The organism is Pseudomonas sp. NPDC089569 (genome assembly GCF_050280625.1).
Lineage (GTDB): Bacteria > Pseudomonadota > Gammaproteobacteria > Pseudomonadales > Pseudomonadaceae > Aquipseudomonas.
The window spans coordinates 1-43,727 of the sequence record NZ_JBNNVQ010000045.1 but is presented as its reverse complement, the minus strand read 5'-3'; the positions used below and the strand labels follow the sequence as shown (position 1 = coordinate 43,727).

The 43,727-nt window shown below is 54.0% G+C and carries 42 protein-coding genes; 22 read left to right on the top strand and 20 right to left on the bottom strand.

The genetic code is table 11. The features are described 5' to 3' along the window. Positions 1-840 precede the first annotated feature (840 nt). Together ACQKP2_RS18350 and ACQKP2_RS18345 are read left to right on the top strand one after the other, a co-directional pair. Entirely contained in the window at positions 841-2,067 is a 1,227-nt protein-coding gene (locus ACQKP2_RS18350; RefSeq protein ID WP_427578426.1) for a hypothetical protein, read from the top strand. Positions 2,068-2,144: 77 nt separating this feature from the next. Beyond that, positions 2,145-4,295 carry a hypothetical protein gene (locus tag ACQKP2_RS18345; protein ID WP_427578424.1) on the top strand — a complete coding sequence of 717 codons (2,151 nt, stop codon included), beginning with the start codon at positions 2,145-2,147 and terminating at the stop codon, positions 4,293-4,295. Positions 4,296-4,349: 54 nt separating this feature from the next. On the opposite strand, the gene ACQKP2_RS18340 is transcribed toward ACQKP2_RS18345, so the two are convergent. The 5 genes from ACQKP2_RS18340 to yejK form a co-directional block, all read right to left on the bottom strand. Further along, on the bottom strand, positions 4,350-4,766 hold the full coding sequence (locus tag ACQKP2_RS18340; protein WP_427578423.1) for a hypothetical protein: 417 nt from the start codon (positions 4,764-4,766) through the stop codon (positions 4,350-4,352). Positions 4,767-5,498: 732 nt separating this feature from the next. After that, positions 5,499-6,776 (bottom strand): Y-family DNA polymerase, encoded by a 1,278-nt coding sequence (locus tag ACQKP2_RS18335; protein WP_427578422.1) that lies wholly within the window; start codon positions 6,774-6,776, stop codon positions 5,499-5,501. Next, the gene (locus tag ACQKP2_RS18330) at positions 6,766-7,194 is read right to left on the bottom strand and encodes a LexA family protein (protein WP_427578421.1); all 429 of its coding nucleotides are present in this window, start codon (positions 7,192-7,194) and stop codon (positions 6,766-6,768) included. The genes ACQKP2_RS18335 and ACQKP2_RS18330 overlap by 11 nt, the downstream gene beginning before the upstream one ends. 524 nt (positions 7,195-7,718) lie before the next feature. Further along, positions 7,719-8,027 carry a hypothetical protein gene (locus ACQKP2_RS18325; protein ID WP_427578420.1) on the bottom strand — a complete coding sequence of 103 codons (309 nt, stop codon included), beginning with the start codon at positions 8,025-8,027 and terminating at the stop codon, positions 7,719-7,721. 53 nt (positions 8,028-8,080) lie between these two features. Next, positions 8,081-9,097, bottom strand: a complete 1,017-nt coding sequence (gene yejK, locus ACQKP2_RS18320; protein WP_427578418.1) for a nucleoid-associated protein YejK — start codon at positions 9,095-9,097, stop codon at positions 8,081-8,083. Between the two features lie 304 nt (positions 9,098-9,401). Between yejK and ACQKP2_RS18315 the strand changes: the two genes are divergently transcribed. Beyond that, a complete protein-coding gene (locus ACQKP2_RS18315) occupies positions 9,402-9,827 on the top strand; it encodes a hypothetical protein (protein ID WP_427578416.1) in 426 nt (141 codons plus the stop codon). A gap of 86 nt (positions 9,828-9,913) precedes the next feature. Here the strand turns inward: ACQKP2_RS18315 and ACQKP2_RS18310 are convergent, their stop codons facing one another. The 10 genes from ACQKP2_RS18310 to ACQKP2_RS18265 all read right to left on the bottom strand — a co-directional run bounded on the left by ACQKP2_RS18310 (position 9,914) and on the right by ACQKP2_RS18265 (position 17,958). Beyond that, complete coding sequence (locus ACQKP2_RS18310) at positions 9,914-11,023, bottom strand: hypothetical protein (protein ID WP_427578414.1); 1,110 nt, start codon at positions 11,021-11,023, stop codon at positions 9,914-9,916. Between the two features lie 88 nt (positions 11,024-11,111). Continuing rightward, positions 11,112-11,798 (bottom strand): hypothetical protein, encoded by a 687-nt coding sequence (locus tag ACQKP2_RS18305; RefSeq protein WP_427578412.1) that lies wholly within the window; start codon positions 11,796-11,798, stop codon positions 11,112-11,114. Positions 11,799-11,816: 18 nt separating this feature from the next. After that, the gene (locus ACQKP2_RS18300) at positions 11,817-12,068 is read right to left on the bottom strand and encodes a hypothetical protein (RefSeq protein WP_427578410.1); all 252 of its coding nucleotides are present in this window, start codon (positions 12,066-12,068) and stop codon (positions 11,817-11,819) included. A gap of 67 nt (positions 12,069-12,135) precedes the next feature. Next, on the bottom strand, positions 12,136-12,426 hold the full coding sequence (locus ACQKP2_RS18295) for a hypothetical protein (RefSeq protein WP_427578409.1): 291 nt from the start codon (positions 12,424-12,426) through the stop codon (positions 12,136-12,138). 429 nt (positions 12,427-12,855) lie between these two features. Further along, positions 12,856-13,161: a hypothetical protein gene (locus ACQKP2_RS18290; RefSeq protein ID WP_427578408.1), complete on the bottom strand. Its 306-nt coding sequence runs from the start codon at positions 13,159-13,161 to the stop codon at positions 12,856-12,858. Between the two features lie 5 nt (positions 13,162-13,166). Beyond that, entirely contained in the window at positions 13,167-13,541 is a 375-nt protein-coding gene (locus ACQKP2_RS18285; RefSeq protein ID WP_427578407.1) for a hypothetical protein, read from the bottom strand. A gap of 61 nt (positions 13,542-13,602) precedes the next feature. Further along, positions 13,603-14,049 (bottom strand): hypothetical protein, encoded by a 447-nt coding sequence (locus tag ACQKP2_RS18280; RefSeq protein ID WP_427578406.1) that lies wholly within the window; start codon positions 14,047-14,049, stop codon positions 13,603-13,605. 8 nt (positions 14,050-14,057) lie between these two features. Further along, positions 14,058-15,386: a hypothetical protein gene (locus ACQKP2_RS18275; protein ID WP_427578404.1), complete on the bottom strand. Its 1,329-nt coding sequence runs from the start codon at positions 15,384-15,386 to the stop codon at positions 14,058-14,060. Continuing rightward, positions 15,383-16,804 (bottom strand): DUF6384 family protein, encoded by a 1,422-nt coding sequence (locus tag ACQKP2_RS18270; protein WP_427578403.1) that lies wholly within the window; start codon positions 16,802-16,804, stop codon positions 15,383-15,385. The genes ACQKP2_RS18275 and ACQKP2_RS18270 overlap by 4 nt, the downstream gene beginning before the upstream one ends. 2 nt (positions 16,805-16,806) lie before the next feature. Then, entirely contained in the window at positions 16,807-17,958 is a 1,152-nt protein-coding gene (locus tag ACQKP2_RS18265) for a merozoite surface protein 3b (protein WP_427578402.1), read from the bottom strand. Between the two features lie 268 nt (positions 17,959-18,226). On the opposite strand from ACQKP2_RS18265, the gene ACQKP2_RS18260 reads away from it, so the two are divergent. Together ACQKP2_RS18260 and ACQKP2_RS18255 are read left to right on the top strand one after the other, a co-directional pair. After that, on the top strand, positions 18,227-18,733 hold the full coding sequence (locus ACQKP2_RS18260) for a hypothetical protein (protein ID WP_427578400.1): 507 nt from the start codon (positions 18,227-18,229) through the stop codon (positions 18,731-18,733). Positions 18,734-18,827: 94 nt separating this feature from the next. Next, the gene (locus ACQKP2_RS18255; protein ID WP_427578399.1) at positions 18,828-19,118 is read left to right on the top strand and encodes a hypothetical protein; all 291 of its coding nucleotides are present in this window, start codon (positions 18,828-18,830) and stop codon (positions 19,116-19,118) included. Positions 19,119-19,440: 322 nt separating this feature from the next. Here the strand turns inward: ACQKP2_RS18255 and ACQKP2_RS18250 are convergent, their stop codons facing one another. From ACQKP2_RS18250 to ACQKP2_RS18235, 4 genes are all read right to left on the bottom strand, one after another. After that, on the bottom strand, positions 19,441-20,835 hold the full coding sequence (locus ACQKP2_RS18250) for a hypothetical protein (protein WP_427578397.1): 1,395 nt from the start codon (positions 20,833-20,835) through the stop codon (positions 19,441-19,443). A gap of 384 nt (positions 20,836-21,219) precedes the next feature. Further along, positions 21,220-21,537: a hypothetical protein gene (locus tag ACQKP2_RS18245; RefSeq protein WP_427578396.1), complete on the bottom strand. Its 318-nt coding sequence runs from the start codon at positions 21,535-21,537 to the stop codon at positions 21,220-21,222. 6 nt (positions 21,538-21,543) lie between these two features. Then, positions 21,544-21,978, bottom strand: a complete 435-nt coding sequence (locus ACQKP2_RS18240; protein WP_427578394.1) for a hypothetical protein — start codon at positions 21,976-21,978, stop codon at positions 21,544-21,546. A 195-nt stretch (positions 21,979-22,173) separates the two neighbouring features. Beyond that, positions 22,174-22,755, bottom strand: coding sequence for a hypothetical protein (locus ACQKP2_RS18235; RefSeq protein ID WP_427578393.1), 582 nt, complete (start codon positions 22,753-22,755; stop codon positions 22,174-22,176). A 150-nt stretch (positions 22,756-22,905) separates the two neighbouring features. Between ACQKP2_RS18235 and ACQKP2_RS18230 the strand changes: the two genes are divergently transcribed. From ACQKP2_RS18230 to ACQKP2_RS18160, 15 genes are all read left to right on the top strand, one after another. Next, on the top strand, positions 22,906-24,090 hold the full coding sequence (locus ACQKP2_RS18230) for a PD-(D/E)XK nuclease family protein (RefSeq protein ID WP_427578391.1): 1,185 nt from the start codon (positions 22,906-22,908) through the stop codon (positions 24,088-24,090). Between the two features lie 192 nt (positions 24,091-24,282). Beyond that, positions 24,283-25,203: a hypothetical protein gene (locus ACQKP2_RS18225; protein WP_427578389.1), complete on the top strand. Its 921-nt coding sequence runs from the start codon at positions 24,283-24,285 to the stop codon at positions 25,201-25,203. Between the two features lie 128 nt (positions 25,204-25,331). Continuing rightward, positions 25,332-26,042: a CPBP family intramembrane glutamic endopeptidase gene (locus tag ACQKP2_RS18220; protein WP_427578387.1), complete on the top strand. Its 711-nt coding sequence runs from the start codon at positions 25,332-25,334 to the stop codon at positions 26,040-26,042. Positions 26,043-26,290: 248 nt separating this feature from the next. Next, on the top strand, positions 26,291-26,638 hold the full coding sequence (locus tag ACQKP2_RS18215) for a hypothetical protein (protein WP_427578385.1): 348 nt from the start codon (positions 26,291-26,293) through the stop codon (positions 26,636-26,638). A 1,109-nt stretch (positions 26,639-27,747) separates the two neighbouring features. Continuing rightward, entirely contained in the window at positions 27,748-28,254 is a 507-nt protein-coding gene (locus ACQKP2_RS18210) for a hypothetical protein (protein ID WP_427578384.1), read from the top strand. A gap of 84 nt (positions 28,255-28,338) precedes the next feature. Further along, complete coding sequence (locus ACQKP2_RS18205; RefSeq protein ID WP_427578382.1) at positions 28,339-29,730, top strand: hypothetical protein; 1,392 nt, start codon at positions 28,339-28,341, stop codon at positions 29,728-29,730. Positions 29,731-30,051: 321 nt separating this feature from the next. After that, entirely contained in the window at positions 30,052-31,392 is a 1,341-nt protein-coding gene (locus ACQKP2_RS18200; RefSeq protein ID WP_427578381.1) for a DUF5623 domain-containing protein, read from the top strand. A 217-nt stretch (positions 31,393-31,609) separates the two neighbouring features. Then, positions 31,610-32,821, top strand: a complete 1,212-nt coding sequence (locus tag ACQKP2_RS18195; protein ID WP_427578379.1) for a hypothetical protein — start codon at positions 31,610-31,612, stop codon at positions 32,819-32,821. Positions 32,822-33,056: 235 nt separating this feature from the next. Beyond that, a complete protein-coding gene (locus ACQKP2_RS18190; protein WP_427578377.1) occupies positions 33,057-33,407 on the top strand; it encodes a hypothetical protein in 351 nt (116 codons plus the stop codon). Positions 33,408-33,413: 6 nt separating this feature from the next. Further along, positions 33,414-33,626: a hypothetical protein gene (locus ACQKP2_RS18185; protein WP_427578375.1), complete on the top strand. Its 213-nt coding sequence runs from the start codon at positions 33,414-33,416 to the stop codon at positions 33,624-33,626. An 88-nt stretch (positions 33,627-33,714) separates the two neighbouring features. Continuing rightward, complete coding sequence (locus ACQKP2_RS18180; RefSeq protein WP_427578373.1) at positions 33,715-35,718, top strand: hypothetical protein; 2,004 nt, start codon at positions 33,715-33,717, stop codon at positions 35,716-35,718. 985 nt (positions 35,719-36,703) lie between these two features. Continuing rightward, positions 36,704-37,330 carry a DUF6012 family protein gene (locus ACQKP2_RS18175; protein ID WP_427578371.1) on the top strand — a complete coding sequence of 209 codons (627 nt, stop codon included), beginning with the start codon at positions 36,704-36,706 and terminating at the stop codon, positions 37,328-37,330. 234 nt (positions 37,331-37,564) lie between these two features. Next, complete coding sequence (locus ACQKP2_RS18170; protein WP_427578369.1) at positions 37,565-38,230, top strand: vWA domain-containing protein; 666 nt, start codon at positions 37,565-37,567, stop codon at positions 38,228-38,230. Then, a complete protein-coding gene (locus ACQKP2_RS18165; RefSeq protein ID WP_427578368.1) occupies positions 38,227-38,985 on the top strand; it encodes a PP2C family serine/threonine-protein phosphatase in 759 nt (252 codons plus the stop codon). Before ACQKP2_RS18170 ends, ACQKP2_RS18165 begins: the two co-directional genes overlap by 4 nt. Position 38,986: 1 nt before the next feature. Then, on the top strand, positions 38,987-40,930 hold the full coding sequence (locus ACQKP2_RS18160; protein ID WP_427578367.1) for a helix-hairpin-helix domain-containing protein: 1,944 nt from the start codon (positions 38,987-38,989) through the stop codon (positions 40,928-40,930). Positions 40,931-40,988: 58 nt separating this feature from the next. Here ACQKP2_RS18160 and ACQKP2_RS18155 read toward each other — a convergent pair whose 3' ends face one another. Next, positions 40,989-42,353 (bottom strand): hypothetical protein, encoded by a 1,365-nt coding sequence (locus tag ACQKP2_RS18155; protein ID WP_427578365.1) that lies wholly within the window; start codon positions 42,351-42,353, stop codon positions 40,989-40,991. A 425-nt stretch (positions 42,354-42,778) separates the two neighbouring features. On the opposite strand from ACQKP2_RS18155, the gene ACQKP2_RS18150 reads away from it, so the two are divergent. Continuing rightward, the gene (locus ACQKP2_RS18150; RefSeq protein ID WP_427578364.1) at positions 42,779-43,150 is read left to right on the top strand and encodes a helix-turn-helix domain-containing protein; all 372 of its coding nucleotides are present in this window, start codon (positions 42,779-42,781) and stop codon (positions 43,148-43,150) included. Continuing rightward, the coding region (locus ACQKP2_RS18145) for a HipA N-terminal domain-containing protein (RefSeq protein ID WP_427578362.1) at positions 43,147-43,727 on the top strand (581 nt) is incomplete at its 3' end. The genes ACQKP2_RS18150 and ACQKP2_RS18145, both read left to right, overlap by 4 nt.

Below are 43,727 nucleotides of genomic sequence, written 5' to 3'. Positions count from 1 at the left end.
CTCCAATCGGTCGTTTATTACGATTTGCAGGCTATGAGAGTGTTCGAAAGGTGATGCTTCGAAACATCGAAGCTCAATGGATTTTGGTGCTGCAAATGACTTTGAGTCATGTCGAACTGAGCGTCATTGTTGAGGTGTAGAAACGAGAAATCCGCCTTCGGGCTGATGATCATTCATGTCTCGATTTCTGCCTATCTGTACTCCTTCTGTTCCGATAAACGACAAATGGCCAAAGAAAGTTATCGGCAGGCCTGCCCATTTGTTGAACGTGCCCCTTCCTGGCTAAGGGCATAGGTGCGCATTCCATTACGCGATAGTGGGCGACAACTGGGAGCGTGGGTACCAAATCGTGACCTCAGGCCGGTAGCGAATATCGGCCCAATTTTGAATCAGCTCCTCAGGATATTCATGGCAATTAACCCTGACAAAATTCAGAGGCATTGCTTCGTGGTAGCTGGCAATTATCACAGTCGCGCGCTGGCCGCCAAAGGAAATCGGCTCGACTGGTTTCATTCCCTCAGATTGGTGATGAATTTGTCTGTGAAGCTTTTCACAAACGATGTGGCAATGTAGTATCACGGTCGAAGCCCAAAAATGGGCTCATAAGCTTGGCGTGTATGCGATAGCAACTGCCAAGCACTTAGTAGAGGGGGAGACCTGGTCTCTCTGCCGAAGTTGTAAGGCATAGATGTGGCCAGGAGGATCTCCTGCCCTGCTTTCGGATACGGTGTGCGCTCGCCTGCACATTGGCTCCGACGCCTGCTGGCGCGCCCAGCCTTCTTCTGCACTGTCCCAGATCTCGGACGCCCCCTCTCAATCCACGGTAGGGGGAGTGCATCAATGAGCAATGTTTCGTATCTGGACGTGAAACCGGAAATGGCTGCCAAAGCATTGGCTGCCGACAACGACGCAAAACGTGAGTTTTTCGAGAAGGTTGTAGAGTTCAGTAAGACCTTTTCAGTAAAAGAGACGTCCCGCCTTTTGAAGATCAGTGTTGGCTGGCTTCGTGACTACGCAGCAGATAAGGGGATTACTTTTCCAGATCCGTTGACCAGGTCAAAAGAAGAACAGCGTGCAGTGAACCGGCAGTTCGAGAAACTCCGTCCATTGAAGGAACTGCGCAAAGTAGAACCTGTTGCTCGTGCCCTACCCGGTCAGCTCCAGCTGACGCCAGAACTTGAAGTCCTTTCCCGTCGCGCGCTTCGCCGTGCCACCGCTGCTTTTCATAAACGAGTAACTGAACTCGCCGAGGTTTTTAGCCTCCACGAAGCGGCCGAAATTCTGAATGTCGGCGTTCGATACCTCAAAAACTTCGGGTACGAGTGGGATATCCAGTTCTGTGGCGAGCAACGACCATACACCGTAAGTGTTGCGGATGCTGTGATCGATTCGGTTAACGAGGTTGTGGCCGAAACAACAGTAGTCGCTGATGTACCGGCTGTGGCCGCAGTTGCCGACGTTTCGGAAATCGCAGCCGTGGTTTCTGGCGATGAAGAACAGGCGGTGGTTTCCCCTATCTCCCTTCCGATCGCGCCAATTGTTTCGCCAATCCGGACCAAGAACCCATTTGTGAATGCCGAGATTCGCTTCGTCGATCTCGGGGTTGCGGCGCCTGTGACCAGACCGACCGTGGCAGCTATTTCGCAATCTCGGAACAGAAATCCATTTGTTCATGCAGAGATTCGCTTTGTAGATCTCGGGGTTGCGGCCCCCGTATCTACTACACCCGCACCTATTGTTTCGCCGGCGCTGATAAAGGACCGAATTGTCCATGCCAAGATCCGAAACGTCGGTCTCGAGTTTGTAGCGTCTAACACCCCACCGCCCGTACCAATTGATTCGCCGGTTTGGACCAAGGACCCAATTACCCATTCCGAGATACGCAACATCGATCTCGCGCATTTAGCGTCTTTCACCCCGCCGCCCGTGCCAATTGATTCGCCGGTCCGGACCCAGGACCCATTTGCCTATGCCGAGATTCGCAACGACGATCTTGCGGTGTTAGCTCGCATTTCGCGGTATCCGATGTACCAGCCTCCTACTGGCACATCCTATTCACTTTATTAGGTGGCGCCGTCCCTTGGAAATGAGGTGCGAGCCGTTATGGTCTCGCGCCTCCTATCAGTCCAGTAACGGAGGAAGCGATGGACACAGGTTTAGGTACGCTGGAGCGAACCGCCGAAGATTCAATGGATGATGCATCTAATGCCGAGCTCAGCCAGGACCCTTCATTAGTGGTTTCAGGAATCCATTCAGTTGAAGAAAGAACACCACCTCAATTTGTAGTACCAAATGCCTTTTGGCAGCCGATGACCATGGAGGCTGCTTGGAGCGCCTGGTACGGTTCCCAGAAAGAAGTGAGCGCTATTTCCGATAGGCTCATGAAGATCCGTAACCCGAAATTGACGTCTTCACATGCGGCCATGAAGCGTGCGCGTCAGCCTGCCGTCGTTCTGGTTAACTATCTAGGCATAGCCGAACATAGCTTGGCATTGCGGGAGTCCAGTCCAGATGAATTCAGCAAAGTAGACCCCTCGAACCGACTCGATGCCAACTTAATTCAGCTGCTTGGCCAAGAGGAGCGGGACTGCATTAAGTCGCTCTGCTCTACTGCCCCGGCTACAGATGTAACTGACGCTGTTGTCGCAGTTTGGCCTTTCATGCGATGCCTCTTCGATGTAGGTGCGTTCAATCGCGACCTCGCGTTCGCCCTGCTCTTCTTATCCAAGATCGAGAAACTTGGCGGCGATGGCTTTCCGAAGCTCAGCCAGCCAGATCGTTACCGCAGGGACATGGCCGCGGCAGTGTTGCTGAATGACATTCCAGCGGGCATTTTTGCACTGGTTTTTGACAGCTCCCCTTATCTCGCTGGTCTCCTGAAAGTGTTTCCTGAGGTGCGTAGTCGAAACACCCGCCTTCCGGACAGAATCGACACTCACCAACAACTGCATCTGCAACTCTCACATTCCCAACTCGCAGATCTGGCGGAGGATGTGCGTACGGCATATCTCGGCCGCGCCAGTAAGTCGGCCGCCGGGGTGCCGCGCTTGCTCGCCCAGATTGAGGGGCAAGCTCTCGCGCTGAAGCCTGGTCGAAATGCATTGAGCATTATCTACTCGCAGTTCGTTGACGGCTTTGCTCGACAGGAGTGGCTAACGCTTGTTGGCGCGCTCAACAGTCACGCCAAATCAATGGAGGTTTCTCTCGATCAGAAACTGTTTGCCGCTGATCTGGTGGGCCGCGAAATTGTCATGCCGAGGCACATCAACCTTGACTCTGTTGATTTGATCCGTCGTTTGATCAACGCCACACAAGGCAAGCTTGATGCCGATGACTTTATCGCGCGCGCCGACAAACAACTTTCAAAGGTTCGAGACTTACATGGCCAGATCGCAACTCTTGGCCAGAACCTTACTGTCCAGGCGATGGGAAAAATTCAGGATTTGGCAGGAGCAGCCCGGGACGAAATCCTCGCTAATCGTGGGTGGTTCCAATCGGAAGTCGATCGCTACCTCCCTTTGATCCGAGCCTGGCAACGCTTTTATGAAGAGTGGGAGCGGCAGTCGCGCAAAGGTGCCTCCTCTGCCCCGTCAAAATCGCCAGCTCCTCTAGCATTGGTTGAGCGCCTGCCTGCACCGGCAGCGGCTCAAGTCAGGCAGTTGACACCAGAACTGGCTGAACTTCAGGAAGAGCTGGATTCAGTACTCACCCAAAACAGTCAGCTTGAACGGGAACTAGGCGAGACTCGGACGGAGCTTTTCAACCTCCGAGCATTTCGTGACGCGTTGCCGGCGACTGACGCTTCAGTAGAAATGCCTCAGGCGGACATGAATCTGCTGCGCCGTGTCGCTTTCCGCGAAGCACTGACCCCTGTCGATGTGCTCGCGTTCATTCAGTTTGTCGCCGGCGACCGTGTAGTTGTTCTGGAGTCGGCCTGGAAGTCGGCGCGTGAAGCGTCGGCCTTCCAATATGCCGGACGAATGCTGGACTTGCTGAAAACGATGGTTTTCCCTTACTTCGAGTCGCTGAAATGTGGAAACCCCGATTCGGTGGCTAGGGAAATTTTGGCAGGTGCATATTCAGCGAAAGAGTCCCAGACCGTGGGGACCTCGACAAAGCTGCGCTCACTGCGTGAGTTCGTCTACGAAGGACAGGTTCATTTTTTTGAACGTCACCTGAGAATCGGGAACGGTGGTGGCATGGAAGGCATGCGCCTGCATTTTGATATCTTCAACTGTGAAAAAATTGTGATCGCATACGCCGGGCCTCACTTGGAATGCCCATCGACCACCTAAATTTGTTCTGAGTCGCTATAAGCCGCTGTCTGCGTGCTACGCAGGGGCGGCTTTTTATTTGGACTGGCAGGAGGCTTGAGGCCGGCGCAACGTAAGCTTCTTACTATTGCCTTTCGCCTCGGCATTGGCAGCTGCCTTCTGCCTTGCCTTTTCTTTCCGTGCTTTCTTGCGGGTAGCATGATTCCCCCGTCCTTTGTACTCCAAAAACAAAGGCAGGACTTCGTTCGCGCGAATCATTGAAATGTAGGATTTCTCAATGAATCGAATGTCTTTGTTTGAACGCACCGGCCCGAGCAGAAGTGCCTTCCTATCGTGCTCAATGACGACGCCAATGAGAGGAAGTCCGGACTCCAGGAAGACGGTCAAGGCGACTCGATTCCTGACGCAATAATCCAGAAACCGGTCCTGCTCATTTGTGGAGCGATCGTCTTGGCGAATGGACGCTCGATCCGCAATTTGTGGTGTCGTCATGCGACGTTCCTGGGCGTTGCTGGGTTCATGGATCTCTACTGAATTTTTTCTGAGCGCTATTGCACACATTCAACTGAGGTAAAAGTGATATCAATATACCATCCCACGTTTATTTTGCCTTAGCCCGTCGTCAGGTCACGTACAGACAAAAAATCATGTTCTCTGAACTGTTTTTCAAAGTCAAAAAACCGCTGAAGTGCCAGTTTTACGGGCTTCTAGACCATTTTGTATAAGGCCAAAAAACGGCATTAACAGTATGTCTGGCCACGAAAAGGCGAACCGAGCCGAGTCAAATAGGCGCCTCATTCCCCAATGACGATCGGCTGAAGTGCCGTCGAAACGGACAGTATCCATGTCCAATACACCGTTAATTCGACCCATTGATTGCATCTATTTTCGGTGCGTTCGGGGTTTGATTGGGCAAAAAGGTTGTCAATATACGGTCATTATTGCTGAGTTTGGAACATATGATGCGTGCGCTCGTGGAAGCGGCACCTGGTCGATACATGTGATCCAATTGTTGGCATACTGCGTGGATCAGTTCTCAGCTAGTGTTGGCCGGGCGAAAGAAGACTGCCTGGCAAGATTTACATTCACGCGATCCTCGCCTTGTCGTAGACCCGCCGTCCGAAGTTGCGCGCGAACGAGATCCTCATGGCCTCATTCGGCCGGCAATATCCTCTCGTGACGGGCAGTAATGGGTAGGTTAACGATAGGTTGACGACGACAAATCTAGTTGCAGCGCACTGTCCAAAGCTCCTCCAGCCGAGTCGTATACGATTGACTCATCAGCTCGCGGCGCATTCCCCAATCAGGGGATGCAGGAACACTTGCAGCACGCAGTGTCCCTCTTCCCCATCGATCGTTTATTTTGTCCATGACCGACATCAGCTGATCGCATTCCACCGATTGCGTGTGGGCGAATAGATCGTCGGTAAACTCACCAGGTTGCCTCAGATCCATCAACAGGACCTCGGCTTTGCTGTAACGGAAACCTGGGCGGAAGATTTTGCCCACGGCGTCGGCAGCGAGCCGCGTCATGAGCCGCGTGTCACACGTCGGGAATGGCAGTTCTACCAGCACTCCTTGGGCGTATTGGGCCTCGTCCGGATTGAACATGCCAGTTCGGATGCTCACCCGCATGCGCTTGCATACCGAACCTTGGGCACGGAGTTTTTCGGCCGCACGCCCAACGTAAGTAGCTACCGCCTGCTTTAATGGGGCGATCTCAGTTAGGCGTTTGCCGAACGCTCTGCTGCAGCAAATCTCCTGCTTTGGCGGCTCGACCTCTTCTAGGTCCAGGCAAGGTGTGCCGGCCAGTTCCCGGGAGGTTTTTTCCACCAACACGCTGAATTTCTGCTGCAGTGTTCGAGGGTCAGCCTTCGCCAGGTCCATCGCCGTACGAATGCCCATGGACTCGAGATGGCCCGTCATGCGTCTGCCAACTCCCCAAACTTCTTTTACCGCGGTGTTGCGCAAAACCCAATCTCTCTTAAAGGGGTCGCGGATGTCCACCACCCCTCCTGTCTGTGCTTGCAAGCGCTTGGCGGTGTGGTTAGCCAGCTTGGCGAGGGTTTTGGTGGGAGCAATGCCTATACCGACCGGGATGCTTGTGCAGCGCAAAACTCTGGCTCGCAGCTCGCGGCTGAATGCCTCAAGGTCACCGGGCATACCGGTGAAGTCGAGCCAGGCCTCGTCGATGGAGTAACGCTCACAGCGTGCAACCGCAGACTCCAAAATGGTCATGACGCGCTCGGACAGGTTTCCATAGAGCGCGTAGTTGCTGGAAAACGGCACAATTCCGTGCCGCCTCAACTTGTCTCGAATTTGGAAAAATGGCTCGCCCATTTTTACAAACGGCTTCGCATCGTATGACCTGGCTATGACGCACCCGTCATTGTTGCTCAGCACCACAATCGGGGTCTTGGCCAGGTCCGGTCGAAAGACGCGCTCACAACTCGCGTAGAACGAATTACAATCCGCCAGCGCGAACACCTGGTCACTGCGCATGATCGCGTACGCTGAAGCGAACCACCCCCCAGATCATCAATTCGTCCCCCTCGAGAATGTACCTCGCAGGATAGGCACGGTTCTCGGACTTGAGGATCACCACTCCGTTTCGACTGTGCAGCCGCTTGCAGACTGGCTCGTTGTTCACTGCGGCAATGACGATATCGCCATGCTCGGCTTCGCGCCCCCGATCTACGATTACCAGATCGCCTGAGAAGATGCCGGCACCCTGCATACTGTCGCCTTCCACTTTGACCAAGTAGACATGCGGCGCGCGCAGATCGAACAGTTCATCCAGAGAAATGTTCTTTTCCAGGTGATCATTTGCTGGTGATGGGAAGCCGGCCGGCACACGGAAGGAGTAGTAAGGTACCTTTGTGACACCACCGGTCGGCGTACCTAGGAAGGTGACGGTCATAGTTTAAAGCCCAAGGAAAACTGTATATGTATACAGTTAATCCTTGATTCATTGCCCGGTCAATCCCGGTCCCCACGAATTTCGTCGGGCGGATTCAAGAAATTGCCAGGCCTTGGATCACATCCTCGACCCACAACCAACACCTCACCTGGCGGGATACCCACCACTCCTACGGCGTCAAGGCATACTGGGGGATGTCGCACAGCTCCTGGCGGGGCGCTCGTTTCGGGGGGCTGTTCAAGTTGTTGCCGATGATGCCTCGTATCAGCGATTTTCTTCATCGCTGATCATCGGCAATGAAGTGCTAGGCGTATTCGCGATTGTTGCCGGCAGTTGCGCATGATCAGAGAGGCGGTGCCGAAAATGGTCGCTGGCGTAAAACGTAAAGGGATCTCGACTGGTACCGAATGCGTGGCCACGTCCATCACCAAGAAGTTGTCGCAGATTTATCGGAGTTGGCCAGCGTGCCTTCGTTTACCCCCGCTGGGCACGTCGCAGTCGGCTGGCCCGGGACTTAAATTCAATCACGAGGATTTGAGTTCGGCCTGAACGATATGGATTGGGCGCAGGGTCACCAGCGCGGCGACTTGGTCAATTTCAGCTTCCAGCGTATTAACCGTGGATAGAAGCATGCATCCATCACCATGCTTTCGCCACAGAAAGGATTTGAGGCTTTCAGGCCATCCGTCCACCCGGTACAAGGCGCGATTGGATAGGTCCCCGAGTCGGGCCTCGGTTTGATTTTTGTAGATGTCGCGCTCGATGGACGTGTGGACCTTGCGCCAGAGTGCGGCCAGGGCAGACTCGTATTGGGCCGGGATATCTTCAGTCATTGGTTTGCCTTCTGCGCGGCCGGAGGTTCCCCCCGGCCGGACGGTGAACATTGTTAGGCGGATTTATTCTGCTGCAGTGCGCGCCGCTTGAGTTGGTCACTGAGTTGCGTCGGTACGCTGCGGATCAGGAGTGTGCCGTTGGCTTCGTCGAATTCGATTTTTGAGCCGAGCAAATGGGCTTCAAATGTGATCGCCAGGCCTTCGGTGCGGCCGGTGAAACGTTGGAATTGCTTCAGTGTGCGCTTGTCTGGCGGGATCTCAGGGGATAGCCCGTAATCCTTGTTGCGAATATGGTCGTAGAAGGCCTTCGGACGCTCTTCGTCGATCAGCCCCGAGAGTTCTTCCAGGCTGATGGTTCCACCGACCTTAGTTTGGGAGTTGGCGTAATCAACAAGAGTGTTCAAGCGTTCCCGGGCAGCATCCTCTTGAAGATCTTCGGACTCAACGAAGTCGCCAAATGCCTTTAGCAGCGTTCTGGTTTCACCTGGGCCGTCTACCCCTTCCAGCGCGCCTAGGAAGTCTCTGAACAACTCGTGCGGGCGCTTACCCTTGATGTAGGACACATACTGCTTGGACTTCGGATTGTTTTGCCATTCCGATACGTTGATGCGTGCGGCGAGTTGGAGCTGGGAGAAGTCGATGAAGGCAGCGGGTACGACATCAATCTTGTCGTCGACGGATACCCCATTGCTGTGGTTGAGCACCGCGACGAGTATGTAGTCCGTCATTCCTTGTTGGGAATGGATCACCACGAACTGCCCCCCTGTGCTGAGATTCGATTCCTCGATTATGCGGGTGTAGTGCTCGACGGCATTGCGGCTGAACTCCACGAAACTTGCTGTCCCGGCCAGGTATTCGCGAAGCCATCCACTGAACGGATACGCACCTGACTCAGCATGAAAAAGCCCCCATCCTTTTCCAGCTTTGGCGTTGTAGGCGTTGTTCAGTTCGAACAGAAGGTCATCAAGTACCGCGGATTCGCCGAGTTCTGAATCCCGGAGGATTAGCGCCGCTGGGTTCCCGTCTGGTTTCTTATCGATTGTATGGATGATTGCGGCGCGTACAGGCATCTGGTGCTTCCTTCTCAGCGGTGTCGGAGATGACGTCGACAACACAGGATAACGAGGTGATCGGTTCCGGCAATTCGCCAGACAGCCAATCCTAAGTGGTGAGGTTTGTGCCACGTTTCTCGCGGTGGCAAGCGATCACGGTCTGGCTGGGATATTCGCAGCCCAGGGTTTTCGTTTTAACAGGCTGACCGATGTGCGCAATCCAAAAGGATGGATAGAAATTCCCACTTAGGTTTTGAATTGCTGCCTTTCAGTGCACCGTTATGCTTCGCGAAATGAGTGTTGAGACTTGTGGGAGCAAGACATGGAGAACACGACAATATCACTCGGTAATTTTCCAGATTTTCCACCTTACGAAGGACTCTGGGCGGCTTTCTATTACGAGCCGATACCGACTTCAGGTGAGCGGTTGACGATCGCGGTTGTTGCCTGGGACGCCGATGGCCATTCATTGGCCGGGACAATCCCGAGCGGGCTACTGCCGGACGCGATGCAATGCACTATCGAGTTATTCGTAGCTGCGATCATTCGGCAGTTTGAGCAAGGCGGGATCGACGCTGTGGCGATGCCAGGCATTTATGTCGGGTCGGTAAGACGCGGGATGGGTAATGATCGAGCTGATGTGCTGCAGCAAGGAATCTCCCTCACCAGTTACATCGCAAATGCGAAATTGCATGGACTTGACCAGTCGTTTGCATCAGATTTAACCAGCACACGGGGTGTGCCCTGACCGACAGAAATCAGCCAGAAGCGGCTGTTCAAATGCGCCCTTTCTGAGGGATGACCTAGGCGAGTGATTTCGTTGCACAGTGAGCTTCAGGTGAAAGGATCGGGTTGAACCAAGAGGGTCGGTGCATTTTGTAAAGAGTGATCAGGCTTGGCCGAGCTACGCATTCGATTGTGGATAGTGGTTGCAACATCCTTCGGTAGCTGAATTGGGGTCGTGCTTTTCTCACTATCGCAGAAGAGGCAGAACTGATTCCCGGGTGGACTAAGCAACCAACAGGCCGAGCATTCTACGGCCTGGCCCCCCCAGTCTCGGGCTGCTCGGAGCGTTTGGTTGGCGATCAGTTCCGCTCGCCGTTTGAGATCGGGAGGCTCATACGTCACTAAGATCCCTGCATTACGCTGTGCCTCAGCAGTCTCCAATTGGGTCTGCCTATGCGCTGCCAATGCGGCGGCGTGCTCGGTCACCTTAACCTCTTGCTCAACTCGCCTTGCTTTCTCGATCTCACGCAGGGGAGCCTGTTCCAGCTCCCATTGGGTGTTGCAGTGATTAACTTCGTCCAAGAGTTCATCTTCAGCACGCTTGATTCGCATTTCTCCTCGAAGCGAACGAATCCATGACCTGGTGGTAGGGTCGAACAGAACGGCTCGTTCAAAGGTTGCTGGATCGTTGATCTGGCCCAAGCTGAGCTCGCTGAGGTCAATCTCAATTGATGAGGCTTCGATGTTAGAGAGCCGCTCGTACCGTTTGTATTCTGCTCGGGAGAAGACTTTGATTCGCACATGCAACTGACGATTGTCGGTAGTAAGAACTGCGTGGGCCAGGACGTCGCCAAGGTCCACAAATCGTTCGACCGAATCAGCTGTAACTGAGGCTTCCGGGAAAATTACTTCGCGAGACAGGGTGAGCCCAGAGGCAGTCGTGGCGCTGATCCGATGATGGAAAGCCGGAAGAGTAAGGCATCGCTGCGCTGCAATAAGAGCTACAGCCGCCCGTCTCACACCAGCTTTGTAGCCGCTGATACAGTTTTCAGAATGGACGTGGCGAAAATGTGGGATGACTTTCTGGCCACGATTCGCAGCATTTAACGGCTCGCCACAACCCGGGCAGAAACAGCCACAAGCACGACCATTCTCGACCTCAGAAGCCCGGAAAAACATACCCTCACGCTCACCGAATGGAATCTTTGTATGCTGCATATAACCAGCTCTCGGTAGCACCAACAAAGAGTCTAGCCTCTCAAAAACGAAGCCAATTCTCCAACCGTCGCCATGGATTCAAGTCGCGTTAAACGGAGCGTTTGCTCCGGGCGCGGGCATCGAGGTAACCGCGGTAGGCCGTCAGGATTTTTTTTGTCTCCCTGTCCGGAGCGTGAGCTTCGAGGGCGTCAATTTCCTCGCGACTCAACTCAGTGATCCTCTGCCCTTCGAACTGTCCGGCTAGGATGGTGCCATCTACTACGCCGCTCTGTGTGTTGATTTGCAGGCGAAGGAATTCGGACTCGAGCAGTGCAGCGTCTGGGATCTCACCATGCTTTTGGAGCAGCGTCACTGCTCGCTCAAACTTGCGTCTCTCCCGCTTGGCGATAGTGGCGTCGACTGCTCTTTCACCAGCCGACTCAAATTCGTGGCCGATGATGATTAGCAAGCCTGCACCGATCAAGGTCGGAACTGGCGCAACGAAGGGGAGCACCACTACGCCAAGCATCAATACGGTACCGGTGGCGCTGGCCACGCCATCGACCGCGCCGGCAACGCTGCTGACTACTATGTCACGGGCGTCCAGCATTGAATCCCTGGCTCCAGTGTAAGTCGAGTCCACGGACGACGTGATCGAGCGTGCCAACCCGACTACTGAATCCTTCACACCGTCAATCGCACCCTGCGCTTCGGCGTACGTAGATTCAGCTTTCGACGACAGCGCACTCGTGACTCCCGCGGCGGTGCCTTTGATTTGGTCCAGATATTTCTTCAAGTGATATCCCTAGAACAATCAGAAAGTAAACATCGCACCGGCTACTAAAGCGGTAGCTGCACCGTATAGCATGGCTTTCTTTAGCTCCCTGCTAGCGGGAAAATCGACGGCTAGTTTCGCGTACGCAGCTTGCATTTCAGAATCGTCCACCTGGCGGGTATCCATAGATCTGAAAATCACATACCGACACAGGTTAATGAGGGTCAGCAATGCCAAAACAGCAGTGGCGATCGTGAACAATAAGCAAAGATTTGAGTCGGCAAAAATCATTGGGAGATCACTAAGGTGCTTAAGTGTGGGAAACAGTGTTCAGTTTCAAAGGTTGAAACTGGCGACGTTAAGTTTTCTGCTGAATAGTCTTCGCTTGAACTGAAAGCTTGCGGGCAGTACGTAGGCGACGCGACCTCTGTACTAAGGCCTCAGCTGCGGCAATGTGATTTTTCCGCGCGCGATACGAGATCGCCTGATGGTTGTAATAGCGAGCCCACTGTATCGCGTGAATTATCTTCGCGTGAAGCATTTTCAGAGCGTCGATAGGATCAAGCCAAATAAGCCGTCGGTAAAGTGCCAACCCGCCAACGATGACAATCGCTGATGCCACACCTGCAACTAAAATCACTGTACTCATTGGTCATTCCTCAATTGGCGGTAGCGGCATTGGCTGAGCGCTGACCGCGCAGAAAATCATCCTCCGATCGTCCACAGGACCCAGACTGGCAACCATACTCGTGGCATGCAGTGCTGTCGCAGACGGCTCGGTAGCCTGCCCCACCGCAAAGCTCGCAAGTGCTGCCTGAGTGGGCTGGGCAGCGGTAAACTTCGTCTGGATGGCCGTGGGGCTGTCGTTTAAGGTGCCCGGTGCCGGCATCAGGCACAATGCGTTTGCAATATTGCTTGTAGGCTTCTGAAATCGTGTTTTGCATCGTCCTGTTCCTGCTCGATATCGACTTCAATTGTTGACCCTGTCCTACGGCTATGGCCCAGGGAATTTCGAGACCTGGGTTCAACCGGGTTTACTGTTTTGCCCAACGGTCAGGGGTACCGCAGGAAAGAACCCTTAGCCGAATTCAAAACAGCCGGCAGGACAGGTCTGCCATGTCAGGCCGTGGCCGCAAATCCCCTGTTCCCAATTTTTGGCATCGGCCTCAAGTTCTTCTGCCGCTGAAACGTAGCCGTACACCTCGCGGGCATAAAGAAAGGCTGCAGTCGTAGCGGTGTCCAGGTGCTCATCGTCGCCGAATTCAGCTCTCATCCCTTGGCAAAATTGGGTTTGGACAACGGATTCATACGTGCTGCCATGGGCGCAGGCATCGGCAAAAATATCAGCCAACTTCGTCACAATCGCCGGGTCAACATCAGACATCTGAACTACTCCCAGCCATACATGTAGGCAGGCTCCGTCAGTGCTCGGATGTCTTGTCGCAATGACGTTTCAAGGGGTTCGACTTTCCCTTCGTCCACGTTGAAGATCTCAAGGCTATCCAAGGTCTTTCGGCCTACCCTTGTCACATCCGACAAGGTGTAGTCGGAGTGTGGAAAACCGCTCTGCTCACAGAACACGGCGATCGCACCCGATACCGAGAACGCCGCAACAATGTCGGAGTCACCGACTTGATAGGCCTTGAGGCTAGGCCCTTTCCCCGCGAAGAATCGGCCGCGTGGAAGCCGGCTTCCGTCTTCCAGCCGGTACCGCCATTCCTCGAAAGCTACTGATGCAACAGGCAAGGTTTCATTACCCTTCATTACAAAGTCCTTCTGGTGATGTACCGCTGCTACGCAGCCGGGTGTGTGAATCGTTGACGGATCATGGATACTCCAAGGCCTGTTGGCCCTGCTGCTCCAAAGAGCGGGCTTCGGTGCTGTGGGAATACTCCCCGTTCAAAGCGAGCGTCATGCCAGGCCGGGCATCCTCCATCTGGATCATCGCCCTCTTCACTTCCTCGCCCAACTGGGAGAGTGTGACGGGTTCGATGATGTCGCCGTGGGTGCCGAGCGACAGCAACCCAAATTTTCGCAACTCCAACAACACCAGGCGTTCGCTCGGATCGGTGGGTACTGACCGACCCGCGACAAACAATTCCAGTGCACGCGCCGCGGCACCTTCGAAATTTAGGGACCAATCCCGGCCCTTGTTTTTGTAATGAAAGAGGAAACCCTGGTCTGCCTTCTCGATGGCTAGCGGAGCTAGTGGGGTTTCAGTTCGAGCAGCGCCACAGGTCACGCGGTCATGTGCCTCAATGCCGTTATTCATAGGTCGCCTTAGAAGCTGTCAGTCGTCACGAAGTCCGCCACATCACTCACTACGGAGGCTGCCGAGTCCAGGATTGAGGAACCAATGCTCGGACTGTCGTAGCCGAATCCACCAGACGATTGCGAACGCGGGATCTCCTCCCGATAGCTTTGCACCTCATCGGCGACACCGGCTCGGGAGTAGTGACCGGCCATATAGCCCAGCACGAGCGAATCGAAATCGAGATCGTCGCGGTAGCGGTAGTTGGAGTTCGTGTAGTCGCTGCTGCGCAAAGTGCGCTCGAGGTCCTTGGCCCGCTCATAGTTGTTGGCGGCAAGTTGGCGGGAGGCTTCAAGCGCCGGGATCGTCGCGTGATGGGCGACCAGTTGCTCTTGCAGGCCGGAGATCCGTCGAGCGATTTCGTCATCGACATTGCTGGTGGTCGTTTTCACCAGGCGCTGCAACTCTTCTCGCGACTTCATCTTGAGCGAGCCAAGCATCATCTGCTCAGCGATTTGGAAGTGTTGGTCGGTTTTGAGAGCGAAGCCACCTAGGAGTTTGTGAATGCTGTTCGCACGAGTCTTGTACCCCTGTATCCGATCTTGAACATCGGTCAGCTCGGTCTGTTGTTGATCAACACCGGCAGCGTTTTGCGCACGCTTCACGGTGTCTGTCAGCAGTTCATCGCTAGCGTCCATTGCGTCTTTCAGTTCGCTCAGCCGCACTTTGGTTGCGTCTTTCATCGCGACCAGTGTCTGGTAACTGGTGAAGTTGCCTTGGAAGTTAATCCTCGCGGCTAGCCAATTGTCGAGGTACCGAACCAGGAAACGTCCTTTGTATTCATCGGCGCCGTACTTCGAGTTGATCAGGTACATGAAGAGTGGCGCTTGCTCGAACGCTTTAAGCTTTTGGCTGCATTCCGTTTCAATCTCATCGTGCACGGTTTTGAACGCGTTGAAGCCTTCCCGATCGGTGTCGCGTGCTTTCAGCAGCTGAATGTAGCCTGCGTCAACGGAGAGAGCCTGGAACACGCCAGTGCGCGTATCGGTGAGCAGCTTGAGTAACGAACCCGCCCTGTCCATATGGTCGGTGATAGCCTTTTCAACGAGGCCCAACTCATGACGTAGGCCGGCCTCTTCACTTTTGCGGACACTCAACTGCCGTGTGACATCGATAGGCAATGTTGTCGAGCTACCAAGCTGGATAGAGCTGATCTCTCGCAACCCGGAGAGGATCTCTGTCTCAAGGCTGAGTGTGTGCTCATGCGCCCTTGAAAGTTGCTGTTCAGCAGCACGCAGCTCTTGTTCGTACTTTCGACTATTGCCCTGTATGGACGTAGTCATTGAGGACGGATTCATTGTTCCCTCCAGTTGACAATGGTGTCTGGGTTAGCGGACAGCGTGCGAGAGGTCCAATCGATGGTTAGCGACTTGGCGGGCTTATCGCCGATGTGCACGTCTTCAATGTGACCGTCGGCTTTGTCTTCCTTCAGGCGGTTGTACGCATCATTGGAGACTTGAACACCGAAAATGCTGGCCATGACTCGTTCGCCCGACTCGCTGTCTGTAACCGGCGCGCGGATCACGTTTCCACCCGCGTCTTTCGCCTGAACGAGGAAGAACCAGGTTTTGCCACCAGCTTTATAGCGGCGCTCAACAGCCGACTTCGGCTTTGTGACGATCTCAATGGACAGCGGCTGTTCGGCAAAGGGAATCATCCCGGTCACAAACTCAATGAGATCCTTCGCGCCGTCGAAATCCATCTCACGAATCAATGAATTTGCCTTCTCCAACGTTGCAGTGACCTTCGTCATGTCAGTCGAATTCAGGCCGATGCGTTTGTAAGAGTCGAGTGCACGAGCGCCCTTTGTAGAAAGCATGTCCAGGTTAGGAATATGACCGATAGCTGTGCGCAATTTCTGGCTCGCTTCGGCCGCGCGCCGGCCACCATCGGCCCTGGAGTTCTCCAGTGCATCCTTGGCTTGATCAGCCATGCCCTGAAGAACTGGGTACCGTGTTGCCGCCTGTTGAAACGATGCAGAGCTGGTCAACTGCTCGATTGAATCGCTGGCGCTGTAGATATCCGTCAAAGCCGGCAAGGCCTCACGGTTTCTCCACAGCAAATCCTTCGACGCATAGAAATCCTGCTGATAGCTCTCAAGCTTCGTCCGGGTATCGAGGTAATTGGCGGAATCAATTTCTTGAGGCAGCGTGAAGCGGATCAACTCCCGAGCCTTTTGGAGATTGGCCTTGATCGTTACAACCATGGCGTCAGCGTCTGGAACAGCGCCCGTTTCATGTGTCGCGGTCAGGCCGTTCACAGCATCAGACTGTCGGGAAATCTCAGTGAGCAATTCGGAAACACCGAGCGCTGCCTTATCCGCCTCGCGCTCGACGGCATGGATTTGGTAACTGTGAAATCCCGTCCGGATGCCTACACCGACACCTACGACCAAAGCTGCGCTAATGGAAAAGGCCAGCAGGCGCTTCGAATGAACCTTACGGTGAAGATGCGCGCGAGCAAGTGCCCTGGCCCAGAACCCAAGTGGCGGTTCAAGGTAGGTGAATCGATGGGAGAAAAACTCACGTACACCCTTCTCAATCAGGGCATCATCTGCCTCGATGTTTTGTTGCTGGTAGTACTCACGAATACGGCGTGCTGCCTCTTCGCGGCGTGCCGGCAGGTTCAGGTGATCGTTCAATTGCAGTTGGCGGTGGCGAAGGCCATCAACCACCGCCATCGCCCCCATTTGTTCAGAGAGAGTGAGTTCCCGCATTGTTAGGAGGCCTTAGCTACGAGCGCAGCGAACGCACGCTCGTTCTCTGTGGTTGCTGATTCGATTTCATTTGCGCACTTTGTCGCCTTGGTGCGGGCGGATTCGATCAGACCGGCCATGTCAGATTGCAGCTGGACGATTGCCTCAGCCAGTTGTTTGACAGGCGCCGCATCGAGTGAAGCGCCGTAGGCCAGGCCGATGGCGTCTCGGACATCCCCGCCGGTAGAACGGGCCAGGGCTTCAATGGACTTCTCGATCCCTTCTTTTTGCGCTCGCAATACGTTAGCCGCGCTATTCAATCCGCTCTTGGCGGTGAAGGCTGCGGACAGCGCCGTGAGGACACCTTCCTGCCCACTGAAGAACGAAATCATGCGCTGGTGCAGACGATCCTTAACGAGTGAAACCTGCTCCAGCTGCGCGAACACTACCTTCGAGGTGTTGTAGCCAGTCTTCTGATCCTCGGCGATATCTTTGGCAATCTGGTAGGACTTGTCCTCCATTTGGAACGCGCGAAGTGCTTCATCGCGTGCCAGTTCAAGTGCGGACAACTTGATACTGTCTCCACCCAGGTTAGCTTCAACGGCTTCGTTGCAGGCCTGCAGTTCCGACCGGCGTGCTTCCAAAGTCTCGGTCGCCAGTTTCAGTACTTCCTGTGCGAGGATCTCTGATTGCTTCATGGCCATCTGGTAGCTGTGGTAGGCCTCGCGGATGATCTCCTCGCGTTCGATCTCTTTGCCGATGATCTTCACCGAGGAAAGGTAGTTCTGCTGAATAGACGCGAATCGCTCCGGAATGCTGCCACGTCGAATTTTGATGAACATCATCTGAGCGCGCTCGAACAGGTCGAGTTTACCGTCGGCCATCCACTCAGCCATTTTGGTCGAATCGGTACGGATGCTGTCGAAGTCGTCGGTGATGCTTTGGTACAGCGCAGATGAATCCAACCCTTTCAACTGCTCACGCACCGTCTGATGGAAAGACGAGGATTGCTGGAGTGTGGCCGCGATCGCGATCACCTTGTCCTTATCGTAGTGCTGGACCCTTTCTAAAAGGCTCAATATCGGTGCGCTTTCAACCGTACCAGTAACGTTGATGCCAATGGCGGCCAGGCCAGCTTTGGCGCGTTCGAGGTAGTTGATCGTCGATGGAGTCATGTGCTGCGAAGTCCTGTTTTTATGCGCTATTGGTGGGGTGCATAGCCAATATAACGGGTGTGATTTACTTCACAACTCAAACGGTAAGCTAGAAATTCTCGGTGTTTCTGCTTCCGGGAAACGTTGGTTTTATTGGTTTTTTTCAGATTGGTCGGGTCGGTGCGATGGATGAATTTTCGGCACCCGATTTGGGTAGCGACGACTTCATGGGATCGATATCGTGGCGTTCAAATTCGTACCACCACTGCACCAAAACTTAGGATTGGAAATGAAAAAAACTTTGATTGCGCTGGCGCTGATGAGCGTCGCCGGCATCGCTACCGCGAAAACCATCGAGGTTCAGGCAGATGTGTATTCTGGTAAAGAGTTCGTGAAGACGTACAAGGCCGTCGTCGCGGAGGGTGCATCTGCTGAGTTCAAGGACAAAGAGGTTGCGAGTCACTTTTGGACCAAAGCTGCACCTTCGGCTGAGTCCACATCTTCATCTGCGAATCATCAAAATGATGAGGGAAATCCAGAGCCTGGGTTAACCCTGAAAATGACGCCACGCGTACTAGAAGATGGACAAATCCTGATGGACGCCGCTTGCTCATTAACCACTGCAGAGACCGCAAAGGTCATGCACGGCGATATTGAGATGGTGGAACCCGTTAGCCATGTCAAGTCTTTTGAAACGCAGCTCATTGCAAGTGACAAAACCGGAACGCCTCCTGCCCAGATTGGTTTCGCTCGAGGAGAGTTGGTAATCACCTTTTCCGCTAGGGAGGTTCTGTGAACTGGCGTTCAGGACCGCAACTGAACCACCAGTAAAAATTTGGACCCTCACAACGTACTAATCGTTTTTCGTAGAAGCACACCCGAGGAATTAGATGTCCATTACAGTTGATTCCATGAAAGCCCTGGTGCGACGTATTCCATTTATCCGCTCAAAAAAATTTGTCCAAACGTTAATTGGCATGATGACGGCGCTGTGGCTGGTCGATAAATTCCGACCCCACACGGGCAGCCTCAAGGATCTGTGGTTGTCAGCGATGATGGATGCCGTGTTTTGGTACGGCGCCATGTTCCTGTGCCTCTCGTACCTAGTTTGGGATGACGGCAAAAAGGAAAAAGAGAGCGGCGGAGATACAGATAGCAACCACAATGGCAATGCGGAATAGCTATCAGTCAGACCGAGTTCAGCTTGTAGTGGTTGGAGGTATTTGCATGCCTTGCTGGTAATGGAGGCACGCCCCAACAAGATCGTCCATATTGACCACCGCCCCAGGGTAATTAGAGTCAATAACTCGTTGAGCAATTGCGATGATGGCGAGCTTATCAAGCCTTTGATGAATTATCGCCTCTCGTACTTTCTGTCTTGCCGCTTTATACGCCTCCCTTCCGTACTCGTAATCAGTCATCTCTTACCCCACGGTTAACCCCAGAAGAGTTGAGTAGAATAGCATCGCGGCCATCGGCATAGCGTCGCCGCCCCGGGCTAATTCATTTCAAGCGCTCGGTTACTTCACTGGTGCCGTCGCCCTTGAAAATCATGCGGTAGACCTCGCCATTTTTTTTGGTCAGAACTGATGGCCCGACCATCGCCCCTTCTGCGTAAGTTCCTTCGATCGTCCAGTCCTTGCTTGTGAATGTTCCTTTGCCGTTGAGCGACCAGATCCCTTTGACGTAATTCCATGGTGCGGACTGGGTCGTTACTCCATGGCCGGCGGAGATGGTTGCACGGTAGTGGTCGTTGCCCAGGGCGTCGACACTCAAGCTGGTGTTGGTCTCGCTGTCGTACTGGGCAATTATTCGATTCAGGGTTGAGGCCTGGTTTTCGCCCTTGACCTGATAGATAGTGCACAGGTAGTCGGCCCCGTTTTTTTTGGTGGCGCACGCGAATTGAATCGTATCGACGTGAAGGCGGTCATCAGGGTAGGCGAATCCATTTGGCCCGAAACCCATATCCTCGATTTTGTCGGGAGCATGCAGCAGCACCCACTTGTAGAGTTGCTCGTTAGATTGCTCGATGGCCCATGCGTGGGCGTTGCCGTGCAAGACTGTCTTCAAGTACTCCAGGAACTCGACGTCGCGGTCGGGGGTGAAGGTGAATGTGGGCTTTGCCGCCCTGCTGCCTGGCGAGTTGTACAGCGCAATTAGAAAGGCTTTGGCAGCCAGGAGAAAAGGCCCTTCGGCGGACTTAAGCTTCCTCGGTAGAATCCTTGGAAGCTTTCCTCCGATGGTTCCGCAGTAGAGGCTCGTTCCTACGGCTACTGCTTCTTGGGCCAGGCCATAATACGACTCCATAGGTGACTTGATTGATGAGTCCAAGTGGGCCTGGAATACCCGTGTTCCGTAGTCGATCTGATGTGATGCGGACTCGTTGACGCGGCCATTTCCTCTTACCATCACGCAGACGCTGCCTCCTGATACCACCATGGCAGATGGGGCGCTGCCGACCAGAAAGTGCGCAAAATCCTTATCAGAAGGCACTGGGAAGTAAAACGAATCGCCCTCAGACTCAATCTTCGGGTGCGTATGGATCGTTCCAAGGACCCTTCCTTTGCAGATCGCCATGACGGTACCTGACTCGACGCTTTGCTTTGCCCCTTGGATAAGCGATGACATTTCGAATCGCAGGTCTTGCGAGAGCGTTAGACAGGCTGCGTATTCTCGGTGATCGCGATCGGTTAAGAGCGCGGCTGTACGAAACCCCTCCACCAAATTATCCGGTAGAACGAGGTATTCAGGTACGGGCTTGTTGCTACCCAGCGACTCCGCTGAGCGGACGATGTAGGCCTCAGTATCGCTAACCGTTGTTGCAGCATTCGACACCGTCAGAGACGTCGACAGCATCACGGCAATCACCACCGGCGGTGTCCATTGGAGACGCAGCATTCGATGCTACTCATTAGAGGCGTCGTTGCGGAACTGCTGCTGGAAGTTTAACCGCGATTTTGAATCGCGCGAACGGCCGGGCTGGCGACATTGAAAGGATGTGAGGGGCAAGCAAATGACAGGTACGCGGTGGGATTGTGGTTAGCGTGAAATGGACATTTTTCCGAGAAATTATGTCCATATTTGGTAATAGATGCCAGGTGACGGTTGTGTGATTCAGAAATTTAACCCATCAAAACCATGCCATCTTTCATTGAGTTGTGTCGCGACTTCGTAGAGCTTCACCAACATGGCAAAGGGGCTTATACAGATCATTGTTTGAGCCGGCGAGCCGCCCGCTTCACCACTTCCGCGCTCTTTACCACGCTAGGCGACAGGTCCCAATCAAGCTGCAGATGCCGGTTCAAACAGTGGGTCGGCCCCGGCGTACAGCTCCTCTGGAGCGTTTGGCCAAACCTCCCGAATAGTTTCAAAGTCAGCATCTATCCAACGATCGAGGAAATTTGCCGTTTCACAGCCGAGAGTGAGGGCGAAGTTGATGGCAGCGAGGGCTGGATCAGGCGCGGTGTCTACCGCATCTGCGGCTTGGATAAGAGCAGCAGCATGGCCCTCACGGTATGCCTCGTTTTGAGAGTTATAAACTGCATTCGCCCGTGATGGGTCGCATTCAAGCGAGAGGATCTGTTCGGAAAGATCTTCCATGAGTGGTCACCTTGGTTGTTTGCTGGACTGATAGGTTGTATCGACGTCGGCACGTCGCCGGCGAAAGGAACGCAGGATTCGCCACCAGATGCTGCCCTGTTGGCGTGATTGCTCGAAATGTGGATTGGTCACCTTGAAATAGGCAGGCACAAAGGTCTGCGGGCCATTAGCTTTATTCAGCAGTGCTATACCTCGGTCGTTGATCCAGTACCTCTTAACTGGCTCCCCGGGGCGCAGCGGACTGAATCCCACCTGATGCTGACAATCCACTAAACCCCTTTTGAGCAGCGACTCCGCGGCACCTCGTGCTTCCTTGGTTCGAAACCAGGAGTAACTCCGCCGCCAAAGAACTGGTTCCACTGAGAGCCAGCTTGTCTTAGCCAGCGATCGAAGCATGATGAATTCATACTTGGACAATTTGGTGTGCGGGAGTTTTTTCATGCTGAAACTCAGCTATGTCGATGAGGTGATCCTAATTCACCGCCAATAGCACAGCGACCCAAAACAGGGCTCGGAAATTCAGCATGGGAAATGAACGACTACCGCAGGATTATTGTGTTGGATGGTTGAGAGGAACTCAGCACCCATTGCAGGTGCTGAGAAGCTCGTAGCATGCGAGAAAGACAGGTAGCTCCTTCAGATCATGCATTCTTTTGATTTGTGAGGGTAGAGAGCGTTGTACCCGGCCTTGATGGCGTTTATGACTGCAAGCTCGTCATTAGGGGGGGTGATTTTCAATTGGCAAGCCTTTACCTTTTGCGCTTGCTCGGCGGTCAACGAATTGAAGAAACTATGCTCCGGTGCAATTGACTCAGGGTAAGGGTCAGGGAGGCCCGCGAATAGGATGGCCAGCTGGTGGTCCGGCAATCTGTTGATCTCGTCCAGGATATATTTATTACGTTCTTCAAATTTGTTTTCACGTTGAAGGATGTTGGTGATCAGCATGGCGCTGAATCCGGCTGCTCCGACGCGAGAAATGCTCTCTATCTTGGCAACAGCAATGTCACTACTGATTGCTCCCTCCCCGAAATCATTGCGCGCATGGAGACCTTCACTCATGGCCAAAGCATTCGTTGCGATCCCATCCCGAATCATCCGGTCGATCAAGGCAAGTTGGCCAAGGGCGAGGAAAAACATCAAAAAGATGTTGAAGTAGGTCCAGACCTGCATTTTGGTCGTCACCTTTTGCTTCACATCGATGGTCGTAGCAAGAGTCATGTTGTTGCTCTGGTTGGGGGTGAATCAAAATTTTCCAGTGAGAGGGTGTGACCTGCCACCCAAACCACCGGCCAGAATTTCCGCCTCGCCCCCTTTGCCCACCCCGCCTCTACCGTAAAATATCGAGCCCAATTTTGGAGTGTGGCGGAAATGGAACGGATTGATCTGCTGTTACGCCAGGCTGGCGACCAGGTTCGTCAAGATAAGGCGCACCTGGCAGCCAGCGGTGAAGCCTTCAACATCTTCAGCATCACCAAAATCGAACGTGCGGAGGTAAACACCCACTCGGCGATGATTGCTGAGTTGTTGAATCCACGTGGGAGCCATGGCCAAGGGTCAACGTTCCTTGCCCTCTTCCTGTCAGTGATGAAGTTTGAGCACGATTGTTCGCTGTCCAACGCCAATGTCCGAAAGGAACAATCCTTCCCCGGCGCCCGTGGCCGCGTCGATATAGTAATTCACCTCAAAGAACATCTGATCCTGATCGAGAACAAAATCGATGCCCAAGATGGGAACGAACAGCTAAAGCAATACGCCGATATTGGCCAGGCCTCGGGTAAAACCTGGCATCTGTGGTATCTGTCGAAACGAGGTGTGGACGCTGATGAACGAAGCCATCGAGGGGTCGAGTATCAGCGGTTGTCATACAGCGCGCACATTCTGGAATGGCTAGAGCTGTGCGTCTCCAACTCATCGTCGATGCCGGCACTTCAGCAGGCGATTCTTCAGTACAAACGTTTAGTGAACAAAATCACAGGGACAACCATGACTCACATCTCCCGGGCGGCCATGGTCGACCTCCTCAACACCGGTGAAAACCTCAAAGCAGCTGATGCGATCGTGGCCGCGCTCCCTTTTGCCAAAGGCGCCGAACTGTACCGCTTCTTTGGCGATGTCGAGCGTGCGCTTCTGCGTTCCTTTCGCCGCGCCGCCGCGCCGACCAACTTCCCTGGTTATGATTTTGACGAATCCACCTGCAGCAAGTGGTTTATGCCCAAGGAGGACAGGGTCGAACACGTCGGTCTGTTTCTCGATATTGGAATCGACGGTGTGCTCTTCAGGATTGAAGTTGCGACGGATGCCCTGCATTACGGTGTGATATCCGTGCGGGATGGAAAAATGGGAAGTATCGACGGCATCAGAGAGAGTGTGCGAGATCTGCCTGGGAACCTCCTGTCGCGGCAGTGGCGGTCCTTTAAGTGGCTGTCGTGCATGTTCTTGGATAACGTGGCGACTAACATGGAGTGGTTGCTGAAACCGGAAGAGGTGGTGGCGGAAATCCTTCACACGATTGAGCAGATCAAGTTACGAAATTTAGCTAATGTCGACGCCTGAGGACGGGGTACCTCAGCCTTGCGTCAGCGTTGCTAACCCTAGGCATGATTGAGTAATTTCACGGGTTCACCTACCCATTTCTGCTCACTAAGCCATAGCCAGGCCATGCAGTGTGCTGGCAAGATTCACCCCCTTCACGCTGGCCCATCAGGTTCGGCTGATAGTAACCACTCTTGTAGAGCTGAACTCAATATGCATGGACTCAAAGTCAAAACTTGGCAGGAATGGGAAGAGCTGTGTTGCCACTTCATGCAACGTATTGCGCAAGATTACAGCCGCGTCCCACACCGGTTCACACCCTATGGGGACAAAGGTCAGCGCCAGCATGGTATCGATGTAATCCAAGCCCAACTTCGAATCCCCTTGGTCGGGCAATGCAAGCATATGCAAAACCTCACTTGGCGCGAGGTGCTCAAAGAACTCGAAAAAACAGATTCTGCGCCGTTCCCGATAGCACATTATTATGTTTTCACGACATCGGATCGAAAGGCCACGATTCAGGACCTCAGCCAGGGTGAGGGCTATCATCACAAACGTCCAGACGGCACCACCTTCAAGGTTCACGTAATATTTTGGGATGACGTCAAGTCCCTGGATTTTGTTCCGGAGGAAGTGCGACGGCGTATTTTTCCTGGTGCATTTCAGATTTCCAGGGGGCCTGAGCAGACCGTAGATATTCGCCCTTCACTTGAGGTGATGAAGTCCTATATTCCCACTCGAATCACCGCTCAGGACTTGAAGTGGCTCGATTCTTGGGACTTCGGCTCTGGGATAGTCCACGAGAAGGACTTCGCTCCTTTTGATTCGCTGTGGAGAGAATACCGAGACGTTTTGACCGGCATTGAACACAACAACAACGCGTGGATGTTTCAGGACAACCTTCGCAAAATCGGTGATTGTATGCCGGCAGCGGATAATTTTTTCAGAGCACTCCATGAGTTCCGTCAGGCCATTCACGGTTTTAGCGCTGGTCTCACGCTTCCTGATGAATCCAACGGTTTGTCCATTACAGATATTGCCGGTTGGCCAAAAATTGCGCGCCAATGGAAAGCCGAAGCTGAATGCGTGGCCGCGGTGTATCGCCGTGACATTCTGGGCCTAGCTGCCGAATGACCTCTCTGGGCCTAGTGAAGAACGGACCTGAAAACTAAAACAACCGGGAAGACATTGCTTGTAAAGGTATGGTTTGGCGGGTTGATGCCGTTACATTGGTTTGAATCATCCAATGTTAAGGAAGCGGTATGAAGTTCGAGAACATTCCAACAACCAAGGCTACGAGGACTGAGAGCTACAGATGGGCAAGGCGCTTAGGAATGGCGGCCTTGGCCGTGTCCATTTTCTACACGCTTCAGATCGTGACCTTCCTGACGGTGGGGAAAGAGAATTGGAACTCGCTTTGGATTGTGGGTTCGCATGGGATCACGGGCGTGGCATTGCTGCTGCTGGCGCTGGTTCAGTTTCGAAATGAGGGGGGTATAACTGCGCTGATTGGGCACAACATAGGACGGGCGTTATGCATTGGTGTGCCGTTCATTGTGGTTGCTTACAGCGTGACGACGTTCCTAGACGTGGCACTCGGGTTTGGACGAGAACCGTTCATGGAAAAGCTGTTGTTCAAATTTTCGATACCCCAGATCATTTTGTTCTACTCAATGCTGGTTGTTTTGCCACCACTCAGTGAGGAGCTTTTGTATCGCCACTTCCTCATTCGACTCTTTCCGCTCACCAAGCGATCCTGGCAGTGGGTCGCCGTCGTAACAACGGCTTCGTTATTCACACTGACCCACGGACAGTACAAGAACTGGACGTCGTTTCTGCTGCTGGGTTGTATGGGAGTACTTTTCGGTGCTGCTCGTATCGCTACCGGCGGATTGGCTGCGCCGTTTTTGCTACATAGTTTTGGTGAGGTTGCCGGCATGACCTCCGATTGGGTCCTAGCAAACTTTGATTGAAAAATGCTGCAGTGCGCTCAGTCAGTTCCGGTTCGGACTAACAAAACGCCGGTAGGAAGATTACGAGTCTCAGATGGTCAGGTCAGGGAGCCCGGCGATGCCTCCTCGGCTTTGCAGGAAAACTGGCCTTGGTTTCGGCTCGCGAGCCGCCCATCCACTGTGTACCTTTCGAATCCACCCCGATGGCGTGGCCTTTGGGCATAGAAACGGTAGCCATTAAACGGCGCGACCCTTTTAAGGAGGTACTAATGACGGATAACCAGGCGAAGGCCCAATCTGAGCAGCGACTCGCGTTACCGGCAAGCGATCAGCTCGCCATCTTGGTGACATTTCAGGCCGGCGCAAAATATGGCCTAACACTCGTGGAAATTACCAAGCGGTACCTCGAGCAGTCCCGAAATGAAGAGGTCAAACTGGCCTGGCACGCGTGTATGAATGAGCTGCAGCTGGGCTCGAACTTCGCAGGCGCACTGGAGGCAACCTGCTTCTTCTCCAGCGACGTTCAACGCATCATGAACATCCTGCTGGACCTGCAGCCCGCAACTGAGGCCGCCATTGAGTACTTGAGCGCGGTCACCCTTCGCAAGCTTCATTAACGCTCGATGCCATGGCTGGTGTCTGGCGGCGATGCCCGCATCGCCGATCCAGGCCCCCCGGCCATCCTCCACCGGCTACATGGCCACGCTGATCGCTCCCTGACCGGGCCAGCGATCGCTAAGGAACTCCACGTTGTTACGGGCACCCTGCTCCACCATCTCCCCCGCCGCTGGCCAGCACCAGGTGCTTTACGCGCTGCCAATTACAAACAATAAAGCGTGCCACAAGTGCCCACCGGCCGCGGTCTCCATCACCCCGACAGCAAACCCCGCTAGCCAGCCGCGTGACCTGGCGAAAAGCGCCACTGCCCGCCCCGCCAATCGCCCAGAAATGAAGCAACCTATCACATCATAACTAGACGAACTCCCTTCCTCCATGACGCGTCCCTTCCACACCATCCCCGCAAACCTTACCGACGCAGAGCCATTCCTGAAAATCTCCAGCGTTCCGTCTACCCTCCCCACTCCATCCATTCAAAACCTACTTTTGTACATCATCGCAATCTCTAACGAAACCGCAGCACTGCCCCGCCCGAACGCTTTTGCACACCCTGATTACCCTTTTAAGGGCGAGCCCCGCCGGGGACCAGGCACGCCGCGCGGTGAGAAAAAAATGGGGAAAAGCTGGAAAGAAAAAGGAAAAGGAATGGAAAATCAAGAGCTTGTAATCAGAATGGGGGTTCCCACAGGTCCCCTTTCGAGGGAATTTCGGTGTTTGGGGATGGCAAAGTATGTGGGGGTGAGGGTCTTAGACCCCTAGCTATGATGTGATAGATTGCTGGTTTAATACTGTCGTTTTTGACAATTTGTCATCAAAGATTGTTGGCTGGCATACGGTTCAATAACTGGTGATTAATGCCCGTTACATTGAGTATCAATGGCAATTATTGTGAATTTTACTATCATCCCATGACCACTCATTGGTGGTCAGATCGATGGTTAACCCTATCAATAATGGTTTATAGGTCCGAGCTCATGCTCCTGGCCAACTCTGCGGCCGAGCGTCTCTGGCGCTTGCACGCTGACGTTGGCAGGCATTACCCGGGCCGGGCCCAGATGTGCTGCAATATCAAGCGATCAAACGCGTCGGAACCAGGAGTGATTGGGTTATGGGACAAAAAGCAGATCCGCGTAGTTCGAACATGGGTAGCTATGAGCTCTTTGCCTGGCGTGACGCAATGTCAATGGCTTCTTGGCTTCAAGAGGAGTTCGACCTGGTGGCCGTTCGCAAGGCCTATGAAGCCATGTCAGACGATCAGAAATTCAAATTCGAGGACAGCAATGCCGAGATCATCCAGGAAATGATCGGCAAAACTGAAGGACAACGCCCAGCATACCTTCGCAAGGTCGCCAAGAATGTGGGCACCATTACCCAAGGCATCCTGATAGTTTTCGCGATCATTGGGCAAGTACGCGTTAAAGAAATGATCGACCTGCGAGACCGGTTTCGCTATTCCCTATCACCTGGCGGGCCCAATCGTGCTACCTGTGCCGGGATCTATGCATTCCATCAACAGACCCTAAGCATGACGCTGTTCAATTGGCCTGACGAAGTATTCGATGCTTTTGGCAGCGATGGCGGGTGGCCAGACGACGATGACATTGACGAGGAATGACGCAACACGGGCGTTTTCCATCCTTCAGACGGTATCTCTGCGAGTACCGCCTACACTTGCGTAGACAGCCCACCGGATTACACCATGTTCACTCAGCACCTCACCGTTGTGCAGAGCCGGCATTTGTTTATCGGCAAAGACTGCATCGCGTACCGCTGCGACCAGGGGCTGCCCACTTCTGACCTTGTACGGTTCGACCTAAGACCTATCATCGTTGTCACTCTAAGTGTCGAGAACTTTGCAATTTATTGGCAACGACTCTTCTTCGCCGATGAGCCTATTCCGCTGTCATCGTTTCTGTACCTAGCGTGGATCGAATTCCATAACCTCGGCGGGCTTCCTGAACGTTTATTGGTACAACCAGAATTGCTTGAACAGGTGCGCCACGCCCTACGCCAACTCGATCCCGGGAAAGTGGTCAAGCAGCTTGAGCCAGGTCGCGGTTGGAGTTTTGGCTCGACCAAAAAACAATCGCAGGGGTTGCCGAAGCATTGCATTGAGCCTGACGTCGAAGTCTCTATTCCCAGCTCACCCCTGAATTCCCAACACGCGACATTGGCCCGTATGAATGAACGGCTGGAAACTTATCATCGAAAGTGGCAATACAGGCCAAAGCCAGGCAGGTCCGATCAAGCGGATCAGTTCGACGAACATTTGCATCGAGAGTTGCATTTCCCACAGTGGCCACGCGAGTTGCTTGAAGTCCTCACTGAAGAATGGATGCAGCACGTATCTGCAAGCGCCCCAGTGCTGCGGCCAGCTGAGAATCTGGAAACCGCAAGTGACTTTGGGTGGTGTAAAGTCGTAAATAATTATTGGTGGCTGACGAAGAAGCCGCCACTCAAACAAGTCCTTCGCACGATCGGGGACTCGCCCAGCCCTGATCCGTCCCTACTTTATTGGGTGGATGATCTGCTGTGGTTCAAGTCTACTGTCAGAGCACTCCCCTATCAGTTTGATACTCTGTTTGGGTCTATCATTGAGCCCCCCGAGTTTGAGGACTTCCTGAGCGGGCGCAACCCTGTTAACGGCATCGTTGCTAACCGTCTTTACCAAGTAGTCAGTAGAGAGAATAGGCCAGGACTGGTGTTGTTCCCTGACAGTGCGCAAGCATTCGAGGACGCGGTAAAAATTCTTGGCGAGGGCGGCGATGAGCGATGCTGCGCTGAGTTAGTCGGGAGCTACAAGGTGTTCCCTTACCGTATCTTCGCTCTGGATGACGATTATAGGCTGAACATTCTGGCCGTACCTCGAGACTCTTATGTCAACGACCCATCATTGCGTACGTTCTTACATCAGACACTGGGCGAGATTGATGTGGGCGCACCAGGCTTCGCGGCGATCAATTATTGGCTGGAGCATCTGATAAGTGGGCGGCCTAAGGAGCACAGCCTGATAATGCTCGAAATGGTTCAGTCAATGCTTGAGACCATCCCTCTCTGGGTCGAGGCCGGTCGGCCCGCAGACAACCAATAATTCTCTAGATCGCCGCATTTGAAGCAATGAAAAGAGACGGGCTGCAGTTGGCCTGGCCATTTTGAAATCTGGTGATCAAGGGCACAGTTCGGTAAGACGGGACTAGACCGTGCTCACCCATGTTGCCCGATGCCAACCTAGCAACTGGCGATTTCTTGCTTTCATTTCTACACTCTTTTTTGGCGCTGGCACGCGCCTGGAACCCGCCTCGCTCAAGCTGTCTACAGCAGTGCTTTCAAGATCACATCTATGTCCGGCATCTCTCCGGCCCAGATTAGTTGCGCTAGCGGGTTTCGCAGCTGCTGGGCACGGAGCCAAAAAATGAAATCCACAGCACCATCGTTGGTATGGATAAAACGTCGAGCGAAATCGATCAAGGCGACCGCTGGCGTCCCACACCATCAAGCCCTGGAAGCCGCCGCTCGAGAATCGGGTTACCAGAATTTTCGGCATGCCCAATCGGAACAAGCAGGCACTCTCCCCTCCCACCATAACGTCTACTTGAGCGTCTACTGGTGTGACCATAAGGACAGAACCCAATCTGGACGGCTCACCCTGTGCGTTCAAATCCGAAGACCCATCTTGAGTTTTCTGACTAAGCATCAGGTGACAAACCAAATTCCATATCTGACAGAGTTCAAGCTTGAGTATCTGGATCATTTAGAGAAGAGTTTGGATGCCTGCAGTTTACATTCAGCCTACATAACCGCGCGCCAGGCAGCTAAAGCCTTGAATTTTGTTGAGCGCACCGGCCTGCTCGGCGCAAGCGCTAATTCTTATGGAAGTCGATCACCATTCCGGACTTTACAAGACCTTCCACGCAAGGATCACGGATCAGGTTGGTGTACTCCCAATGACCCTGCTGATTGGTGTTACCTGGATGAGCCCTATCACGAATACGACGACCGTCCGGACTGGGCAAGTTCTCGGGGGTTCGGTTATACAGCTGAAGGAGGCTTGGGTCAGGGCATTTACTTAGGTGGTGGTCCAATCGGGGCGCACGCCTGCATTTTCGCGGCAACCCATGAAAAGGCGCTTGAGTTGATGGGCGTGCTCAATGCGGTAACAGAGGAGCAAGACTCGTGGATTGTCACGCATGCAACCCATGACACTGATTTTTTAAGCCCGGCAAGAATAGCCAATGGACAGAACCGTAAACCGCGGACTAAACCAGCCGCCGCCGGGACTATTCGCGGAGGTGCAATTGCCTACGGTGGGCTACCTGGAGAAAAGTCATTATGGCGTCCTGCTGAACCTCTGCCCCTGCCCATACATAACGAAATTGGGCCCCTTACCTACGCGTTATTTGACTGGACCGACGGCCACCCTCGACTGAGAGCTGCCATGAGAGATGTTCGCAACACTCTTCAATATTGGCTCAACGCTGAGCATTGCGACATGAAGTGGTTCGACGGAACAGAGGGAGTTTCTGGTAAATACCGGTTGTTCGAGTACGCATATAGGGGGCTCACCAATGCCGGCAAGCTAGCTGCATCTGCAATAGCTGCGGAAGTTCTGGTCTCGACAGATGCTGGCCGACTGCATGCATTACAGCAGATAAAGGACATATTGGTCGGCGGTTATCCGGATTGCACACCATTGCGGGGGGTGCTGAAACGCATTGATTTCTTGATTGAGCGAATCAAACGTACCAACCCATAAGCCGACTCACATTCGATGAAAAATGACGGTGGGTCAGCGAGCCTGCATTGAAATGTGAGAGCCCCCGGGGTTCGCCCCGGTTTGCGGGGTAAGTCACCTAGCGCATACCAGCGATTTTAGGCACCATCAGCTCACCGCAATCGTGGCCGGCCCTCTGCACGAAACGCCGTGTGTCGGATTTTGTACCCGGCCGCATGATCGGGGGTAGGCTCTACTTATGGTGACGCCACACGCCAGCCGCCCGCACGGCAAAGAATTTCAGTGGCAGAACGTTGTACTTCACGCTTTTAACAACCCATCCACTCTTGGATGGAGGTCGCGGGCACTCCATTCAACTGTGAGTTGGGTGATTGTCATGAGGGAATATGTTGATACATCGGGGCTTTACCATGTTGAAGCCTTCGTTTCATCTCTAAGCACGCGTCTTTATTTTCAACCCGAGAGCATTGCTGAGCTCGTTCTCGATCGAATGAAGTTTGCAGCCAAGCACCTTTCGAAGACGGCCTGTATCAGTCACAGCCGAGCGCTGGAAGTTATTGCGATCGGCTTGGGTTTCAAAAACTATTTTGCCTTCCGAAAGCATTTGAGTGAGGTCACGTCAACCGGTGCCGCCTCTGACGCCTGGCGAACGAAAATGGACAAAGCATTCCTGTTGTTGGGGTGCGATCAAGCTGATGTCCGGCTTCCAAAAGAACACCTCCGGGGATTGACGGCGATCGCAAATTGCATCTCCGCGCTCACCGGCACGCCCGTAGCTGTTCTGCTGGATCAGATATGCTCGCGACTATGCTCAGCAGGTTCGTGGTTAGAGGTTGTCAATCGATCCCCGCTAAAAGCCAGCCAGCCACTGTTTTGGTTTTCTAAACAATGGGGGCATTTCGAGCGGAGTCCTGCTTGCTCCCAGATGCAGGATGATCTCGACGATTTACTTGGTCACGGTTATGGCCCCCGGGCTAGCGACCAGGAAATTCATCGATGGCTTGTGACAACTCTTAAATATCAACCAACTTTCGTCGATGCTGCTCTTCAATTGGGTTGGTACTACTGGAAAGCTGGTGATCCACATAGATCGTTGGAAACTGCAGCATTTCCCGTGGCGTACATGAGCAGCTTGATACCTGATGAATACAATGGAGCGGTGTCATATGGCAGTGTGGAAAACCGTCCATATCTACGCTTGCTTTACATGATGATGGTGGCCAAAGAATCTCTCGGAGATTATTGCGGCGCTTTAGATTTGGCCGAAAGTCTCCTTGATTCCAATCCTCGTGACAATCTAGGAGTTCGCGACGTCATTCCCGGGCTACTTAAACGCTTGGGCCGGCCCGATATTGCGAAAGAATGGACCAAGAAAATTCGAAAAGAATTTTTGTTCCATCCAGTACTGCACGACCGCCTTCTCACAGATCTTGTTCACGAGCCAGTCTAGCGCCCAGGGTGGTTACCATTATAAGCGGAAACCACCCTAACCCAAGAACATTGAGCACGTCTGTGCTTCAAATACCTTACGGATTAGTGTGTTGCGCGTTCCAATTCAATTGCTCATCGGCGTCTAAACTTTGACTTCAACTCGTGGTCCATTCGCGCACGCAGCGACTGCAACGAAGCATCACGGGTAACCGCCCCGACTCGGGCTACGTCTGAGTGCGCATCTAGGAGGTTTGATGAACATGAGCGATGCAATTCGCCGGCGTCTAGAGGCGAATATCAAAGACAGTGGCTGGCACGTACTGGAGGGTGCGCCTGACCCCAGCGCCGTGAGATTTTGGCTCTACTCAATCAATCTTGTTCGGGGGCCACGATTAGGTACGCAGGCAACCACGGAATATTACCGCGACCTTCAAAACGAAACAGGTATCTTTAGGGACCTCAAGGACTCACCCTATAAACCAAACGAGTTGTTCGGTAATACCATACTGGGATTTGACAGTGCACCTAACACGGCTGCCCGCAAGGCACTGTACAACGCGGTGTGTTTCACTCTGGGGGCATTTGCACGCAGCACACAAACATGAGCACAGATGCCTTTGTTGTCGGAGGTTCCCGGCATTCACTTTGCAGTTGTGGATTGGATCGAACCTAACGGCAACCTCATCATGCGGCCATTCATGATGTACTCGGAGAAAACACCCGCTGTTGAAGTTTTCATTGCGGGCATGGCCGGTCAGTTGATGTTGCACCTAAAACGGTTCCCTGAAGGGCTTCCGAAGGAGTGGTCTGGGCTTGATCTGTAAACATGAACGGGCCGTACCTGTGTAGTTCATATTCGCGAACTTCAGATATGTCTACCATACTGGCACTTTCCTACCAGGAGTGCGAAAAATGGGCTCGGTCCTGTTCAGCGTTTCTGACAGTAAAGACTCACCACCGTTCATCATCCGATTGGATGATCCCGCAGTGATCGAGCAAGCAAGAGCCATCTTGCGTGGAGAAGAGACCGCCAAGGTGCGCGTTCAGGGTACGGTGATAACTCGACAAGCACCCTACAATCCCGCTTGGTCCTTTCATCTCGATCCCGGTTCCATCAGTTTTTTTGAATTGGCCGCCGAGGTGTGTGACGCCTCAACACAGCATGTCCAGGAAAATCTAGACAGAGTCGGGCATGACTTTCTCCCAGAAGGCCGCTGGTGCCCCTGGAGCTCTCGCCTTGTTTCAGAGCTGCCGGCCGGCAGTGCCTGCGGATTTCAGCGACCGAACAAAGAGCAGACCTCCCGAGTCGCACGCGAGCTCTTCGCGGCATTCGGTCTGAACATGTCGCCCGCGGGCTGGGTTGCTGGCATTGACAGCGCACTGAACAGTGAGGCGGATCTCCTGACGGGGGCACTACAGGCCAGGACAGCAACCATGTCTGAGCGCTGGGCAGATGTCTACGTCCAAGACATCCGCGGTGCATTGGCGTCAATGGAGAGCGATCTTCGTTACTTCGACGACCTAAACTACCGGCTAGCGAATCAATCCATCGACATTTACGCGCAGGACGAGGCGCTTAGAATCCACAATGAAGAGATCGCTGCCGGCTGGTACACGGTAGCCGCCGAGATTGCACAATTCGAGCAAACGGCAGCGGCCACGCAGAAGACTGGCAGTGACGTAGTGAAAGGGATATACGACGGACTGTTTGCTAACCCCGATGTCGTCAAAGCGTTTAGAGATCCACAGCAAGTCGCAAATCTACGGGCGACCACCGCCGCAGTGATGACCTACTCGCCGTATTCAAAGTTACATGACGATTTTAAAACCGCGGGTTTCCTCAAGTGGAGCAACGCACTGAACGGCAATACCGTACCCACGCCTTTGCCAGTTGGACACGTCGGGCCCGACCCAATGGAAACACCTGCCCTTGTCTTTACCATGACCCAGCAAAGTGCGCTCTGCGAGATCGCATGGGCAGCCGTGAACTCGCGATCTGGCCAGGCTGGGGCCACAGCGAATGCAGACGCATGCAGCAATCTTGCTTCTGCGAAATCTCGTGAACTGCAATGGGCACAAGCTGATAGTAATTTCCGTCAAGAACGCAGCGCCGTTCAACTTCAGGTCCGCGAACTACGCCGGCAAGCTGTCGAACAGCCAGGTGCCCCCCTTAACATCACCGAGAAGTGCCGCACACTCCGTCGTCGATTTGTCGACCAGCTTGCCGAGGCAGTGGCTAGGGCCATGGTTGTCGATACGGCCATGGCCAGCGTATTCGGGCTGCCATGGAACGAGGCGCCGCCTCTCCCAGAAACGTGGAACGATTCTGCCGGCAGCTATTTGGCAGCCTTACAGCGATGGTTCGTTCGCCTCGACGTCCAATTGGCCCGGGGTCAGCAACAGGAGGTCGCCCAGGTAGTAGCGGTATCGATTAAACAGGCGGCGCCCACTGCATTCGCGAAAGCTGTGAAAGACTTAAAAACGAACACGGCAAAGACACTTTCTGTCCGTTTCCCGATTGCTGAGACCCTTTTCGGAGGTCTTCGCGGAGCTAGGATTAGAGGAGCCTTCGTCTCCACGATAGAAAAAACACCAGACGCATCGGACAGTTGGCAGGGGGTCCTCAGCGCCCCTGTAACTGCAGTCAGTATTGATGCCTCCGGACGCCGTCAGCAGATAGCGCAGAGGCTCCCACCTGCCGACGCTGGTCGCATCCAGGCACGTTCAATTCTCAAAACACCTGACTTGGTTGGCGCAGCTGCATTGCGTAACGCTTCACCGATTGGCGACATGACACAGGCAGCTGCTGATTCTCAGTGGTTGATCGAAATTGGAGGGAAGTCTTTGCTTGGAAGGAGTGCGGCTGATCTTACTGACATCGTCGTCGAGATTGTTGTCGGCGGACTGAACAGGTGACGCGATGACTAAGGTCAAGCTGATGGATGAGGATGGCGACTACGGTGACGATGACGGGGGTTGGGACGACGACTCAGGCGACGACAGTACTCCCGGGGACAGTTATCCAGGTAATGACGTCCCGGGGGATTCGCTGCCGGGCGATGCAAATGGTGGAAGAGAGAATGATTGGAGCGGTAACGAAGATTTTGATGGTAACGGTGAGGTGTTTACTGATGCTAGTGGAGACGTTGTCGGGACTACTCGCCTGTCGCTCTCCGACTTAACGTCGGAACGTGACAACGATCGACCTGGTGGTGGATCTTGGATGGACCGAGATGCATCAACATTCGGTGAAACCAGCGGAACTTCAGGCGCATCCGAATTCGGGCCTTCGATCGGGCCTGCTGATCCCAATAGACCCCCGGCCCCTGCAATATCGCCACCCACTCGATTCACTGGTGGCCTATCGGAAGGAGGCGGAATAGGCGGAGCATTTGGCTTGGGTGCAGTGGTTATAGCCCAGGCTGGCCCAAACTTCGGGAAACACGACACGGATTTTACAGGCAGCGTTTTCTTCGGATTTACGGGGTTTGGCTTCTACATTTCACCGCCCTCACCAAGTTTGAACTTTAACTGGGCGCAAACGCCAACACCCCTAGGCTCGAACGCCGCCGAGGCCAGCGCCTGTTACTGCGCTCGCAGTGCTGTCTTGGTAACGCCAATTGCGACCCTACAACTGTCATACGCCTGCGGCGCAGAACCTGGTGGAAAGATAGTTGCGGCGTCGTTGTCGTTTGGCTTGTCATTGGGGTTGGGGGGCTTCGGCGGGTTGTCGTGCTCGCATTCGATTCGTTCACAGGGGCAGCCGTCTTCAGGTTGGTGAGTGACACCTAAGGCAGAGAACGGCCCTTGAACTATTTACAACAAAAAACAGGACCGCGTTTTGACTTTGCTTATTGGGAGGAGCCGATATTCTGAGCCAACATAAGACCAGCTATCGAAAATGCTCCTCCACGTCACACCAAAGCTCCACCAGCCTTTTGAAAGGTTTCACGACGCGGCGCTCGTTGATGTTCGGATTCCCGCCTTGGGACTTCACCTGCGTGAAGGACGGGACGTTATCGCGCGTACCCCCGACCCCAACAAGGAACACCTGGTCGCCAGCCGAAAGTACGGACGCAAGTCGATCCCGGGTTTCTTCATCCATTCGCCGAGTGATACTAGAGAGTTCACAGTCACCACGCGCCGGGCGGTAGGCGCGGAGTTTGTGCTGACCCATACGGTTGAATATTCCATCCTGGATGCTGACTGTGACGCTGCCAGCGACAACATGATGCTTTGGGGCAACCTGCACCCGAGCCATGGTAGTTGGAGTTCCCGCTGGCCACGTGTGGCAAAGGATTGGGCGCCCAGCCCCCATGCGCCTCAGATGGATACATACCCTGGGTCAATGAGGAAGTCCGAAACCGATGGTGAGGTCCGTGACGTCCTTAACGCCTGCGGCTTTATCGTCTCTCGCCATGAGCGATTCAGGCTGCCGAGCCTAGAGCGCGACCGCGTTGTCATGCGCAACAACCTGACCGATCGCATGCCGGTGATCGAGAGTGCTTTCGTGTCGCCGCTCTGCTAGGCATCAATACAGAGCGCTACGCCGGCATCGGAATTCTTTGGCTGCCCTAATTAGTGACATCCACCGCACCCCTCCGTCGTCGGAAGCTATTGTTTTCGGGGACTTGCCATACAATGGTGCCACTCAAGGCAGGCCAGATTGCAGCTGAACGCAGCCTGATTTAGCTTGTTACCACTGAAAGGGAGTTCAGCGATTTTTCGTCGCGGGCCCCTCTACCGTTTTAGGGAGCCAAAATTGAACGACAACCAAGTATTTTTCGAGGAGGTCTCGGATTTCGCCACCAATCCGGAACCTCGCGTTCCATGCCTTCTTCTGCTGGATGTCTCCGTGTCTATGCGCGGCCGACCGCTCCAGGAACTGAATGAAGGCCTGCAGGCATTTCGTGATGAGTTGGCATCCGACTCACTGGCGATGCAACGTGTTGAGGTCGGCATCGTCACCTTCGGCCCGGTGCACACCGTAACCCCCTTCACCACCGTCGGCGCGTTCTATCCTCCCGTCCTCGTTGAACAGGGTGACACACCGATCGGAGAGGCCATCCGAGTCGGACTTGAAATGATTGAGCAAAGGAAGGCTGAATACCGCGCAGCAGGGCTACCATCGTTTCGCCCTTGGTGTTTCATGATTACTGACGGCGGCCCAACTGATGAATGGAAATCCGCGGCAGCAGCAATACGCGAAGCTGAGGCGAACAAGAAGGTTGCATTTTTTGCGGTGGGCGTCCAAGGCGCTCGAATGGATATTCTCAGTCAGATCAGTGTGCGCCAACCATTGGCTCTCGATGGTTTAAAATTCCGTGAATTGTTCCAATGGTTGTCGGCATCGATGAAAAGCGTCTCGCAGTCGACTCCCGGTACCGAGGTACCGCTGATCGCACCGAGCGGATGGGCCAGCGTGTGACTTGGGAAACTGCCAGCGCAATTGCCATTGGTACTTCACATATCGAGCGCGGTGGCGTCTGCCAAGACCGGTGCTCCGCGAAAGTGCTGCATCAAGGTGCGCGCTCTTGGTTGGCCATGTTCGTCGCCGACGGCGCCGGCAGCGCTTCACTCAGTGAAATCGGCGCACAGATGGCCATCGATATCGCCAACGATTTCGCTCTGCAGCTAATGTCCGAACCTGAAATTGGCTTGAATGATTCATTGGCAGTGGAGATTGTTCGAGAGATCCGGTCAGCCATCTACGCCACCGCCGAGGAGGAAGGACGTACGGCGCGCGACTATGCGTGCACTTTCCTTGGACTCCTGTCCTCGGATCTGGGAACACTCGTTTTCCAAATCGGCGACGGCGCTGTGGTATTGGACGTTGGGAATGATCTGGAGCTGGCCATCCCCCCTCAGTGCGGCGAATACGCAAACCAGACCTTTTTCATCACGGATGTTAGCGCCCTCGACAGCCTGGTGACCAGGCTCTATGCAGCCCCGGCAATTCAGGTAGCAGCCTTCTCCGATGGTATTCAACGCCTCGCCCTGGACATAGCCTCAAACACGCCGCACAAACCATTCTTTGCACCGTTCTTCAACGTTCTCGCCACTGTCAGCGCTGAAACTCGGGATCAAATCCCCGGTGCCCTCGCCGCTTTCCTTAGTAGCGACAAAGTGAACAACAGAACCGATGACGACAAGTCGATGGCGTTAGCCGTATTGAGGGCCTGACATGTCGAAGTCGTTGTTCAGCTCTACGGGGCAGTTGGTTGCGATCGGGAAAGAACTCGGCAGAGGTGGCGAAGGCACCGTGTTCGCAATTACCGGTGTGGATGACCTAGTGGCCAAGGTTTACCACAAGTCCTTGGAGCAATCGAAACAGGTCAAGCTGAAGTTCATGACGGGCTCTCGTGACGAAAAGCTCTTGAACTACACCGCGTGGCCACAGGACACACTCCATGCCAGACATGGCGGTCCGGTTGTTGGGTTTACTATGGCGAAGGTCGCCGACATGACGCCCATCCAGATGCTGTATAGCCCGGCCCACCGCAAGGCCGAGTATCCGAACAGGGGGTGGGACTTTCTGTTATGCGCGGCCCGCAACGCAGCCGCTGCTTTTGCCGTGTTACACGACCGTGGCCACGTTCTCGGCGATGTGAATCAGGGCAACGCCTACGTCAGCAATAAAGCCACCGTAACCCTCATCGACACAGACAGTTATCAGATCCGAGATCAGACGAAGTTGCATCTGTGCGAGGTGGGCGTCAGCCATTTCACCCCGCCGGAGCTGCAGGGCGGTTCATTCAAAGATCCGCGCTCCACTAACCATGACAACTTCGGCCTGGCGCTACTGATCTTCCATTTACTGTTCGGTGGCCGGCATCCTTTTGCCGGTGTTCCGCAACGCGATGGCATCGGCGAAACACTTGAGGACAACATCAAGAACCTTCGTTTCGCCTATTCGCATACCGCCGCGAAACGGATGCTGACCGCACCACCCAACTCGTTGCCCTTAACGATTGTTCCTCCCCGTGTTGCCCAGATGTTCGAGGCAGCGTTCACCGAGGAAGGAAGCAGTGGCCGACGGCCGACGGCCAAGCAATGGCTAGATGAGTTGGACAAGACAAGAGCGGAACTGAAGGTTTGTGCGCAGTCGAAGATGCATGTGTTTTCGGCACATCTTCATGGCTGCCCCTGGTGCAGCCTTGAGAGTCAAGGTGTCGTTTATTTCGCCTCGGCCACGCTTTACACCACGGCAAATGCTACTGAAGGCCCCTTGAGGGTTGCCGAAATCTGGGCTGCAATCTGCAAGGTCCCGGCTCCGACGGACTTCAAGATCCCAGATCCATCATTGCTTCGCCCGAAACCAACACCTCTCCCCGCCGGCGTCATTGGTGATGCTTCACGAAAGTTTGCTTCTCTCGCTGTCGTTGCCGCAGCCATCGCTGCCTACTCAATGCTTCGAGGCCCGGGGGTGATTTACTCCATAGCGGCGATCGTTGCCTTGGTTATTGTCTGGCGTTTCGGGGGCGATGAACGTATGCAGGAGGCACGTAGTCGCTCTGTTGCTCGCCAGACGGCGCATAAGCAATACGTCCAAGCTCTTGAAGCGATACGACGTGAAGCCGGCCCTGATGCATTCAATGCGCGAAGGGAGCACCTCAATCGACTCAAGCTCGAATTCGATGACTTAGCCAACCGAGAGAAGAAGGACCTGCAGGCAATGCATGCGCATGCAGAGAAGCGCCAGCGTGTGAGGTACTTGGAACAGTTCTTCATCGATAAGGCCAACCTCCCGGGCATCGGCCCTGCTAATCGCGCGACGCTAGCAAGCTTCGGGATTGAAACCGCAGCCGAGGTCGAGTGGAACCGAATTCGCCGCCTTAAAGGGTTCGGTGATGTAAAGACGAGGACATTGGTGGACTGGTGCAAGAGCCTTGAGCGGAGCTTTAAATTCAACGCTGCACAGTCGGTCACGCAGGCCGATATTAACCAGGTGAAACAGAAAATCCACGCTCGCGCTCAAGCTATACAACAGGAGTTGCGCGCAGGGCTGGTGGAAATCCAACAGTTTACGGCGAAGCAGGAGCAAGCCATTCGTCGCCACACTCCAAACCTGCAACTGGCCGCCAACCGACTGGCACAAGCCAACGCAGACTTGGAAGCCCTGCATTAGGATTTAAACGCCACTGGCCTACGGTGGGCATCCAACCATGGCGCCCACCACGCTCCCATCAGTGAGCTATCAGCGTTTGAATCTTCGCTATCTGGTAATCCGGTGTGACCTCCATGATCAGCACCTCGTTGGGTGCATTGCGAAGAATGGCGATCACCACGATCTTGCCTCCATTCTCTCCAACTAGCGCTGGTGCCTTCGTACCCCGGACGGGAATCAACCCAGTTGACCAGTTATCCTCAGTGAACGTGACGTAAGCGTCTGGATTTATGCCATATGCTTTGAAGGTCGCATGGTCCGCTTTTCCTTGGTCTTTCAGCCGCAGACGCAGCAATTGCATGGTGTCCGTGTACGCTTGGAGCAGATCCTGCCTACCCCTAAGCCGTTCAATTTCGGGCTGCAACTTATCTGGTGGTGTGGTGAGCCATGTCTTGAGGAATTTCTGAACAAATGCATCCGTCGTAGGGGTCGAGGCAAGTGACGCGCCCATCAGGAAGTCTTTAACTTTCTGATCGATCTCAATAGGCGGCAACCAACCGGGCTCCTGCTGCTCGTATTCAGGGACAGGCGTTTCAACTGCATTGGCTGATGGTGGGCCTGGCCGTAAATCCATACGCGGAGCCCCCTCAAAACTGCGCCCACCGTCCTCAAGGCTCGTGTTTCTCGCGATTGCATCAGCTTGGGGGACGTGTTCATCCACAAACCACTTTGCTTTCTGAACCTTGGTTTCTGCTGCGCAAAATTTCTCGATCGATGCCGTTAAATCATCGAGCTTTTTAGGGGTACTGGTGAGGGTCATCGTTTCTCTAAATTGGAGCATGAGGTTGTAGGTTTTCGATGCGGCCCTAACGCATTTGGCTTTGTCCGTGTAGGTCTGGTCGGCATAGTGTGAAAACATCCCGCCCTTATCCTCACCGCTCGTATCGACTGGGTGCGTCCAAAGCCACTTTGTTTTGCAGGGGGGCCACAAAGTGTCGCTTTGTCCTGCATGTGAATAAGCGTCCTGCCTGCCATGGAGCGCCTGCCCGAAGGAGCTTTGGATTTTGGGGTTGTCATGCCCGTGCGTGAAAATGATGCTCCTGGTTTGCGCTTCAGCATAAACCGCGTCTTCAGTGACCTTGCGTGCCGGCGGCTCTGCCGGAGGCGCCTTCGCTGAACGGAAATGCATGGCCCTGGTCGTCTCACTGGCTTTTGTATTTTGCCAAATGCACAATTCCCAGATCATTGCGTGCTTCGCATCGAGCATTCCAGTATCCGTGAGCTCATCCTGTCGTGCGATTTCTTGGCTTTGCTGAAGGTTAAATCCGGCCTGGCGGGCCAGCCACCAAGTCAAGCCGAAGTGGAGGTCCGACTCGTAAGCGCCGGCGGAAAGACTTACGATGGCCAATGCAAGGCCAAAAGCGATCGATTTCAGCATCTTCATGTGTGCCTACTCGTGAGTAGTCATTGATCTATTCGCCGCCCCCGGTGGCTCCCGTGTGGAGTGTAGCCCTCCCCCTCGCTTCTTGTTTTTCCCTTTCAGCAATCGAAATGGGGCGCAAGGCGTAAATTAAGCTTCACCTTCAGTACTGCCTAGATATCTAGACCCTATGCACGTAATGTGGTCGCTTCGTCTAGTTTTCTGGACGTTATCTAAAAACTGGCTATGATCAGTTTAAAGGCATGGCGATAACGCCTAGGAATTGAGACATAAAGCCTTAATTGACCTATCAATGACTAGATTCTTATACGCTGGGCTTGAATGTAAGCTAAGTAGCCGCAATTATAGATAGCGTCTAGGTTTGAATACACAAACCCATAGATCAACACCTTTTGCCTAGGGAAATAGACACTATGCGACTCCCAGCCATGACTGACGAGGCCATAGCCAGCGCCATCGGTGCGCGGCTCCAAGAGTTGCGCCTCAAAAAAAACTTGAGCCAGGAGCAGGTGGCTGAGGAAGCCGGGATCAGCCGCCAAACCCTGATCAATCTCATGCATGGAAAAGGCACCCTGGTGAATCTGGTTGCCGTTCTTCGCGCCATTGGTGAGTTGGAGCGGGTGGCCTCGCTTATCCAGAACGTCCTACCGAGCCCGCTCCAGGTAATCAAGATGGCGGGAACAAAACGCGTGCGGGCTACCGGTGTCCGCAGTGTAGGGATGGCCGCTAAAGGTTCGACCGGAAGTAAGGTAGTTTCGCCGCCCCGGGTGGGCGTCCATAAGAAGGGGGTTGATTGGTGATTACTGCAAAGGTGTATCTGTTCGACCATTTTGTTGGGGGCCTGCTCTGGGACATGGAGAACCAACTGGGCCTGTTCGAATATGCCCCTGATTTCGTCAAGACTGGCATCGAGATTTCCCCAATCCACATGCCACTTTCAGCAAATCAGACCTATTCCTTTCCAAGTCTTAATCGAGATACGTACAAAGGCCTCCCGGCAATTCTGGCGGACTCCTTGCCCGACGATTTCGGTAACGCACTGATCGACGCCTGGCTGGCAAAAGAGGGTCGAGACAAGTCAACTTTCACCCCAGTCGAACGAGTTTTGTATCAGGGCTCCAGAGGTATGGGTGGCCTGGAATATCGACCTGCTCTTGATGGTGCAGCCAAGGCCAGTGAGAGTATCCAGATCGAGGCGCTGGTAGAGCTCGCCAGTGAAGTACTCTCACAACGAGAAAGCCTGGCCGACCGACTCGCAAAACATGATCCCGACGTGGATGATTCAGCCCTGCAGCGGTTGATTCAGGTAGGCACCAGCGCCGGCGGTGCTCGGGCAAAAGCTGTCATCGCGATGAACAAGGCCGGTGAGATCCGCTC

Coding starts and splice junctions, on each gene's coding strand:
- ACQKP2_RS18325 (WP_427578420.1), bottom strand. CDS start 8,027: ATGACTGAAGATATCCCGGCCCAATACGAGTCTGCCCTGGCCGCACTC.
- ACQKP2_RS18330 (WP_427578421.1), bottom strand. CDS start 7,194: ATGACCGTCACCTTCCTAGGTACGCCGACCGGTGGTGTCACAAAGGTA.
- ACQKP2_RS18205 (WP_427578382.1), top strand. CDS start 28,339: ATGTTCACTCAGCACCTCACCGTTGTGCAGAGCCGGCATTTGTTTATC.
- ACQKP2_RS18215 (WP_427578385.1), top strand. CDS start 26,291: ATGACGGATAACCAGGCGAAGGCCCAATCTGAGCAGCGACTCGCGTTA.
- ACQKP2_RS18230 (WP_427578391.1), top strand. CDS start 22,906: ATGGAACGGATTGATCTGCTGTTACGCCAGGCTGGCGACCAGGTTCGT.
- ACQKP2_RS18180 (WP_427578373.1), top strand. CDS start 33,715: ATGGGCTCGGTCCTGTTCAGCGTTTCTGACAGTAAAGACTCACCACCG.
- ACQKP2_RS18270 (WP_427578403.1), bottom strand. CDS start 16,804: ATGCGGGAACTCACTCTCTCTGAACAAATGGGGGCGATGGCGGTGGTT.
- ACQKP2_RS18220 (WP_427578387.1), top strand. CDS start 25,332: ATGAAGTTCGAGAACATTCCAACAACCAAGGCTACGAGGACTGAGAGC.
- ACQKP2_RS18310 (WP_427578414.1), bottom strand. CDS start 11,023: ATGCAGCATACAAAGATTCCATTCGGTGAGCGTGAGGGTATGTTTTTC.
- ACQKP2_RS18280 (WP_427578406.1), bottom strand. CDS start 14,049: ATGAATAACGGCATTGAGGCACATGACCGCGTGACCTGTGGCGCTGCT.
- ACQKP2_RS18300 (WP_427578410.1), bottom strand. CDS start 12,068: ATGATTTTTGCCGACTCAAATCTTTGCTTATTGTTCACGATCGCCACT.
- ACQKP2_RS18240 (WP_427578394.1), bottom strand. CDS start 21,978: ATGAAAAAACTCCCGCACACCAAATTGTCCAAGTATGAATTCATCATG.
- ACQKP2_RS18295 (WP_427578409.1), bottom strand. CDS start 12,426: ATGAGTACAGTGATTTTAGTTGCAGGTGTGGCATCAGCGATTGTCATC.
- ACQKP2_RS18235 (WP_427578393.1), bottom strand. CDS start 22,755: ATGACTCTTGCTACGACCATCGATGTGAAGCAAAAGGTGACGACCAAA.
- ACQKP2_RS18190 (WP_427578377.1), top strand. CDS start 33,057: ATGAACATGAGCGATGCAATTCGCCGGCGTCTAGAGGCGAATATCAAA.
- ACQKP2_RS18245 (WP_427578396.1), bottom strand. CDS start 21,537: ATGGAAGATCTTTCCGAACAGATCCTCTCGCTTGAATGCGACCCATCA.
- ACQKP2_RS18290 (WP_427578408.1), bottom strand. CDS start 13,161: ATGTCTGATGTTGACCCGGCGATTGTGACGAAGTTGGCTGATATTTTT.
- ACQKP2_RS18265 (WP_427578402.1), bottom strand. CDS start 17,958: ATGACTCCATCGACGATCAACTACCTCGAACGCGCCAAAGCTGGCCTG.
- ACQKP2_RS18200 (WP_427578381.1), top strand. CDS start 30,052: ATGAAATCCACAGCACCATCGTTGGTATGGATAAAACGTCGAGCGAAA.
- ACQKP2_RS18345 (WP_427578424.1), top strand. CDS start 2,145: ATGGACACAGGTTTAGGTACGCTGGAGCGAACCGCCGAAGATTCAATG.
- ACQKP2_RS18185 (WP_427578375.1), top strand. CDS start 33,414: ATGCCTTTGTTGTCGGAGGTTCCCGGCATTCACTTTGCAGTTGTGGAT.
- ACQKP2_RS18175 (WP_427578371.1), top strand. CDS start 36,704: ATGCTCCTCCACGTCACACCAAAGCTCCACCAGCCTTTTGAAAGGTTT.
- ACQKP2_RS18155 (WP_427578365.1), bottom strand. CDS start 42,353: ATGAAGATGCTGAAATCGATCGCTTTTGGCCTTGCATTGGCCATCGTA.
- yejK (WP_427578418.1), bottom strand. CDS start 9,097: ATGCCTGTACGCGCCGCAATCATCCATACAATCGATAAGAAACCAGAC.
- ACQKP2_RS18160 (WP_427578367.1), top strand. CDS start 38,987: ATGTCGAAGTCGTTGTTCAGCTCTACGGGGCAGTTGGTTGCGATCGGG.
- ACQKP2_RS18250 (WP_427578397.1), bottom strand. CDS start 20,835: ATGCTGCGTCTCCAATGGACACCGCCGGTGGTGATTGCCGTGATGCTG.
- ACQKP2_RS18150 (WP_427578364.1), top strand. CDS start 42,779: ATGACTGACGAGGCCATAGCCAGCGCCATCGGTGCGCGGCTCCAAGAG.
- ACQKP2_RS18350 (WP_427578426.1), top strand. CDS start 841: ATGAGCAATGTTTCGTATCTGGACGTGAAACCGGAAATGGCTGCCAAA.
- ACQKP2_RS18315 (WP_427578416.1), top strand. CDS start 9,402: ATGGAGAACACGACAATATCACTCGGTAATTTTCCAGATTTTCCACCT.
- ACQKP2_RS18335 (WP_427578422.1), bottom strand. CDS start 6,776: ATGCGCAGTGACCAGGTGTTCGCGCTGGCGGATTGTAATTCGTTCTAC.
- ACQKP2_RS18260 (WP_427578400.1), top strand. CDS start 18,227: ATGAAAAAAACTTTGATTGCGCTGGCGCTGATGAGCGTCGCCGGCATC.
- ACQKP2_RS18285 (WP_427578407.1), bottom strand. CDS start 13,541: ATGAAGGGTAATGAAACCTTGCCTGTTGCATCAGTAGCTTTCGAGGAA.
- ACQKP2_RS18255 (WP_427578399.1), top strand. CDS start 18,828: ATGTCCATTACAGTTGATTCCATGAAAGCCCTGGTGCGACGTATTCCA.
- ACQKP2_RS18340 (WP_427578423.1), bottom strand. CDS start 4,766: ATGACGACACCACAAATTGCGGATCGAGCGTCCATTCGCCAAGACGAT.
- ACQKP2_RS18210 (WP_427578384.1), top strand. CDS start 27,748: ATGGGACAAAAAGCAGATCCGCGTAGTTCGAACATGGGTAGCTATGAG.
- ACQKP2_RS18225 (WP_427578389.1), top strand. CDS start 24,283: ATGCATGGACTCAAAGTCAAAACTTGGCAGGAATGGGAAGAGCTGTGT.
- ACQKP2_RS18275 (WP_427578404.1), bottom strand. CDS start 15,386: ATGAATCCGTCCTCAATGACTACGTCCATACAGGGCAATAGTCGAAAG.
- ACQKP2_RS18195 (WP_427578379.1), top strand. CDS start 31,610: ATGGTGACGCCACACGCCAGCCGCCCGCACGGCAAAGAATTTCAGTGG.